Raw genomic sequence first — 54492 nt, forward strand, 5'->3', positions numbered from 1 at the left:
GATGGGTGGGGGAAGGGGGAGGCAAAAGAGTCCGTTGACTGAAGGAAGCGGCTCGGATAGATCCGCCCACGCTTCGCCGGGCCCGAGGGCAGTTCCTGGCGCAGCACCGGATATCGGGGAGTGGCTCAGCCTGGTAGAGCACTTGGTTCGGGACCAAGGGGTCGCAGGTTCAAATCCTGTCTCCCCGACCAAACGATGAAGCGGGCTGGAGATCTTCGGATCTTCAGCCCGTTTCTCTTTTAGGACTCCAGCATCCGGATCGCCGCCGACCTGGCCGCCGGGCTCAGGTGCATGTACCGCTGGAGGGTGGAGAGGTTCTGGTGCCCGGCCAGCTCCTGGATGGCCTTCGCCGGGACTCCCGCCATCGCCAGCCGGGAGCAGAAGGTGTGGCGGAGGATGTGGATGCCCCCGTCACCGTCAGCCCGGCCAGCCGCTGGATGCGGCTCATCCACTTGTTCAGAAGCACCTGGGTCACCTTCGGGTGGCCATCGGCCCGCCAGAGGATGCGCTCGCCCCGGAGGTGACGCTGCTTGCGGAGGGCGTCCGTCAGCCGGGCGGTCATGTTCGCCTGCCGGGCCCGTCCGCCCTTGGGCAGGGTGACGTGCCCTTCCCACTCCGAGCGGCGCACGTGGATGACGCCTCGGGTGAAGTCCACGTCCGTCTGCTCCAGGGCGATGATCTCGCCGCAGCGCAGCCTCGCCTCTCCGCCGAGCAGGATGAAGACGAGGTGTTGGTGGTCCACCTTCGCCGCCGCTTCCACCAACCGCTCGAACTCGTGCGGCTCGTAGAACTCCATGGAGGAGGGCGCCACCTTCAACAGCTCGATGGTGGCCGGCATCTGCTCGATGACGTCCCACTTGGACGCGGTCTTGAAGACCGTGTTGAGCACCACCAGCACGTTGTTGACCGTCTTCGGGCTGCGGTCCACCAGCTCCGCCTTGAGCTTCGCCACCTCGGCGTTGCCGATGGCGTCCAGCCGCAGCTCGCCGAACCGGGGCAGCAGGTAGACGTCGAGGATGCGCTTCTTCTGGATGAGGGTGCTGGGCTTCTGCCGGTTGGCCCTGGCGCCCTCGTCCAAGTAGCGGGGCGCGGACGCCTTCAACGTCGGCACCGCCTTCTTCTTCACGGCCTTGCGGCCTCGTGAGAACGCATAGGGCAAATGTGAAGCGTATTGAGGGCGGCGGGCTGGTGAAGAGGGGCCAAGAAGGGCCGCTGGAGGAAGTATAGCGGTTCGTCACCCGATGGACGGAGATACATCCAGCCGGTGTGGAAGGAGGAAGTCACGGCGCTACTGGGCCGGGTGAAGTCGCAGCGCCGAGCGGCGGTGGGAGCGCCGCCCGTCTACTGAAATGGGCACGGTAAGCCGCGCAAGCTGTCCATGCAGGGCGGCACCATGGTCGCAAGGATGTGCTGGCGGTAGTCCCGGGCCACCGCGAGTCGAAGGATGCGTGGCTGGAGGGGCTTGGTGGCCGACGGGGCGTCAGCGTGGCCTACTTGCCCTTGGCGAGAATCGCACCGAGGCTGGGATCGAACCAGACGACGCGGTTGGGCCCCACGGCAAGGCTCGTGATGTTGCCGTGCATGCGGGAGAACCTTGGCCCACTCTGGGCCCCACCTGCCGGGACCCGGAGGATGTCGTATGGGCTCTGGTTCTCCGCGATGAAGAGGTCCGTTCCGTCGCTGGCGATGCCCGTGGTGGCGTTCGACGCACCCCGGAGGTATGCAGGAGGGCCGTCGGGCCTGGCTGCCTTCACGATGTCGCCGTCCGGCTGCCTCCAGTAGAGATGATGACCATCCACTGCGAGGGGGCCCCCCAGGGCCGTCGTGTAGAGGTAGAGAATGGCAGGCGTGCCGCCCTGGACCGGCATGTGGACGATGGAGCCACCCTGGGTCCAGAAGAGCTCCGCGCCATCCGTGACGAGCTGGCCAATCCCCCATAGCCCCGAGGCCACGGAGGTGATGCTCCCGCCATTGATGGGCATCTTGAAGATGGCCGAGCCGTTCTCGACCCAGTAGACAAACGTGGCATCCGTCGTCACGGCGCTCGGGTTGTCGCGGCCGGAGGCGAGCACCTGCGCTCTACCCGTGGAGAGCGACGCCTTCATCACCTGGCCGCAGGTTCGTTTCTCGACCCAGTACACGCTCGTGGTGTCCACGGCCATGCCCGCTACGTCCGTTCGCCCGTGGATGACCACGTGCTCCGCGCCAGGTGCCATCACGGTATCCGGGCCGGCCTGGTAGCTGGCGGTGAGGTCAGTCGACGACAGCGCAGCGCCGTGAACGCGGAACTCGGAGATGGAGCCCTTGAAGAATGGATCCGCGGAATAGGCGGAACGGCCCAACCACGCATTCGCGAGCGTGCCCAGGCTCGCTGGAGTGAGCGCGGTAGGGGTGGTGGTCTGAGCCACCTTCACGCCGTTGATGTACAGGCGGTTGACCCTCGCGACGCTGTCCATGGTCACCGCGACGTGCGTGAGCGCGCCCGTTGGGAACCCGGTCGCACTGGTGGCCTGCTCCTCTCCATTGATGGCCGGGCTGAGGACGCTGAAGCGTGGCGTGTCCACCGCCGGGCCCGAGTCGAAGCCGCCATTGCGCGGGGTAAGGACCAGGGACTTGTACCAGACGCCATCGTTGAAGTCGAAGATGCGCGCCCACGTCTGCCCCAAGGTGGAATCCCACTTCACCCACGCCTCGAAGGTCGCATCCTGGAGGCTGGCGAGGGTCCCGGTGATGGGCAGGCTCACATAGGCCCCCGCTCCGTTCAGGAGCACCTCGCCGTTGACGGTCGTGGCACCCCCCTCGAGCGTGGCATGCGCCGCGCTCACCGAGTCGGTCCCGCCGGCGGTGAAGCTGTAGCGGTGGAGGAGGCTCGGACCGCCCAGCGTCAGGCCCGCACGCGCGCTGCTCAACGTGTCTTGCTCGAGCGGGAGTTGCTGCTCGGGCGTGCACCCCACCAGACCGAGGACTCCCGCCAACATGGCGGAGACCTTCGTGGCCTGGCGGAGGGGGCTCCACCCTCCACGCGGCTTGGCGTTTCGTGAGCTGATTTCGGACAGGGTTCTCATGACTTTCACCTGAAGAGGGACAAGGGAGCGGCAATGCAGGGTGGAATCACCCGGCGAAAGTCTGTGTTTGCACCTCTCGTGCCCATTCGAGCTTCGCTTCCGGATTGGACTGCTCACGCCTCCCTCAAGGGGCGGGGCGCGTCGCCGCCATCGCACGCGTTGATGGGGTGAATGTGCCCCAGGGGATGGCTCGACAGTCCGGCGACATGCCGGCGACATGTCGCGCGCACGCCTTGGAGGGAAGCGGACCCCGTGTCTCTTCTGAGAAGAGACCTCGTGATGTAGGAACGACCGGGGAGAGCGGGGCCCTTCAACTGAGACGGCTGTCGACTCTTCGCGCCGCTCTCTTTGAGGTGCCCATCGATGAATCGTGACGATGAGATGGAGATCTGGCTCGCGATTGACGAGGGGCTCCTGTCCCGCGAGGGGGCGGCGGCCCTGCTTCAGGATGCGCGCCGCCTGGGACGAAGCCCGCTGAAGTTGCTTCAGGAGCGGGGCCGGGTCTCGGAAGAGACACTTGCCTCCCTGATGCGGGAGAACCTCGTCCTGGAGGAGCGCCCGTCAGGTGAGCAGCCCTCTGCCGAGCAGACCGTTACGGTCGACCCGGTCCGCGTTGAGCCGGCATTGCCCCCGGGGGGAACCGATGTCCCTGCCTTCCCCCTCCCCGGGTGGGAGCGATACCAACCCGTGCGGTTCCTGGGGCAGGGCGGAATGGGCCGTGTGTTCCTCGCGTGGGATCCACGGCTGCGCCGGCAGGTCGCCCTCAAGTTCGTCCGTGACGAGGAATCACATACCCGCCGCTTCGTTTCCGAGGCCCGTGCCCAGGCCAAGGTGAAGCACGAACGCGTATGCCAGGTGTATGAGGTGGGCCACGTCGAGGGGAAGGTCTTCATTGCCATGCAGTACATCGACGGCCAGTCGCTCAGCGCCCAGGTGCGCTCGCTCACCATCGAGCAGAAGGCACTGGTGATGCGTGAGGCCGCGCTGGGTGTTCATGCGGCCCACCGCGTCGGTCTCATCCACCGGGACATCAAGCCTTCCAACATCATGGTGGAGTCCTCCGACGACGGGACGCCCAGGCCCTATGTGATGGACTTCGGTCTCGCGCGTGAGTGGAACGAGTCCGTCACGGCCAGCGGCGCCGTCCTGGGGACGCCGCACTACATGGCTCCGGAGCAGGCTCGCGGAGAGGTGAGCGGGCTCGACCGCCGCGCGGATGTCTACAGCCTGGGGGCCACCCTCTACTTCCTCCTCACCGGCGAGGTCCCTCTCCCTGGGGCCAACGGCCTGGAAGTGGTCAACAGCATCGCCACCGAGGAGCCGCGCGCGCCGCGCCTGCTTTCTCCGGGACTCCCGGCGGACCTGGAGGCCATTGCCCTCAAGTGTCTGGAGAAGGAGCGCGACGCCCGTTACGACTCGGCGCGTGCATTGGCGGAGGACCTGGAGCGTTTCCTGGGCGGCGAGCCGGTGTTGGCACGCAGGAGCTTCGCGTACTTCCTGCGCAAGCGCCTGCGCAAACACCGGCTCCTGGCCACGGTGGGCGCCGCCGCGCTGGTCACCGCGGGAGGGGCCCTCGGTTGGGGCCTCCGGGCCCGTCAGGAGGCCGCCGAGCGTGAGCGGATCGTCCAGCGCTTCACCGAGCTGGTGGAGGACATCGAGTCCAGGGGGCGCTACTCCGCGCTCTCGCGGCTGCATGACATCCGGCAGGACCGCCGGGCGCTCCAGGCCCGGATGGCCGAACTGGAGGCGGAGATTCAGCGCTCCGGTCCGCAGGCGCTGGGCCCCGGGCACCATGCGCTGGGGCGTGGCCACCTCGCGCTCGGAGACGAGGCGAAGGCCCTGGAGTTCCTGGAGTCCTCCTGGCGCAATGGCTTTCGCTCGCCCCGGGCCGCGTATGCGCTCGCGCTGGTGAGCGGGCGGCGCTATCAGCAGCAACTCCTGGAGGCGCAGCGGATCCGTGTGCCGGCGTTGCGAGAGGCCGCGACGCGTGAGGCGGAGCGCCTCTACCGGGAGCCGGCGCTCGCGTGGTTCAAGCAGAGTGAAGGCGCTCAGGTGCCATCGCGGGAATACGTGGCGGCGCTGGTCGCCTTCTACGAGGGCCGCTTCGATGACGCCCTGCGTCTGGCGGATCGCGCCGCCAGCGAGCTGCCCTGGTTTCATGAGCTGCCCATGCTGCGCGGGGACGTCCATGCGGCACAGGCCTTCAAACGCTGGAACGGGGGGGCCCCCGAGGAAGCCCGAGCGAGCTTCGAAGCCGGTCGCGAGGCCTATGCCGTCGCCATCGCCACCGCTGAAAGCGACCCCGCCGTCTACCGGTCCCTGGCCTTGCTCGAAAACGATGCGATGGTCATGGAGCTGTATGGCCGGGGGGATGTGATGCCCGCGTACCACCGTTCCCTGGACGCGCTCTCCCGGTGCCTCACCATTGCTCCGGACGACGCTCAGTGTCTCATCCGCATGGCGCGCGCGCACCACCGCCTGGCCGAGCACCGGCTCACCCATGGGGGGGATGGGGAGGAGCCTCTCGCGAAGGCGTTGGAGGCCGCGCGGCGTGCCCTCTCGGTGGAGCCCGGACTTCCGGCGGCCACCTTCAATCTGGCTCGGAGCACCTGGCTCCAAGCGCGCTATCAAATCGAGAAGGACGAGGACCCACGCGCGCTGCTCGGCGAAGCCGCCGCGTTGTTCGCGAGCATCGGCGTGGCGCACCGGGACCGCGCCTACCACGGCGATTCAGGTCTCGTCTTCACGACGTGGGCGGACTACGAGGAACAGGTCGGGAGGGACTCCGGCGAGAACAGGGACAAGGCCATCCGCGCCTATGAGGCGGCCATCGCCTTGGACAATCGAGTCCCCGAGGACTGGATCAACCTGGGGCGTGCGCTTTTTTCACGGGCTTCCCGTCCACTCAATGCGGAGGCGGAGCAGGACCTGCGGCGGGCGGCGGCGGCACTCGAGGAGGCTCGGGCCCTCAACCCCCAGCATATGGCGCTGTACTTCTATGCGGGGCAGGTCGACGAGCAGTTGGCTCGGCGGCGGGGTCGTCGCGGTGAGGATCCGCGCCCCGTCCTGGCGCATGCATTGGAGCAGTATCAGCGCGGCATTGAAATCAACCGCCGGGTCCCCAATTTCCATAACGGAATGGGCGTGGTGCACTTGCTGCGGGCCGAGGACTCCTGGAACCGCGGTGAGGATCCCCTGCCCGCGCTGGAGCAGGCTCGGACGTGCTTCGAACAGGCCATCGCCGTCGCGCCCGGGCAGGGCTTTGCCTACGCGAACCTGGGCTCTCTCTTCGTCCGGCGCGCGCACTACCTGCTCGCGCTTGGCGAGTCGCCTCTTTCGAGCGCGCATGAGGCAAGGGAGGCACTGAGGCAAGCCTCCGAGAGGATGCCGGGGGCCGTGTGGCTGCGGGTCCTCCTCGGCACGGTGCACGTCATCCAGGCCCGCATCGAGTTGGACCAGGGGCGAGACCCCGGGGCGGCCATCGCGCGGGCCCTGGCGGAGCTCCACGCCGCGTTGGAGGTGAACTCCCTGGAGGCCGAGCCCTGGCTCCAGCTTGGCAAGGCGCAGGCCCTCCAGGCGCACTGGAAGGCACGGCGCGGGTCGCTTCAGGCCGAGGCCATGGAGGCGGCGGCGAAGTCCTTCGACAGGGCCCTCACGCTCTCTCCGGACGACCCGGAATATCGCCTGGAGGCTGGCCGCTTCTACCGACGGTGGGCGGAACACCAGAAGCGCACGGGTCGTGAATACGGCCCGCTCCTTCGACAGGGGCTCGAACACGCCGAGCAAGCGCTGAAGCTCCGGCCCGACTGGGCCGCGGCCCGCGCCCTGCGGGCCGGTTTGAAGTTGGAGCGGGTTGAAGAGCCCACCGGGGATCCGTGCACATCAAGGCGCCAGGCCCTGGAGGCGCTGACCCAGGCGCTCACGCACAATTCAAACCTCTCCAACGAGTGGGGCGGCTCGCTCGATGGCGCGCATCAGCTTGCCGCCTGCCCCTGAACCCGTGCTTGCGTCGTCCTCCGCCACGTCCGCAGCCGCTTGGCGTGAGCATGAAACGTCACGCCGCGAGCGTGAGGCGTACCTCGGGAGCGGTGGCTAGACCAGGGAGGGAGGCTCTGTGCCAGGACCGCCTGATACTTCGATTTTCCCGGAGGATGTGGGGGGTTCCCCTATTGGAGAGCGGTTCTCCACCTTGTCTCGCAGAGGGTAACCGGCGGGCACGGTTTCGACGAGCTTGACGAGGTAGGTTCTGCTGAATTTTTGAGAGGAGGGTGTCTGGGGTTTGTTTATTTTGGGGGTGAAGTCTTGATTGTATGTGTTTGTTGCTTTGGAGAAGGTAATCACGTTGTCGGGATCCTCGATTGCCACGACATCCACATCATGGTCAGTATCGAGAAATGTGATTGTTGGAGTCAGCTTCAATCCGGAAGGGACTGTGATCCTGAAGGTTATCCTGGTGCCGTCTCTGACTGAGATTCGCTCTGGTTTAGGGTCTTTTTCGTTGAAGTCGATGATGATGGTGTTGGGTTCCATGGTCGTCTCCTTGTCTTCCAGTGAGTCGTTCAGGGGGCCTTCGAGTGCAGCCCCAGTTCCTTGACGCGCCGGCTCAAGGCCCGCTTGGACACCTCCAGGCGTCGCGCCATCTCATCCAGGTTGCCCTGGCACGCATGGAAGGAGTGGGTGAGCTGCTCCACGCTCAGGTCTCCAGCCAGACGGATGCTGGGGCTGCGCTCAATGATGTCATAGATGGAGGAGCGGGCGATCCCCAGGTGGTGGGCGGCCTTCTTGACGTCCCAGTCGTGCGCACGCAAGGCCATGAGGAGTTCCTGTTCGCCCACGTCCGTGGACTTGCGACGGGCCGCAACCTCACGCTTCGGGGTGAGGGTGGCGGCGGAGGGCCGGGCCGGCGGCGCCAGGTTGAGCCTCAACTCCTGGGCGAGGCGTGCATCAAGCTCCAGGCTGGGCAGACCCCTGCTGCCGATGACGAGCTGTCGGGCTACGTTCCGGAGCTGACGGACGTTACCCGGCCAGGGATGCAGCAGGAGTTGAGCCGCCAGGTCTGATGGCATCCAAGGTAGTGCATGAGGGTCTCTCGCGGTGAGGTGGTGGGTCTCTCCGAGCGCGTCCAGCTCCTTGCGGACGAAGTGGAGGAACAGTGGAGCGATGTCCTCCCGGCGCTCGCGGAGAGGGGCAAGCCGGAGCTCATAGCCGGCCAGCCGGTGGAGGAGGGGCGACCGGAAGTGCCCCTCGGCGATCCGCGCTTCCAGGTCCGCGTCCGTGGCCGCGATGAGGCGGATGTTCGTCGCTACGGGCTTGCTGGCCCCCACCGGGTACAGCTCCCCCGTCTCCAACACTCGGAGGAGCATGACCTGGATTTCGGATGAGGCCTCGCCCACCTCGTCGAGGAAGAGCGTGCCGCCCTCCGCGGCTTGGAAGAGGCCCTCACGGTCGCGTTGGGCACCGGTGAAGGCTCCCCGGACGCTGCCGAAGAGTTCCGCCGCGGCCAGCTCCTTCGGGAGGGCGCCCAGGTTGACACTGACGAAGGGACCTCGGCGCTGGCTCCGCTCGTGGAGGGCCTGGGCGACCAGTTCCTTGCCAGTTCCGGTTTCGCCCCGGATGAGGACGGGCACATCCAGGCCGGCGACGCGCTCGATGTGTCGGCGCAGGGCATGGACGGCGGCGCTTTCGCCCACCATTCCCAGGGCGGATGGTGCGTTCGATTCGGGTGGAGGAGCCAGGTGCAGCAGCACCCCCGTCCGCCTGGAGAACTCCAGCGGGACTCCTCGTTCAAGCTCTGTGGGACCGAATTCGCGGGCCCCGTGGAGTGGCTCACCCGCTGACGTGCATCGTCCCACTTCGCCCGGGACGATGCGGAGGCCTGCTCCCGTAGGGACGAACAGGATCGGCTTGCGACTCATGAAGGGGTCGCCCAGGGGCAGGCCCAGCGGCTCGCCCGGGCGGCAGAAGTCCGGGGCATTGCGGGAGAGCGGGACCTCCCGGCCGGCGAGGAGTCCGTGCAGCAGCAGCCTTTCCCCGAGGCGGGTGACGGTGGTGTGCGAGGTGAGAGTCAACGCTGGAATCGGGCGCGCGGACGGGCGCTGTCCGCACGGAACCGACTCGGAGGCAGTGGACACGTCCGAGGTCCTCGCGGGCGCATGGGGAGGGGGAGCGCTGGGACGGGACATCCGTGCGAATTTATCTCAATGCTTGATGAACTGCACCCGCAGGGGCTCAAGTCAGGAGCCTCTCTCCGCTCCTGGGGGCCTGGCTCCCAGAGGAGGAGCGGCGCGTACGAGGCGCTCCGCCTTGTCGAACCACCTGCGGTACGGATGAGAGAAGTATCCCGTCTGCCGCTCCCATTGACTTTGGGTGTCGTCCGTCCGCGGGACGAACCCTCCGGTCACCTCTCCGTCACTGGGATTGAGTGCAATCGTCGCCAGATGGACCGGCTCCTCATCAACGGGAGCCTAAATCCAATGACAGGAGGGAACGCTTCGTTTTGAAACCAGGGGGCTAATACTACCCGGTCACTTGAATCCAGGCGCCCCGTGTGATCTACGGCCGGGATGACACCCGCGCAGCTCAAGAAGCTGGATGAGGCGCTGGGCGCCTATCTTGAAGAGATGGTCGCCGGCATGGGGCGACTGGAGAGACGGCGCGCCATGGAGGCCTACGTAACGGGCCTGCTGCTGGATGGGGAGCGCAAGAGCATCGAGCCGATGGCGGCCCGGCTGGTGGAAGACGCAGGCGAAGTCGAGGCGATGCGCCAGAGGCTGCAGCAGTGCGTTTCGCAAGGGACGTGGAGCGACGAGGCGCTGCGGGAGCGACTGGCGCGGAAGTTGGAAGAGCGGCTTCCGGAGTTGGAAGCGCTGGTGGTGGACGACACGGGCTTCCCAAAGAAAGGGAAGCACTCGGTGGGAGTCGCCCGTCAGTACTCGGGGACGCTGGGGCGCACGGACAACTGCCAGGTGGCTGTCAGCCTGCACCTGGCAGGGGCACGCGGCAGCGGATGTATTGGCATGCGGTTGTACCTGCCCGAGGAGTGGGTAACGGACAAAGCCCGGCGCAAGGCGGCCGGGGTGCCCGAGGAGGTGGGCGCGACGCGCAAATGGGAATTGGCACTTTCGCAGTTGGATGACGCGCTGACGTGGGGCGTGCGCAAGCACGTCGTCCTGGCAGATGCGGGGTATGGCAACTGCCGGGAGTTTCGCGAAGGCCTCACGGCACGCGGCCTGCCCTACCTCGTCGCTGTGCCGGGGCAGCACAAGGTGTGGCCTCCGGGTGCGACGCCGCACCTGCCGGCGAAGAAGGCGGGCGCGTACGGACGCCCCCGGACTCGCTTCGTCGACGACAGCGGCGTGCAGCCCTGGACGATTGAAGAACTGGCGCGCCAGTTACCCGAGGAGGAGTACCGCCGCATCAGCTGGCGCGAGGGTAGTCGCGGCACGCAGTCCTCCACTTTCGCCGCAGTGCGAATCCAGGTCGCTGAAGGCCATGTCGTGCGCAAGGCGCCCGGCGCTCCCGAGTGGCTCTTGTGCGAGTGGCCGCCGGGCGAGGCTGCGCCAACGAAGTACTACCTCTCGTCTCTGCCGGAAGACACGCCTCTCAAACGCCTCGTCACCCTGGCGAAGCTGCGCTGGCGCGTCGAGCGCGACTACCAGGAGATGAAGGGCGAAGTCGGCCTGGACCACTTCGAGGGCCGCACCTGGAGAGGCTTTCACCATCACGCCACGCTCTGCATGGTGGCTCATGGCTTCCTCGCGCTCCGTCGAGCGCTTTTCCCCCCGGAGGAGGATTCCCTGGACGCTGCCCCAGGTGCGTCGGCGGCTTCAGCATCTGCTACTGCGCCGCCTCGGCCATTGTCCGCTGTGCCTCCGCAGACTCGGCGCTCGCGCTCCTCCTCAAGGACCGTCACGCATCTGATCAAGTAGTACTAATAGCGGGTCGGACAAATATCGCTGCCGCCGTTGCAGCGCTGCGTTGAACGTTTCCTGGAAGTCCTCAAACCTCACGCAAGCGTCCTTTCTCTCATCTTCTGAATCCGAAAGTGGGCGGCCCCGCCTGATTACCTACGCGCCGAACCCGCCCTTCAATGGGGTGTCGAGCCGAGGAGGCCAGCGATATACTGCTGGGCAGCCGCCAGCGCCTTCTTCGCGCAAACGTGCGCTTCTAGCACGGTGGGCACAACACCCGCGTCGTGCGTCTGGTATAGGATTGGTTCGCCTTTGGGGCTCGGCACCGTCACACCAAACACCGGCGTCGTCCCTTGACGCCAGAAGCCCAGCCAGAATCGCGGCGCCTCCACGTCGGCGTCCCCGAGGTAAAAGCAGAACCCGTAGTAGGATGCAGCCCCACGGCGCACCGGTGTCCATGCGTCGCTTGCCCGGTAGTCGCCCGGCGCCTCGTCCAGCAGATACTCATGGACGGTGCTCAGGAATCGGTACATCCCCTCCCACCGGGCCGTGGAGGCTTGGCGGGAGAACGCGTCCAGCTCCCTCAGGAGCATTTCGGCGTTGAGCTCTGGCAGCAGCCAGGTGGAGCGAGTTCCCACTTGGCTCAGGAGTGTCTTCAGGGACGTGTCATTCAGCTCGAGGCCTGCAAGTTGGGCCCATGTCACATGGGGCATCGTGCGGGCCTCGGGTGGAACGCTTTGGGCCGCCGGCGTGATGAGAAGATCGACCTCCCGCTTATGCAATGCCTCTAACTGCCGAGGCGTGAAGCCCGCCAGGAGTTTCAACTCGAAGCGCTTGAGAGTGCCGTCAGCCCAACGCACGCACACATCCGCGCGCCAGCCCCCGTCTGTGGGCTCCTCCTCCGTCACCGTGGGCACCTCGGTAGCGGGGATCGAGAGCCCCATGGCACTCAGCACGAGCGCACGTGCGGCAGGCTCAGTCATCAGGGCATGCACGAGGAGGCCCTGCGCCAGCCACTCCGGGCGATTGCGAGCGAGACTGTCAAAGAGAGTCGTCATGGTGCGGCTCCATACGTGGAACAACGGCACTACGGCTTGAACACCTTGTTTCGGTGCCATTTGAGGTACTTGGGCACCAAGTCCGCTGGAGACATTACCTCGGACACGAATCCCGTGCGGAACGCCTCGGGCAACTGGCTGGAGAGGAGTACCGCGCCGCCCGAGCCAATCGTCCAGAGTCCCTCGTCCGCATGGAGGGAGGCATATGTCGCACAGGACCACTTTTCGGCGGCGAACAACTCGCTGACGGTCGGGTTCTGGTCTGACATGTCCCCCGCTGCGCTCCGCGCGGCCCCCTCCAGAATCCAGGAGCAGTCCATGGTCCACACTTCGGGTATCCCTCGTCGCATCTCCCTCTGGGCAGGCGTTGCCCTGGCGCTGGTTGGCACTCTCACGGGCTGTGCTCCGCCAGGGCCGGAGGACTTGCCCGGAGAGCCCCAGGTGACCGTGGACTCACAATCCCAGGCACTGGCCTATCCCAACGGGAGCAGCCGGACGGTGGTGTCACGGCGCGTCGTCTACAAGAACGCCTCCGGTGGCTACCAGGCGGCGCCGGGCTTCGAGCAGTTCCGCGCGGCCGGTGCCTCCGACAGCACGCTGCACGCCATCCGCATCGCCCAGGTGGACGCCCCGAGCGTGCGCGAGGCCATCGTCTTCATGACCGCCGGGCAGAAGATCTCGAGCAGCGGGCACTCCAGCGGCGTGACAGGCCAGTCCTCCAACTGGGACGCGTCCTGCGACGGCGTCTCCTGCGCCAACGTGGCCCTGGATGGCCGCTCCCTGGCCATGAAGCTCAATGCCCTGGGCTGGTTTCCGGCGGGGAGGACGCACCTGTCCGTGGTCAACGACAACAACTTCGACCACCTGTTCGACAGCGACACGAAGCAGCGCATCGTCAACGGGTTCGTCCACTGGCTCCAGGCGCAGGTCCGACCCGAGACGCGGTCCATCTACCTGGCGGGGAGCTCCCGCGGCGGGTGTCTGGTGATGCGAATTGCCCAGGCGCTCCGCGCCAACACGGCGCTGGATGGCATCACCGTCTACGTGTCGTCGCTGGATGGCGTGTGCAGGAACAGCCAGGGCGAGCTGGGCACGTTCGACACCAAGGTGAACAACCCCGTGCGCCCCTGGGGCACGTTCTACGGCGCGTGGGCCACCAACCTGTCCTCCCAGTTCCCCCGCCGCGCGCGGCTGCACCTGTATCAGGTGGTGGGGGGCCAGGAGGTCGCGCCAGCCACCGGCATCCGAGCCTTCTCCGGGTACGCGGGCGCCACGCCTCCCTCGACGGGCACCGACCTGGACTGGGGCTGGTACAAGCAGACCTGGGTGAAGTGGCAGCACAAGGAGATTGGCAATCCGTACACCGACCCGAGCACGTCGGATCAGCCGCTCGCCATTTCAGAGACGATTGACGCGCAGCTCACCTGGCTGGACGGGCTGCTGTAGCGGGCCCGCGCTCGACTACGAGTCACCCGCTGGTTACGAGAAGGAGCACCGCGCTGCCGCTTGAGGGCGAAAGCGCGGAACGCTCTGCGGAACCGGGGCAACTTCAGGTTTGGGGTACCCCGTGTCCACGGGTTCAAATCCTGTCTCCCCGACCACATAAGTCACCACGGGACGCGAAGCCGTCGTCGCTCCCGGAGGGCCATATCGCCCCTCAACGGCTCAGTACCCCACGTGCAGCCGTCCAGGAGGCAGCGCCGCCTCCAGCCGCTTCACCTCCGGCTCCGGGACGCGGTCCAGCCCCAGCTTGAACTGCTTGAGCCGGGCGAGCGGCGCGAGTCCCCCTGGCAACGCGGACAGCTCTCCCTGGAAGAAGCCGGCGTGCGTCAGCGTCGGCAGCCGCCCAATCCCGTCCACCAGGACCTGGACCCGGCCCGGGGTCATCTTGAAGAAGCGCCAGAACCAGAGCTTCTTCAGCCGAGGCAGCCGCGTCAGCACCTCGGGGAAGCCCTCCAGCGCCATCGCGTCCAGGTACAGCTCCTCCAGTGCCTCCAGCTCGCCGAACGCGTCTGGGAGCCGGGTGAGGTGGTTGCAGTAGCGGAGGCTCAACTTCTTCAGCGCGGGGAGGCGGCAGAGCTCCACCGGAAGCGTCGTCAGCGGCAGGCTCTCCAGGCTGAGGTTCTTCAGCGCCTGCAGCTCGCCAATGCGCGGAGAAATCTCCGCGATGTCGTTGGTGTCCAGGTTGAGGCTCTCCAGCCCGGTGAGGGAGAAGACCTCCTCGGGGATGGCCTTCAGCTTCTTCTGCGCGAGCCCCAGTCGCGTCGCCTTCTCGCCCCGCGCCGCCTGCTCCTTCACGGCGGCGATGGCCTTCTCCACGGGGCCAAGCCGGGTGTCCGCCAGCAGGGGACTCCCCGCTCGCAGCATCGTGAGGAGCCCCTTCTGGTCCACCGTCGAGTCGGTGACGTCGCCCTCGTCCTCGTCCTCCACGGTGAAGGCCCCCGGCAGGAGCGCCTCGTGCGGCTCCAGCTTCCTGCGGGGCTTCTCCGTCGCGGTGAGTTTGTCGCCCACGAGCACGTCCACGTCCAGCGGGCCCAACACCCAGAGGTGGTGGTGCTGCTCGACGAGGGCGCGCGCCTTCAGCCCACCGCCGACACAGAAGACGTCATCCCCATACGAGTCGCCGAAGAGCAGCCCCCGGATCCGGACGTTGCCCGCGATGAACATGGCGGAGAACGTCGCCACGTTCTCCACTTCCAAATCTCCCAGCACCACCAGGAGGGTGTGGTCCGCCGCGTGGCCGTCCTCGAGCAGACCCTTCAGCCGGACGCTGCCAGAGACAACGAGCGGCCGGGGGCCGATGACGAGCGAGTCGGCCTCCAGGTCTCCCTCGTGGAAGAGGACGCCTTTCTCGGAGACTCCCCGCCACCAGGAGGCCAGCTCGTGTCGCCATCCGGGCGTCCCCGCCGCTTCCACGTGGGTCCACACTTCTTGCGCGGAGGCATCCCTCCCCCAGTCCTGCTTCTCCACCATGTCCCGGTGCTCCCTTCCGGGAGCCATCACACCATGGAAGCGCCGCGAGGATCCCTCAGGAGCCCAGGAGGAACCGCGGCGCGACGTACAAGGGCAGGCGAAGACATCCAGCGCGAACGTCCGGTGCAGCAGTCCCGCTCAATCCAATCGCGGCGTGCGCTCCATCGTCGACTCCACCGTCATCGCCGGGGCCTCCACTGTCTTCGGACCAGGTATACGGCCTCACGCCTGCCCGGCTGCTGGAGGGGCGGCGTGTCGCGGACTACGTATGGAGCGGCCGGGGGAAGCTCGGTCCTCGTTGGGGCCACTGCCGCGCAAACCCCTTGAGCCACCTTCCCCGCGTCATGAGGGTGCCCTGGTCGCCTTCGGCCAGGAGGCCATACTGCCTGTCGAAGGTCTCGAACTCGTCACGGCTGCCGTCCTGGAACTCGAACGTCACGAAGTAGGTGGCCCGGGCGTAGTAGCCGTCGCCCGTCTGCCGTTTGGCGACGACGCGCCCCTGCCGCGCGAGGTCGGGCTCGAGACGACGGCGACCGGAGGCGTAGAACAAGAGGGCCGCAAAGAACATGCAGGCGATGAGGAAGAGGGTGATGAGCGTTTCCATGGATTCTCCTCCTCAAGGCCCGTCCCTCGGGCCCTCTACTTGGTCAGCAATTAGAAGGTGAGGCCGGTCTTCTCGTTCTTGCAGTTGAGGTCCTCGAAGATGCGGGAGAGAGGCGTGTACTGGCTTCTCTCACCGGGCTTGCGGGTGCCCGTTCCCCGCGTTCCGTCCCTCAGGATTCCGTAGGCCGTGCCGTCCACCTGGCTGAACAGGCGCACGTCGCCCTTGTTGCCGGGGACTCCGTTGTTGAAGAAGGACTGCGCGTGGTCATCGATGAAGGAGGCCGCGCTCGCCCTGGACCAGGACTGATCTGCCACCGTTCTTCCGTGTCAGTGCAACGACGCGTGCAGCCTCTTCATCCTGCTCGATGCGAGCCAGCGCGGCTTGCTCGGCGGGGGTGAGCGTGGTGCGCGGCTGGAGGCAGTGACACGCGGGCTGTGCGCCGGGCCGGAGCAGAGGCTGTGCCTCCGCTCGTGGCACATGCCGGCCCAGGAGGCCCAGCCTGGCAGCAGGCCGAAGGGGCTTGGGCTCAACACCGAGAGCAGGCGAAGAACAGCGCGAACGTCCGGCGCCGCAGTCCCGCCCAATCCAGGCGCGGCGTGTGCTCCCTCGTCGACTCCACCGTCACAGCCTGGGCCGGGCTCTCCTCCTCCAGCCCCGGCTCTGCCCCCGCTTGAGGGCGCAAGTGACGTTCGAGCGCAGGGGCCTCAGAACTCCGCGACGAACGCCAGCTCGCAGACCCGCTCGCGGCACGAGAACACGTGCAGCGCCCCATCGAGGAACTGCCCGCCCTCGTAGTCGAGCAGGTGCGGCATCTCGCCGTGCGCGCAGCTCGGCGTCGCGTCGGCCTGGTCCCAGCGCGCCACGCCGCCGAGACGAGCTCCGCCCCAGCACGCGCCACCGCGCTGCTGTGCGAGCCAATCGTCGTACTCCTCGCCGACCTCCTCGAGCTGATCCGGATCGAAGCCCTTGGGGAACGGCCCACCGAGATCGAGCGCATCGAAGCCGAAGAGCGCGCTCGACGCGGTCTCCGGCGTGATCCCCGAGCGATAGCGGTACCACATCGCCGGCGGTAGCTCGGTTGCAGGGGACGCCGGCGTCACCCGCTGGCTCTCGCGCCGCCAGCCACTCGACGCCGATTGCCACTCCTTGGGGCCGGTCACGCGGTGCCTCGGCTCCACCAGGCGCACGTACGCGACGCGCGGATCGCTGGTCTTCTCGATGCCGCAGTGAAAGCAGAAGAGCGCGGCGAGGCCGCGGCCGCCGGGGAGGAAGTCCGCGAGCACGGCCGGCGTGAGCTGGACGCACATCTCCAGCGGGCGAGCGCAGACGCCGCAGCTCGGCCAGCGCGGCTCGTCGAGCCAGGCGACGGGGCCGTGCGCGAAGCAATCGCCGGGGCCGGGCTCGAAGCTCTCGGGCTTCAGGAAATGCGGCACCTTCAGATCGACGCAGGTGGGCGCGGTCTCGCGGAGCTCGCGGCGCCAGGGCGCGAACAGCGGGTGCTCGGGAAGCTCGGGGCGAGGCGCCTTGCGCGCGCAGGGCACGCAGGTCTCGGCGGCGTCGCTCCAGCGCGGGTGCTCGCGCACGAAGGTCGGCCATGGGGTCTTCTTCTGCGCGCGGCTCGGCTCGGCCTTGGGCTCCTCGGTGGCCGCGGGCGCGACGACGAGCGGCGTCACCATCACCGCCTTGGGCACGCCCTTGTAGCCCGGCGCGGTGCCGTGCACCTCGACCCGGGTGCCGACCGAGGGGGTCACGGCGAAGCTCTTGAGCGCGGTGCCTCCGAAGCGCACCCGACCGCCTTCGTCGAGCTCGATCCACCCGAGGGCGTCGATGGGGTTGAGTTCGACAATCGTCCCTTTCTGCCCGCTCATCGCGCGGAACGCTAACACGCCCGCCTCAGCGGCTCTGCACCGTGAATCGGTAGAGCGACGACGTGCATGCCGAGCCCCGAGTCTGCTCCGGGGCCCGCCCTCCGCGCCTTCGTGCCACGCACAATGCCCTCTTCGACGAGATGACCAGGCTTCAGAACGCGCTGCGCTCGGGGCTGGGCTATTCCCGCGCCCGGCCCCAATCCGCCGACGCATGAATCAGGGGAAGGTCGGGAGTGACGAGGGAAAGGCGTGAGCACGTGGCAAGCCGTGCTCGAAGAGCTCCTGAAGGAGTCGGCAGCGCTCGGGTTCGACGGAGGCGTCGCAGGTGGAGGCTTCCCGCCGGATCTCTTCGAGCGGGACGAGCGAGGAGCTCACCGGGCGAAGCGCCTGGGAGGAGTAGGCCCACGCGTTACCCACGCGATATGCGGGCTTCTCGTCCGCGTGACAGAACGCGCAGACGGTGAGGTCGGATTGGAACATGACCTTCGTGTACGGAGCCTCGGGGGGCACCTCGGCTTCGATGGGGAAGGCCAGTTCTCCCTTGATGGAGCGGCCGGAGGCGTCGAGCTGGCTGAACTCGACGACCTCCGCTCCCGGGCCGTCAGGAACGACCGAGAGGATGAGGGGGCCCGAGAACAGGAAGATGCGAGGGCTGCGCCGGCCATGCGCGGGTTGCGCGCTGAATTCGCTCTCCGTGGCACTCAGCCGCAGGGGCCGGTCCAGACTCTCCACGAGGCAGGCCACGGAAGTGGGGCGGGGCAGGGAGTTGATGAGCGCCACCGCCTCCTCGATGGTTTCGGGGGCGCCCGTGGCACCGCCGGAGGGAACGCAGTCGCGGGGAGGCCCATCCGGGGGCTTTGAACCATTCGATGCGCCGCAACCTGCCGCCAGCACCGCCATCACCACCTGCGCGAACGCCCTTTGTCGCCACCTGTGCCTCACGTGTGACCTCCAGGGACCATCATGTCAGCGTCTGATGGGGCCGCACATCCGCGCCGCGGCCAGAGCCAGGATGATGGCGGCCGTCCCCGGAATACTCGCATCCAAGCCCAATGCACCCCCGACGACCATGGAACAGCCCTCTTCCAACTGGCTGCTGTCCCGATGGCGGAGGAAATCCGCTCACGTCTGAAAGCCAGACAAATCCAGGCCGATGAGGAAGCGTAAAGCCAGCGGATGCTTCGCGCACGCATCCGTTTCCGCGGACCCTGCTTGCTCAATCCACGTACGCCTCGTCCGCGAACCTTGGCAGCTGCGCTTCAATAGCAACGGGCTGGAGGCCTTCACGGTCTCCAGCCCGTCTCGCTTCAGGTCACGGGGTGTAGAGCTCCGTGGAGGCGAGCCCCAGGCCCGAGCTGTTGGTGCCGCCCACCGCCAGCACCTTGCCCGACGACAGGGGGCTGAGCGTGAAGTGGTTGCGCACCGCCAGCATGCTGGCCGTGGCGCTCCAGGTCCCGGTGGCCGGGTCGTACAGGCTCGCGCTGGACAGGTATTGCGTCGTGCTGCTGCCTCCAATCTTGTTCAGGCCCCCCGCCACCAGGACGGCGCCCGAAGGCAGGACGGCGGCGGCGTGGCCGTGGCGCGGGCTGCTCATCGAGCCCGCGGACGACATCGTGCCCGCGCTGAACGACTCGGCAGCGGAGACCGAGTAGTAGCTGGTGAGCCTGCCGCTGCCGGCCAGTCCACCGATGATCAGCGCATTGCCCGAGGGCAGCAGGAGCGACAGGTGCTCACTGCGGCCCGTGGCGAGGTTTCCCGTCGTGGACCAGGTGCCGGTGGCGGGGTCGTACAGCTCCGCGCTGTCGAGCCGGTACAGGGAGGTGAAGACCATATAGAGGCCGCCGCTGACGAGCACCTGCCCGTTGGCGAGCAGCACGGCGGAGTGGTCCATGCGGCCCGCGGCGAGGCTGCCCGTGGTGGACCAGGTGCCAGTGGCCGGGTCGTACAGCTCGCAGCTGGTCAGGTAGACGCCACCATTGCCACGGCCGCCCGTGACGAGGACCTGTCCCGAGGACAGCAGGGTCGCGGTGAAATTGGTGCGGAGCGTGGCGAGGCTGCCGGTGGCGGTCCACGTCCCCGTGGCCGGGTCGTACAGCTCCGCGGTGGTGGTGCTGCCGAAGGTGCCGCCGATGACGAGCACCTTGCCCGACGACAGCAGGACGGCGACGTGAGCCGAACGAGCCTGCGTCATGCTCCCCGTGGCGGCCCAGGTGTTGGTGGCCGGGTCATAGAGCGCCGCGCTGGAAAGGTAGGTGGTCGTGCCCGGGTCGCCGCCGGCCACCAGCACCTTGCCCGACGGCAGGACGGTGGCGCTGTGGTCGAAGCGGGCCGTGGACATCGGAGCGGCGGAGCTCCAGCTGGCGAGTGCCTGGCGTTCGGTGCCTACCTCGATGGCGGAGGAGGGCCCCGTCGGCGCCGCGTCGTCGGACGGGGCGGGACCGCAGGCCGCGCTGGTGAGCAGGAACACGATGGATGAGAAGGTGGATGCGAAGGAACGCGTCATGGATTGCCCCCGTTTGAAGCGAAGCCCTGCCATGGGGCAGGAAGGTCCTTGTCATGGCAGGGCGTGAATGCCAGCTCATGCGAAGGAGGAAGCCTTTCCACCTCTCGCGGCCGGCGACGCGCATCCTTGTCACTGACAATGGGAAACTTCAAGCACATGCCCACGCATGGGCGCGCACCTTGTGGAGAGCGGTTGAAGGGCGAAGCCGCCCCTTGCAACCGAGGCTGAGCTACGCTGTCAGTTCTTCTCCAGGCCAAGGCCGGAAAGAACCAGCTCGGGACGTACGCGAAATCCGCCGGATCCAGCGTCCCGTTCCGGAGCTGTTCGAGCATCGCCCTGAACCGCGCCGTCATTGCCGGCTCCCCGTCGGGAATGGGCGCCAGGGGAGGCACTGCGAGCGTGGGGTTCACGATGGACAGCTCGTCCCCGAGGAATCGTGAGTAGACGCTGACGAAGCCCTGCCAGCTACCGGTGTGCTGGTGAAGAGGCTTGCCCGCGCGCTCCTTGAGCGCCCAGCCAAAGCCATACGGATAGGAGGCCCCGCTGTTGAGCTTCACGGGCGTCAGGAGCTGCTGCCAGCTCCCCCGGCCCAGGATGCCGCGCTGGTCCACTCTTGGTGCTCCAGGTTCGCGAAGCCGTACCCTTTCGACAGCACGACCCGCCCGTGACTTACGACGCCCACCGCGAGACCGGGCACGCTCTGTCGTCTCTGCTCCGCGCGCACGAAGGCTTCAATCCGTTCGCGCAGCAAATCATGCGCGGCGGCAGGGGCCCCCACCAGCAGGCCCACGAGAAGGACAGCCACGGCTGCAATGGGTTTCAACGGGTTGCGCATGAAGACTCCCGGCGCCCGGAAGAGGGCTTCTCAAGGAGTCCCCGACCCTGCAATCGATGCATCAGGAGTGCCGCAGAGGGCGCAGGGGGTTGGCCGTGCCGCGGTAGAAGACATCCCTCCGGCCGGGACCCCAGCTCGCGACATCAGGCGCGGAGGTCATCTCGCCGCCGAGCCAGTTCCAGCCGGTCCAGCTGGAGCCCGTCCAGGCCCGGTGGTAGCTCTGATGGTCCAGGCCCTGGCCGAACACGTCCAGCTGGCTCCGCCGGACGACGCTTGGTACCGGGCCGCCGTCGAGACCAGCGACGCGGCGCTCTGGAAATCCCTGTAGAGCGCGCTGAACTTCTTCGAGATGGAAAGGCTCGAGGTCCAGCGTTTCTGCGGCCCTTCATGCATGACGCGCAGACCACGTCGGTAACCTACGTCGTCGCGCGGCGACGCATCGCGGGACGCAGGACGCGAACACGCCGTCCGACATCCTGAACTTCGCTAATCGGATGGCCGCCGCCTACGAGATGGTTGACCGCCTTGGGCATGGCGGCACTGCGGCTTGCAGTCCATAGAGCTCCTGGAGCAGGTGCTCGACGGACAGCAGGAGGGCATCCAGGTCTTCGTCCTGGACCGCCACGCTCTCATGAATGGCCTTGTTGCCGTGCTCCACCACGGCGAGCAACCACACCTGGAGCCTGCGGCCGATGAGGCCGCGGCGAAGGAAGGCCTCCAGGTAGCCTCGAAGCGAGGAGGCCTCAGGGGCCTCCGTCTTTCCTGCGGCTTCTACGAGCATCCTCAATCCCGCGACGGACAGGATGTTGAGTCGGTGCTTCACCGCCTCCTGGACCTGTTCCAGGAGGGTGCGGATGGGGGGCGGCAGGTGGTGATGCCACGTGTGCCGGGACGGGATGGGAAATGGGGGCGACGTCACGCTTGCGACTCCTGGATGGAGATGGGCGTGGAAGTACCGTGGTGCCCGGGGCTCTTCAATCCAGCCTCAATTGGATTCCAATTGGAGAAATGGGACGCTTGGGAACGTTCGGGCCAGGAGGCTCCATGGGGTGGCTGAAGGACCAGCGCTGGAAGGGACGCGAAGGCGTTTCCTTCCTGGTGATGGCTCGGTGTCTGCGCGAGGACCCGGAGTGGAGGAAGAACATCGACTTCAGCGAGGACTCGTTGGCGACCTATCTGGGGCAGATGGACCGGGGGATGCGTCCACGGGCGCTGGAGCGCCATCCCATGATGCTTCGCCTGCTGGCGAACTACCTGGAGATGCCCTTGGAGGACGTGGAGGCGGCACTCGAGTCCCCCGAAACGAAGGCTGCCGAGAGTCTCGCGACCTTCGACCTCTGGGACGCGGGGATCCGCCCGTTGGATCTCCGCAAGGACTCCCTGCCTCCGGCCGTGTTCCCACCGGAGGTGCTCGATCCTCGGCAGTGGCCCGTGCTCTGGACGGCTCCCAGGGGTTCCGCACGGACGCTGGTAGGGCGCTGGCTTGCTGTGAGGAAGTCCGTGCACTTCATCCATGCCGAGACATGGGAACAGGCCGTGCTCGAATTGCCGCCCAGAGCCACCCCATGTTTCGTCGCATTGAAGAGCGGAGAGGGGCTGCCGGCTGCAAAAGACCTTCCCTCAGGCTTCCCCATCTGCGTGGCGCTGGATGACACGCCCGTTCAAAAAAGGGAGCCGATAGATGCCTCTGAGGTGGCCTTGCTGGCATTGGGGAGCGCCTCAAGACCGAGTCACCCATGGCGCACGGTGAATTCGGCTCCAGTGGAACAGTGGATTGAACCATTGGTGCATTGGTTGGGCGAACGGCTGCGGAATGAAGCGGGTGATGAGGGACGGCAGTTCAGCCCGTTGGAGTGTATGGCGTGGTTGCGCGCCGAGATCCTGCCTCTCGGCATGATCGACAGTTTTGGAACAGCAGTGGGGTTCATCGGCCTTTATGCCGAGTACCTCTGTAGACCGACGCGACGTGGTGCGACCGGCAAGCGCGGGATTCTGGATCTCTCGCGCATGTTCCTCCGGCGCCGGCTCCAACGCTCCGACGGAACAGGCGCGGTGCCAGCGTTCTCCGACATGGAACGGTTTCTTCATCGCCTGGCTGGCGCACTGCTGACACGAAGTGACCGCTCATGGGAAGAAGGTCAGAGTCTCCAAGACTGGCAGGCACTCGTTCACGAGCCCCCAGGACGCGAGATATTGGCGTGGCTTGAGCAGCCAGCGATTCGTAAGAAGCTGAAGCTGGATGAACGGGCCATTCGTGAGGCATCCAGGGAACTCTCGCCATCTACATTCATGCTGATCCGTGCCCTGCAGCAGACCCAGTTGCTTCGAGAGCAGGCTCCAAACCACCATGTTCTTCGGCCACGATGGGTCTTCGCCGCGCTCCTCCAACAGCAGGCGGACGAACTCCTGAATCAGGCCCCAGTGGAGTGGGGCGAAGTCCTGCTGCGCGGACACGGAGCTTCCATGCTCCTCTCCAGGTTGCGAGAACGCGTTCGCCACGGGGACCTGAATCCGGTGGAGCGGATCATCGAGTCATGGGACCCTGGATCCGCGGCGTGTGTTGCCTCGTTGGAAGGTGCGTTCGTCGTTCTGGGTTGGAGCGTCCTGGCCGGGTGGACGGTCCCTCGGAAGCTGATCGAGGCCGTGTTTCATCTCCAGCGACGCGTGGTGACCGAGTACAATGCGATACCGATGCGCCGCATCGGTTATGATCGCTTTCGGGACGTTGCCCTCTTGCAGTCTGGCGCCTGGTATCTTGCCGCGCATGCGCTTTCGGAGGGGCTGAAGCTTCCTCGGGAACGGGTGCACCCGCTGCTCAATCCGTGGATGGGTGTTGACGGGGATGACAATGCCGCGCACGTGGTTTTCGGTGACGTGGCACGGCTGATTGAAGGAGCGAGCCTGGATGTTGAGATGCGGCTTGCTGCTTGCGCATTGTATGGGCGTCTCCGCGGCCGTATTGGATCCATGGAAAGCCGTGTCAGGCCTGTCAAGTCTCTGCAGTTGTTGGAAGTCATCGTGTGTGGGGTGGAAAAGGATGACTTGGATTGGCGAGAGATGGATATCCGTTGGATGGCTGATGCCTACCTTCCTCTGCTGCGTCCGTATGCCGAACGCCAGGGCTGGGCATGGCCTCGGTTCGTCCGAGGAATCTGGAAGACATGGCTCGCGGGAAAGGTGCGCGCGCATGAACTCATGAATGTGGACAGCACATGGGGAAAGGACATTCTTGAATTCATTCCCCCCGAAGCATTCCTGGAGCCGGAATTGATGATGAAGCTGACGCAATCAGGCATGCCGCATGACCGGTTCGGGCCAGCGCAATGGGATGCTTTCTTGCAATACTGGAAACGAGCACATCACGACACCTTTACCAATCCGGGGGACATGGTGCCGTGGCGCCGTATGCCCTCGGGTGTTCGGCGTCAGGCCCTCTTGGAGGATGTCCTGTCTGCTCGGGACGAACCCCTGAGAGCCGAACTCTGGAAGGTGGACTTGGAGACCTTGCGGGGCGCATTGGAGACGTTGCTCCAGGAAGGCAGGTGGGACTCCGCGTGGCCAGTGGTCGTCACCGCGCCGCCAGAGGAGACGGAGACCGTCGTGAGGCTGCTTCAGGACTCCGCTCCGCGAGCCGCGGGTTCAAGGACGCAATTGCTCCGCTGGCTGAGCATTCGTATCGCCAATCGGGTTTCTGGCTGGGAGTCGGCATGGCAGTTGCTCGTCCAGCTGACTCCAGAAGCAAGGCTCCCGGATTGATGCAGGGCTTATTGCACTTGTTTGCGAATCGCCGACGCTTCTGGCGGACGGGATATGCTCCGCCGCATGATCTCCGGTGCGCGCAGTCCTCGAGGAGTACGTGGGCGTCGACCACAGCTGTCGCGAGACACCGTGGTTCAGACCGCCGTCGCGCTCGTCCGGGAACAAGGGTTGCGACAGCTCTCCATGCGGACGCTGGCCGAACGGCTCCGGGTCACGCCCATGGCGCTCTACAAGCACGTCGCGAACCGGGATGCGCTCGTGCTCCTGTGCGCCGAGGCCATCCTCCAGACCCTGGTGGTGCCCGCGGAGCAACAGGATCCGGTGGCGTGGCTCCGGCTGCTCGCGAGCCGTCTGCGCGCCGTGGGGCTGGCGCACCCGGGGCTGATGGAGTTCCTGCTGGAGCAAGGCCCTGTCGTCCACACGGCGCTCGTCATCCTCGACCGGACCGTGAGCGGACTTCACGCCGCCGGCATCTCATGGAAGGAGGCGGGGGCGCTGCACAACACGTTCTTCTCCTGGCTGGCCGGAGCCATCCGCCGGCAGGAGCCATGGGACGTGGGTCCACCAGGGACGCCGCCGCCGTTCGAGCGGTTCTTCGAGGCAGCCCAGGCGCTTCCCGCCAGGGACTACCCGGGGCTTGCCCACAGCGTGCCGCACATGCGGGCCACCGACGTGGAGCGGGAGTTCGAGCAGAGCCTCGGCTTCATGCTGGAGGGCATCCAGCGGCGCATCGACGCACGGCAGGCCCCCTCGCGGAAGCGCCCCCGCCGTCGCCAGCGCTGAGTGGGCGCCGCGTCACGCGTCCTTCGTGCCGCCAGCGCCTCCCATGTCCCAGTGCGCGGAGAGGTCCGCCCGTTCGCCCAGGAGTGCGTCCGGTCCTCCCACCCGGGCGAGCACCGCGTCGCGGGCCTCAATGACCCGGCGCCGGACCGTGGCCAGGTCCACGTCCACCAGGGCGCCCTGGAACTTCGCCCACCGTCCGCGCACCATCACCGATTCGACGTTGCCCGCATGCGCCTGGAGCACCACCGCGTCGCGGGGACGGTTGAGCGGCGTCAGGTTCAGCGCATCGGCGGTGAGGACGATGAGGTCCGCGTCCTTGCCCGGCCGCAGCGAGCCCGTCACGCGTCCCAGCCCCAGCGCCTCCGCGGCTTCGAGCGTCACCATCGGCAGCATGCGAGCGGCCTTGAGCGCGAGCACCCGGGACAGCCCGTCCTTCTCATGGGCCCGGGCCCGCTCCACCTGGAGGGCCAGCCGCATCGCGGTGAACAGGTCCCCGCCGTTGCTGGAGACGACGTCGCAGCCGAGCGTCGTCCGGACCCCCGCGCGCAGCGCGCGTCCGGTGATGGGGAAGCCCATGCCCATCTGAAGCTCCGTCTCCGGCGTCACCGCGACGGCACCGCCGCTGTCGGCGATGCGCCGCAGGTCCTCGTCGGAGCTCCACGTGCAGTGGACGAAGAGCACGTCCGGACCGAGCAGGCCTTCGTCCGCCATCCGCAGCACTTCGCTCGGGCCTGACACGGGCCACGCGGAGCAGTGGGCGGTGATGGGGACGCCCAGCTCGCGCGCGGAGAGGATTTCCGCCCGGCTCTGCTCCCACGGCACCTGCATCTCGGTCAGCGCGACGCCCATGCGGACCCGCCCGCTGTCGGAGGCCAGCCGGGTGGAGCGCAGGCGTCGGGCGTCCTGCCTCCGGCTCGCGGGGGTCGGCAGCGCGGTGCTCTCCTGGGGACCCGCCGCGTACCCGTAGGCGAAGAGGGCCCGGATGCCAGAGTCCTCCAGCGCCGTGAGCGCGGCGTCCGCGTGCGCGGGGGACTCCACGCAATGCGAATAGTCCACGAGCGTGGTGATGCCCGCGTCCAGGGCCTCCAGCGCCCCGGCCAGGTTGGCGGCATGCAGGTCTTCCGGCTGGAACGCGGGCGACAGCTTCACGCGCACCGCCGCCAGGTAGTCCATCACCGTCCAGTCCGCCCCCAGGGCGCGCAGCGGCGTCTGCCACGTGTGCCGGTGCGCATCGATGAGGCCGGGCAGGAGCAGCTTCCCGCGCAGGTCGATGACGCGACAGTCCCCGGCGTGCACCTGGGGACCCATCGCGACGATGCGCCCATCCTCCACCAGGACGTCACCTCGCGGCAGGTCCGCCTGTTCGGGGTCGCAGGTGATGATCTCCGCCCCACGCAGCAGCCATCGGTCGCCCATGCGGTGCTCCTCCTGTCAGGCCCAGCGGGTATACAGTGTATACCCACTGGGCCCGGGAAGGCTTCAGGAGGGATGGCGGTGGCGGGTTACTGGCAGGTGATGCCGGGGAGGCCGCGGTAGGCGCCCTGCGCGGTCCACCGCGTGTAGGGCGTTCCGCAGGAGCCCGCGTAGGGGTCATCCGTGCCGTAGCCGGGGACCCAGTATTCGAAGTGCAGGTGCGGGCCGGTGGATGCGCCGGACGAGCCCACCCGGGCGATCCAGTTTCCGCAGGCGAGGGTCGTGCCCCGTGCGAACTGCTGGGTGTATGCCTTCAGGTGCCAGTACTTGGTCTGCGTGTTGTCCGGGTGCCGCATGATGATGTAGTTGGCCGTGTAGAGGCCGCAGGCGGCGTAGGGGTTGGCCTGGTCCCAGTAGTTGCACCGGTCGAAATAGCCATCCACGGACGCTTCGACGTAGCCCCGGGCCGCGTTCATGGCCCAGACGCCGTAGTCCATCTTGCTGAACCCGCCGACCAGCGCGTAGTCGATGCCCGTGTGGCCGCTGTAGCGCACGCCGCCGCAGGCGTAGTCCCGGCCGCCGTAGTCCTTGTACGCGCTCACCACGCAACCGCCGTTGCCGCACTGATCCGCGAGCTGTGAGGCGGGAAAGCGGAACATCGTCTGGGCGGAAGACACCGCCGGGAAGGCCAGCAGCGCGAAGGCCAGCGCAAGGGTCAGGGACTTCACGGCGCACCTCCCACATCCGGAGCCGCGTGGCCGGTGCGCACATTGAGCTTCCAGAACGCACCGCCGCCGGCGTTGTAGCGAAGCACGTCCTCGTTCAGCCACTCCATGTGGTGGGTGGAGACGGGCGGGGGCACGAACTCCTTGGGTGGGCCTCCGAACAGCATCCAGTTCTCCAGGCCGACGTTGGTGAGCTGCCGGGCTGGCGCGCCCTCCACGTTCGTCACGTAGAACGACGCCACGCTGGTCCGGCCGGACACGAACACCACGGTCCTGCCATCAGGGGAGATGCTGGGCGTCGCGTCCACGCCGGGGCCGTCCGCCAGGACCTTCACGCGGCCCTGGAGGTCGATGATGCCCACGGCGGTTTCATGCGGGCCTTCGCTGTTCATCAGCAGCGTGGCCACCAGCGCGTCTCCCTTCGCCGTGGGGAACAGGTCCCCGCCCACGCCCCGCGCGAGCAGCCGGTCCTGGCCATGGGCGTCGCGCACGCGCAGGGTGCCGTCACCTTCCAGCAGCGCCACGTCCGTCCCCACCGAGCGGGCTTCGCGGTACTTGAACTCGCGGGCCACCACGCGCACCGCGCCAGTGGATTCGTCGTACCGGACGATGGCCAGCAGGGGCAGCTCGTCCGTGCCCAGCGGCTCCGCGGGAATCTCCGCGACGACGCCCGCCAGCATTCCCTGGCCCTGGCCGAAGAGGTGGATGAACCGGGCCTTGGGGCCGAACTCCTTCGCGACGGCGGGGACCAGGGACTCACGCGCCTTGGTGACACGGCGCAGATCCGCCGAATTCAGGCGGTCCGCCGCCAGGGCACTGGTGGTCGCAAGCGTCATCACTGTGAGTGTCAGGAATTGTTTTCGCATCTCGCTCCAGGGGAGAGGGAAACAGCGGGGGAGGATGTGTCGCCAAGGTTTTCTCGCGCCCCGTGAATGAGTTGCTTTGAAAGTGGTTATTCAGGTAATTCTTGAAAATTACATGCTTGTCGTCTGTTCGCCCCACGCGGGTGGGGCTTGCTGCTTCGTCTCCTCCGGCATGTAGATGGCTACCGGCCTGGCCGTCGGGCTCAGGTACATGGCCATGTGCCAGTCGGTCACGAACCCCAGGAAAGGTGCGCCCGTGAAGCAGCCTTCAGCCCCTCGATTCGAACTCTTTCGTGAGGCCGTTCGTGACACCGGTGCGCCAGGGGCAGGCCGGCCCGTCGTCGAGCGGTGCGAGCTCGTGCCCCCAGCGGGAGTGGCTCCCCTCTCCGTGAAGCTGGCCTTTCTTCCGTACTTCCATGAAGAGAAGCCCACGACGACGCTGGGCGCGTACTTCGAGGCGCAGTCCAAGGGATTCGACTTCCTGCGGAGGGCGTTCTTCCCGCTGAGCCTCGACGGCTACAACCGTCATGACGAGGCCGAGCGGCGCTCGTTCACCACGCTTCTCGAAGCCGCGTCTCCGCGCTCGCACGTCGTCGTCGCCTGGAAGGATGCGCGGCAATGGTTCGTTGATGAGATCTTCTACCGTCTGGAAGGCGTGGATGGCTGGTCGCGTGGCGAATGGACCGAAGTGGTTGAGGGGTCGCTCGCGGACTTCATCCGCTTCTCTCCATTGATCCAGTCAGAGCTGGCGGTGGGACGGTCATTGTCCGCGGACGCCTATCCGGCGGACGACGTTGTGCTTGAGCTGTCAAAGTCCCCGGGGATGCCCAACACGAGGCACTTCAATCTAAAGGTCTTCGCGGATGGCCGCTTCGAGGTGAGTCGTCCCCGAGAACACGACTCGCGAGGCTTTGACGTCCATCGGCTCACGACGCTGCTCATCGCGGCCAGCCGGCTCCCGGCGGAGCGCGGTCCGTCGATTCCGCGGCCCTTCATGCATGACGCGCAGACCCGGTCGCTCACGTGGGGCGTCGCGGGGCGACGCATCCGAGTGACGCTGGACGCGGACACGTCGCCCGACATCCTGAACTTCGCCAACCGGATGGCCGCCGCCTACGACGTGGAGCTCTGAGCGAGCGGCTCCTCTCTGGCGAGACCGCCTCGGTGCTCCCGCGGATTTGAGCGACAATGGCGGACATGGCGGCCCGCCTTGCGTCCTTGGTTTGTCTCCTCGCTGCATTGCCCGCCGCCGCCAACGTGGCCGCCTCCACGCGGACGCCGGCGACCCTCACCCTGTCGTCGGGGACCGCGCGCACGCGCTCGGAGGTGCTCAGCGAGAAGCTGGACTTCGATTGCGTGGAGGCGGAGCAGGAGGCGGTCTGCCGCTTCGAGGCGCGCTACCGGCTGCGCAACGGGACCTCCGAGGCGGAGGTCATCGATGCTGCCTTCCTGGGGCTCCGTACACGCGAGGTCCGCGTGGGATTCGACGAAGAGCCTCTCCCGGTGACAGAGGGGCAGGCGGACTCGATGGGCCCCTCACCGGTGGAGCGCTTCGGCTTCACCCTCACGCTTCCGCCCGGGCGGGAAGGGGAGCTGTGGGTGCGCGGCGTGATGCAGCTCGAGCAGCGCTTCCTGCCCTCGGGGTACGTGTGGCCCGCGGTCCAGTCGCGCCACGCACTGCTGTCCCCTGGACCGGCGCGGGCCACGCACTGGGACATCGACTATCTGCTGGGGCCCATCCGGACCTGGGCGGGCAACCCCACGCTCCACGTCACGGTGCGTGTCCCTTCCGCGTGGGAGGTGGGCAGCAGCCCGGACGCATCCGCGCGCACGTTGCCAGTGGCCACGGGCTGGCGGCTGCGGCACGAGGGCGAGCATGGGGTGGCGGAGCGGAGCCTCACGGCGGAGAGCGCGCCCGAGTGGCTCAACATCACGCTGACGAAGCCCCAGCCGTGGTGGATTCCGGGCGGTGTGCAGCTGGGCCTGGGCGCGCGGCTCGGGGACGGTTCCCGCTTCATGGCGCGGCTCGGCTACCAGCTCGCCGCGCCCGAGTCCTTCCTGCATTCGTTCTCGGTGGAGACGGACTTTCGGGAGCAGCTCGTCCTCACGCCGCTCACGCAGTATGCGACGCCCCAGGTCGTCATCATCCCGAGCTTCGGGCTCGGCCTGGGTGTGCCGGTGCAGGTGCTCCCTGAAGCCAGGCCAGGCCTGCGGCTCCTCGCGGACCTGCACTTCGGTCCGCTGGGGGCCGTGCTCAGCTGGGACCACTATCCGGCGCTGTGGGAGGGCACGGACTCCTTCTCGCGGCTCATCCTCCTGTTCCAGGTAGGGCTGTAGCGCCGCGCCGCCGCTCAGGAGCCCGCGAGCCGCTCCGCGCAGGCGTTCCTCTGGTACGGCAGCCCGGCCTTCCGGAACCACTGCCCGGGATTGCCGAACGTCGGATCCCAGAGGTCCGCGTTCGCGACCAGCTCTGAGAGGAAGCGCCGCTGCGCGTCCGTCCGCACCTGTCCATCTCCCGCCGGGAAGGCCGCGGCCAGCAGCGGGCCCCACTCCATGTCAACGCAGTGCTTCGCCGTGATGCGCGCCAGGGTGACGGCCACGGGGAGGAGCCGGTCGAAGTCCTTCACGCGCTCGAGCAGGCGCTCCAGCACGTAGAAGCGGGGGCGCAGCTCGAATGGGGGCGGGCGCTCCTGGAACCAGTCGTCCATCTGGGCGGCGTGGTGCGCCAGTGCTTGGAGCAGCTCCCGGGTCGCGGCCTCGTTCGTCGCCAGACCCTTCGCCATCGCGGCGCAGACGCGCACCGCCGGAGAGGCGTCCTCCAGGAACGCCGAGGGCGCTGCTCCCAGCTCGCCCAGCATGAGCACCAGCGTGGAGCGCTCGTCGGTGTTCGTGGTGGCCCGGGCCATGGTGGTCAGGCGCAGCGCGAGCGCCTGCCGCTGTGCGTCTCCGAACGCCTCCGGCGCCCGGGCGAGCTGGGCCGCGGTCGTCGCGGCCTGGGCGCGGACGCCGGAGTCCGGGTGGTCGAGGCTGGCGAGCACCGGCTCGACGAGGAGCGGCACGGCCCCGGCACACCCGAGGAAGGCCGTGGCGTAGAAGGCGTTGACGGCCTCCTCGTCCTCGTAGAGGGCTTCGTCGTCGCCAGCGGCGAGGAGCGGCGCCAGGTCGTAGCGGGCCATGTGTTCCAGTTCCTGCCTGGACGCCCACAGGTTTCCGACGGCCTCGACGACGCCCGCGAGGAACTCGAGTACGCGCATCCGGAGCCGGGGGCCCCCGGAGTCGAGCCGGGGCTCCGCGAGCCACCCCGCGAGGACACACGCCACCGGGCCCGTCGCGGTACAGAGCGTGCCCTGGTGGAGGATGGCGGAGTCCAGGTAGGACAGCGCCGCGCTCCGGGACGCTTCATCGCCTTCGACCAGCGCGCGCAGGTGGCCGGGAGCGTCCGTGGCGCGGCCATAGGCGTGAAGCAGGCGGGACCAGTCAGTCGCTTCGAGGGCGGAGAGACCCGTGAGCATGCGCGGGACTGTAGCGCCTTCAGGCGAAGCGCACGGCGCTGGCCCCGCGCTCACTTCCCGGTGGGCACGCCCAGCTTCCCGAGCACCTTCACCGCATTGGCATTCCCCGCGTCCAGCGCGAGGGACTTCTTGTAGCTCGCGATGGCCTCTTCCTTCTGTCCCAGTTGGAGCTGTGCCTCGCCCAGGCTGTCGTAGGCATTCGCATCCGTCGGGAAGAGCTTCACGTTCGCTTCGAACACCCGCACCGCCTCCGCGCCCTTGCCGTCTCCCAGCAACCGGTAGCCGAGCTGGGTCAGGTCTCCCGATTCCAGGCCCTTCATGCCCTCGCGATGTTTCGCGGTGTACCAGGCGAGCGCGGTGTCGACGCCCTTGAGCCGCATGAGCACGTCCACCTGGGCGGACGGCGACACGGGCTCGGGCTTGAACGCGGTCCAGGCATACTCAGCCTCCACGCTGGCGATGATGCGGTCGAAGAGGAGGAAGCCGTTATCGGAGTTGGCCATGACGACCACTCCGCTGCCCGTGTCACCCAAGGCCATGAACGCGGCCTGGAAACCTTCGTCCGCGCCTCCGTGCCAGAAGCGGCTGGTGCCGGGCTTCACCTGGAAGCCCAGCCCGAACCGCTCCGATTGCAGCGTCAGCATCTGCTTCGTCATCGCTTGCGACAGCACGCGCTTGGACTTCCCCGTACTCGCGCTGGACACCTCGAGGGCGACCCGCGCGAGGTCGGACGGCGTGGTCCACAGTCCGGCCGCGGCCATCTCCGGGTACACGTGCCAGCGGCCCGCGACGCTCTTCCCGCTGGCGTACGTCCCGGTCGCCGTCCTGGCGGCGAGGGCCGGAGGCAGGGGCTGTTCGTAGGAGCTGCTGCTCATCCCGAGCGGCTTCAGCACCGTTTCCCGCATGACCTGGGGGAACGGCTTCTGGAGCTGATCCACCATCATCAGCTGGACGATGGACGTGCCACCGCCGCTGTAGCGCGTCTTCGTACCGGGGACGAGGTCGACGCGCACCGGAGAGGTGTTCGCGGGCGCCGCGCCCTCCAGCACCTGCACCAGTGTGGGCACGGGCGCGTCGACGGCGTACCCGGGGAAGCCATGCACGGTCGTCCCCGCGCTGTGGCTGAGCAGCCGGCGCAGGGTGACCTTCTGCTCCTTCGTGAAGTCGTTCTCGGGGACCTTCCACGAGCGCAGCCTGTCGTTGATGTTCTCGTCGAGCGACCATTTGCCGGCCTCGACGAAGTGCAGCGCGGCCAGGGCCGTCACCGGCTTGCTGATGGAGCCCGCCTGGAACAGCGTCTCCAGGGTGACGGGGTCGGAGCCCCCCGCCTCCCTCACGCCATAGGTCCTGGCCCAGACGATGGAGTGCTTATCGAAGACGGCGATGCTCAGCCCGGGGATCCGGTACAGCTCCATCCACTGAGGGAGCGTCAGGCTCTGGGGTTTCTCGCCTTCGATGACGACCGGGGCCAGGCCCGCCTCCACACGCGCCGCGCGGGCCGCCTGCGCAGGGCTGGCCAACCACTGCGTGGCGGGCTTCTTCGTCCCCTCCGCCGCGAGGGCCGCACCTCCAGGGCTGAACAGGATGGCCGCGAGCACGAGGCGGGACAGGGAGCGGCGCATGGGTTCACCAAAGGATGGGGGTGGTGGGACGCGAAGTGTACGCCAGCCCCTCCGTTCGATTGCCGGCCCGGGACGTCCCGGGTGACGAAGGCGGCCGGAAAAAGCGAAGGGCCCGGAACCTTTCGATTCCGGGCCCTTCTCAGTGGCGAGGAGTACGGGACTTGAACCCGTGGCCTCCGGCGTGACAGGCCGGCGTTCTAACCAACTGAACTAACTCCCCACAAAACGCTCATGGGCGGAACAGGCACTGAACCTGCGCCCATGTGCGGACGTCGCTCTACCGCTGATCAAAGGAGGAGTACAAGCGAAATGAGAGCCCTCGGTCTTCTACTCCCTCGTCGAGACGGCAGGTGGAAAGCGCGTCGATGGATTCGACGCGCGATTCCAGCCGGTCAGGGTGCCGGCGGCGCGGGAGCCCTGAAGTCCACAACGGTGCCACCGGCTCCCGCGGCCACGATGCGAGTGGGTGATGGGCCATCCAGGGAGAACAGCGGGGTTGTCCCCGAGTATGCAGTGGTCCACGTGGAGCCATTGTAGAAGAGGATGTTCCCTTCACTGGTGGCGACGTAGATGCCCTTCTCACTGAAGGCAAGGACGTCCCGGATGGCGGCCTTCGTTGCTCCGTTGGATTCGAAGGCGGTAGGCAGGGAGGTCCAGACGCCTCCACTCCTCTTGAGGACCAGTCCATTCTCGCCTGCCGCGTAGGCGAAGCGGCCATCCGTGACATGGATGCCCTTGAGGAATCCGTCGAAGGCTCCGCCCTGGAGGTCCGGCAGCCACGAGGAACTTGCCGTGTCATAGCGGTAGGCAACTGCCCTGTTGCTTTCATCGCCGCCCACGGCCAGCAATGAGCCCTCGGCCCCGGCGCTCGCGATCGCACGAAGGTTGACGGGAACATTGCCGAACTCAGTAAGGTTCACGATGGTCGGGTTGTAGGGCTCTCTCCATTTGAAGATCTTGCCATTGCTCGCGACCGCATAGACCGTGGCGCCGACACCGAACTGCTCGATACCCGTGATGCCATACAACGTCGTCACAGGCGCTGATCCGGGCACGGTGGACGTGAAACAATCCGGATCGGAGTTGGGGAGCCGGGTCGTTATCTTTCCTGAATCCCCGACGGCGAAGACGCGCCCGTCCGCGGCCGCCCATACGGCCTTCCAGTCCGCCTGGCAGGAAGCATTGGTATACGGCGTCGCCGTGCCGCTCGTGCCGGTCGTGCTGTCGAAATGGACGAGCTTGTCCTTGCCGACCAGCCACGCCTTCCGCCCTTCGTCATAAAGGGCAATGGCCGTCAGGCTCCCGGTTCCTCCAACTCCCGTGTTAGTCGTCCAGGTGAGGGGGGCGCACCCCTCGTCCACGGTACCGGAGCAGTTGTTGTCCAGCCGGTCGCAGGCCTCCGCCAACCCATTCCGGACGTAGGTTGAGCTCTCATCGCAGTCCTCGGATTGGGTCACAGCGCCAACCACGGGTGCCTCACAGCTCACCCCCGCGTCCTGCCCCTTGGAACCGTCACCGTCGCCATCCACGTACCAGGCCACCGGATTCTCACTCGGGAGTCGCACACAGGTCGTCTGGCTCGGGGTAGAGGAGCACGCGATCTTGCCCGCGCACATGAGCTCATCCTTGCAATCGCTGTCGACGCCGAAGTCCTCGTCGCTCATGCCATTGCAGTTGTCATCCTTGCCATCGCAGCGGAACTCCGCCCGATCCGGCCGGACCTGCGCGTCGCTGTCGTTGCAGTCGCCGCTAACAGTCACGGTCATAGCAGGCTGGGTGCAGGACTCCACCTGGGTGCTTCCGAAGCCGTCCCCATCCGCATCCACGAACCAGACCTTCTTGTCGTTCGCGTCCGACTCCCCGAGGGTGCAGTTGTCATCTATTCCGTTGCACACCTCCGTGGCGCTGGGGTTCACGGTGAAGTCCGTGTCATTGCAGTCCGTGCCGCTGACGACACCTTCCGCGTCGGTGCTGCTGAAGTAGCCGTCCCCATCCGCGTCGATGGCCCTCACGGTGAAGTCCACGTCCCGCGTGCCTTCCTCGGGAACCTGCGCCTTCATCTCCTGCGGGCTGCCCACCGCGGGCCCCGAACAGTCGAACTCACGCAACTGCGTCGTCACGCTCAGCGCGCGGCCCCAGGTCTTCTTCCCGAACACCGCCACCGACACGGTGCCAGGCGTCTTGCCGGGGATCGCCACGGAGAGGCTGCTCGTGTTCCTCACGTTGTCCGAGTCCGTGGCGGTCACCGTGACGCATCCGCGCGTGAAGCCGCTGTAGCCGATGGTGACGTTCAGCGCTCCGCCCGTCCAATCGCCCATGCTCCCATCGGCGTCGCCGCACCGTTCAGGGAACTGGTTACACAGCTTCGCCTTTTCCTGGTCGAAGTCGGCACAGGCCATGCTCGCGAGCACGAACATGACCAGCGCAGCCCGCAGTGAAAGCACGTTCACGGCCACCTCCCATACACAAGCGCCGACCGTCCATCCGTCCCCATCTGCATGGCGAGGCTCTTCTCCGGAGCACCGACCAGATACATGCCCGTCGCCAATCCCAGCCCCAAGACACCTGCTCCCAGCAGGCCCACGCCCACGGTTTGCAGTGTTCGCCCCCGCGACGCGGCCCGGTCAATGTCCTCGAAGTTCGCGAGGGACGGGTTCGCGTTGCGAAGCTTTGACAGCTCCCCACGCGACAGGGCCCAGGAAATCCCGCCCGCGACGGTGAGCGCGCCGCCGGCGATCGCGGGGATATAGGCCTTGGAGCGCAAGGAACTCGTCCGCGTCTCCTGCGTCACCTGGAGCGGGGGCGCGATGGGCGCCGACGCCGTCCCGACGCTGGACGGGGACGCGATTCGCGGCGGTGGGGACGGCGGAGGCCCTTCACGCGGTGCATCCGTCGCCTGGCGCGGCGCGGGCGAGGGCTTGGGGCCGCCACGACGCGTCTGTTGTGTGCTTTTCACGGCCTTCCGCAGCGACTCGAACTGGCCCGACACCTTGGGAGACACCTTTACGGGGAGCTGTGCGTCTGGCCGCACGAACAGGGCGGCCATGAAGGCAGCGGAGGCCTCCTCCGTCCGGCTCAACTCCGCCATGAGCAGGCCTTCCCAGATTGAAAGCTCGACTTCGTCGTCCGGTCCGCTCGCCTGCCGCCGCGCCGTGGCGAGCTGGCCGAGGGCACTTTCAAACTCGAGCTCCTCGTAGAGGCTGGCGATGGCCTCCAGATGGCGCTTCACCTCGCTGCTTGGAGCCGCCAGCCCGACGGACGGCAGGATGACGAGAAAGACCCAGCACAGGGGCAGCCCCAATGCCTGAGATGAACGCATGAATTCCTCCCGGAATTGGGAGGCTCCTAACATGGGGAGCATGGGAGGGGAAATGAGAGCCGTCCACTCGCCCTCCCAGCCCTTTTTCGCTGACTAAGGAGCGGGCAACGGCTGCCAGTACGGATCCGGCCAGACGAAGGGGTTTCCACCCTGGCTCGCGGTCGCGTTGCCGAAGAATCGCTGGCAGCCCTCGATGTTCTCGGGGCGCCCCAGCATCGTCCAGAAGCTAGGGCAGACGTCCCTGGGGACTCGCGTGCGGCAGTCCTCCATCGTCCGCTCCCCCGCGCCAGGCTGCGCGTAATAGGCGCTCACGAAGTCCCACGCGATGCGCTGGAGGGCCTGCACCGTCGCCGCGTTCTGGCCAGAGGGCACCTGGGCGCCTTCGGGCGACTGCCGGAACACGGCCGCATGGTGGACCGAGGCCATGTAATACGACCCCAGGGACGTCAGGTGGACGTTGTCGCTGAAGAGCACGTTGAGCTTCTGCGAGGTCGAACCGCTGATGCCGGGCACCTCGTTCGCGATGACCCGCTCCACCAGATGGACCAGCGCCGCGCTCCCTGGGAGCGACACCACGCGGGCCGGCCGGCCTTCGGCCTGCAACGTGAGGTTCACCTTGGATGAAACACATTCCCAGGCAACCCGGGCGTTCGTCTCGTACTCAATCCACTGGGACGGGTCGGACTTATTGATGTCCAGCCATGTATGGTAGAAGTATGTGACGGATTGGGGATTCCCGGCGACCATCCGGTCATGGAAGTGTCGCAGCTGACCGATGGTGTCCTCCCATTGGACGGGGCCCAGGATGTCATGCCGCTCGGTGACAAGGAGGGTGTCGTACTTCTCCCCCGGGCCCAGCGTCTGGGGGGACAGCAGCTCCTGGATGACGTTCATGCTGTCGCCCACGCGGTTCTTGCCCGAGCGGTAGCCCTGCCAATTGCCACTGCCCCAGGTCCGTGCGCGGAGGGGTGAACCAATCACGATCTGCTGGTTCCAGTTGAAGTCCTTGCCTCGACTCCTGGCGATGTCGTCGAAGTGATCGGGCATCGGGTTGTCGAGCAGGCTGTGGCCGGAGAAGAAGACCCGGGCGCTCGTGATGGGAGACGTCCCCGCATCGGGACTGCCGGCATCCGGGACACCCGCGTCACCAGTCCCGGCGTCCGGCAGCGTCCCGGCGTCGTCCAGGGGACGTACACCCGAGTCCGGAGGGCCTTCCGCGGGAACGTCCTGGCCGAGCTGGCCCGTACATGCCAGCCAGAGGGAGACCGCCAGGAACGCGCACGGCTTCAGTCTTGATGTGGTCACGGTTCAGAGCATAGGCGGAATGGAAGCCCCTGCACGGAGCTCAATCCGCCGCCCGCTTGCGGCGCCGGGACATGATGCGGCTCAGTCCCACCTCGGTGATGCCGAGGTAGGCCGCCACGTCGCGCTGGGGAATCCGTCCCTTCAGGTGGGGATGCTCCTCCCAGAAGGTCACGAGCCGCTCCTCCGCGGACAGCTCCAGGAACTCCTGCTCACGACGCTCCTTGAGAAGGAAGTGCTGCTCCGCCACCCGGCGCGCCAGCCGCTCCCAGCAAACATGGCCCTGCTCCAGCGCCTGGAAGTCCCGCGTCTGGAACACCAGCACGCGGCTCGGCTCCAGCGCCTCAATCGCGGTCATTGAAGGCCGGCGCTGCAACATCTCCGCGTAGGCGCCAATCAGCTCTCCCTCGGCGCGGAAGGCCTTGATGGACTCGCCGCCGCGTGGCGACACGCGCACGCCCCGGAAGACACCCTGAAGCACCACGGCGAACCGGTCCGCCGCATCCCCCGGACGCATGAAGAGCTCCCGCTTCGCGAGCGATTGCTCCTTCGCCAGGGTCTCGGCCTTCGCCCACTCCTCGGGAGGAAGCGGGGCCAGCGTGGCGAGGCGCTCGAAGAGCTTGGGGAATCTCACGTCTCTTAAGGACCCTGGCTTGACCTGGGTTAAGGCGCAGGCCGCTCTGGGAACCATATACCGGCGGCATGTCCATCAACGTCTATGCCGTGGCGACGCCCTTCGTCATCGTCCTGGCCCTGACCGAGTTCGCCTGGTGCGTGGCGCGGCGCAACGGCTACTACAGCTTCCAGGACTCCATCGCGAGCATGGGCACGGCGGTGATGAACCAGTGCGTCAACGTCGCGGTGGCCCTGCTGGTGCTGCCCCTCTTCACGCAGCTGGGCCAGTTCGCGCCGTGGCGGCTGGACGCATCCTCGCCGCTGTCGCTGGTGGCGCTCTTCCTGGGAGTCGACTTCCTCTTCTACTGGTTCCACCGCTTCGGGCACCGCACCAACATCGGCTGGGCGGCCCACTCGCCGCACCATTCCACCGAGGAGCTCAACTACGCGGTGGCCTTGCGCGCGAGCGTGACGCAGCGGCTCTTCTCGTTCCTCTTCTACTGGCCGCTGGTGCTGGTGGGCTTTCCGCCGGAGGCGGTGCTGGCGATGGTGGCCTTCCACCTGGTTCTCCAGTTCATCCCCCATACGCGGGTCATCCCCAAGCTCCCGCGGTGGGTGGAGTCGTGGCTGAACACGCCGTCGCACCACCGCGTGCACCACGCGCGCAATGACGCGTACATCGACAAGAACTACGCGGGCTTCCTCATCATCTGGGACCGGATGTTCGGCACCTACGAGGAGGAGACGGAGCCGTGCTCCTATGGCCTGACGACCCCGGCGAACACCTGGGACCCGACGGCCATCAACTTCCAGCAATGGGCCCGGCTCTTCGCGGACGCCGTCGCCACGAAGAGTCACTGGGACCGGCTGCGCCTCTGGGTGATGCCCACGGGCTGGCGGCCCGCGGACCTTCCTCCTCGCGCGTTGGGCTACTGGAAGCAGGAGGGCGCGGAGGTGAAGTACCACTCGCGGGAGCTGCCGGGCGTGCGGGGGTACCTCGTCTTCCAGTTGTTCGCGTCGATGCCGTTCATGCTCCTCGTGAGCCACCATGCCTCGCCGCTGTCGGGCTGGCAGAAGGTCGTGTTGAGCCTGCTGCTCTGGGCGATGGCGACCGCCTGGAGCGGGATGCTGGAGTCGAAGGCGTGGAGTGAGCCCTTGGAGCTCGCCCGGGTGCTCGCGATGGGCGTGGCGGTGACGCTGTGGCTGGTCTGGGCGAGCGCGCCCCTGGCCTGGAGCGCGCTCGCGGCGGCGTGGCTGATGGTCTCGCTGGTGTGGCTGCGCGTGGCGCGGGGGACCGCCAGCCGGAGGCCCCAGTCGACTCCCCATCCAGGCTGAGTCGGCTGGGGACCGGGTCCCTCGCTCAGAGCAACTGCACGTTGCCGCCGAGCGAGGCGATGTACTTCGTCCCGCCCGAGTGCACGACCGTCGCTCCGAAGAAGGAGCGGATCGCGCTGCCGGTGGGCACGACGAGCGAGTAGGGCTTCGCGCCAGACACGTTCGCCATCGTCCCGTAGGGGCCGTAGGTCTTGCCCCGCGCGGTCTTGAAGGTGACCTGCGCGATCTGCGTCATGCCGAAGTACGTGCCCGTGTAGCCCGTCATCGACACGATTCCGTCGTCCGTGAGGTCAATCGTGGATGCGTTCCCGCCAGGGCCTCCCTGGTAGGGCGCGGCATTGGTGCCATAGCTCGGCTGGATGGCGTCGATGATGTCTCCCGAGCGCACCAGGAGGCTCGTCATGGGGCCCCAGCCGCTGACCGTCGGCAGGTTGTCCCAGGCGGTTCCCGGCCCGCCCTCGGGCCCGATGGGGCCGTAGGGCATGCCCGTGTTGAACCAGTTCAGGATGAGCTGGAGCTTGATGGCGGACAGGTCGCGGCTCACCGGCATGTGCAGCGGCTGGCCGATGTCCAGGCCGAGCACCCGCGCGATCTTCTCCCGGTTGCTGATGACACCGTCATAGGTCCACAGCTGGAAGCGGCCCATGATGGGATAGAGCATGCCGTACTGCCGCAGGATCTCTCCAATGCCATTGCTCCACGTCGGCGTGCCGGTGATGGGCGTCTGCTGGTAGATCTGCACGCTGACCAGGTCGTTGGGATCCTGCTTGTAGTCCGCGACCGTGGGGCTGAAGGTGTACTGGGTGAAGTAGACCTGCCCGTCCACGTAGTCCCGGGGATTGCCGGGATCCGTGCCGGTGAGGGTGACGGTGGCCTTGCCTCCCGTGACGCTCGCGACGTCCGGGGAGAGCTTCAGCTTGCCCTCGGGCGTCGAGATGTTCGACGCGCTGATGCCGTTGGTGCCCCCCGTGCCCAGGGTGCTCAGGGTGTATTTGGCCGCGTCGCTCGGGCTCATGGTGCTCAGGCCCACCTTCAAGCCCTCCGTCCCCTCGATGCGGCCGAACTTGCGCACGTAGAGGTTGAGGGTGTTGGTCTCACCGAGCCGGAAGGTGGGCGTGGTCTGCATGCCCGGGTTCATGCGGTAGATGAACTGGTCCGCGCGAAGGCTCAAGCCCTGGGAGTTCTCCTCCAGCAGGGTCAGCGTCCCGGTGCTGGTCGTGCTCCGGATCGCGAGCGGAAGGTTCGCGAGGCTGTTGGGGTCGACACCGCCAAAGTCGGTGACGACCAGCATCCCGGACTGCTTGTCGATGAAGTCGGGGTTGCTGTAGTCAATCGACGGGACAATGGGGACGTACGTCTTCGAGTCGCCAGAGCCCGTGTAGTAGGCGAGCGACAGCGTCCCCAATGCGTCCGACCAGATTGGACGCCCCGGCAGCGGGACCGGCAGCGAATTGGCCAGGTCGAGCGTCAGCGAAGGCGTGGAACCCGAGAGGTTCAACTGCGCCGGAGCCCACCAGCCGCTCGCCTTCGCGTCCTTGTTCGAAACCTTGGCCAGGGTCCGTGCCGGCACGGCGAAGGTGGGCTCGTCATCCAGGCACGGTCCGACGGAGCCAACGAGCTTGCCGTAGTTGAAGTCATAGTACGGCTGCTCGTTGGTTCCGTACTTGAGCCACGGCTGGTAGGGCTGTTGGGTCGCCGCCAGGATGGTGGGACCGTACTGTTGCGCCGCACTCTGGCCCAGCAACTGTTCGAGCAGGGAGCTGAGATACATCTGCGTGGGGATGTAGCCCCGCCCCGGAGCCACCGGGTTGCCGTCTCCGTCCACGTTCATCACGTAGGTCTGGAGGATCGTGAGCTTGTCCAGGATGGCTGGGGGGACCCCCTGGGCCTGCATTGCCTGGACGGTGGCGGGGGTGAAGGCGAAGAGCTGCGGGGCGTTGTTGTGGGCGCTGACCACCAGGCGGATGGACAGCCGGTTCGGTGACGCCTTCTGCAGCGCCTGGAGGACCGCCGAATCGCCGGTGTTCCACTTCAGGTTCGTGAGCGTCGTCTGGTAGACGGCGGAGCCGCTCGCGGAGCTCAGGGGCGTATTGGGGCCCTGCGAGTTCATCCAGATGCCGTTGAAGGCGACCGGCGTGAAGACGCCCTGGACATAGGCGCCGCCGAGGTCACCAATCAGGACGGTGAAGCCCCAGATCTCACTGCCGTTCTGCTGCATGGGATCCAGGTCCACCATCTTGGGCGGAGACCCCGTGTACAGGGCGCTCACCCCGGTGCCCACCAGGGAGTCGCTTCCGCCGCCGGGCAGCTCGACGGTGGTCACCTTGCAGTTGAGCAGGTCGAAGATGCTGTCGCCCTTGGGCTCCCAGTAGAGCTCGATGTTCTGGGGATTGAGCGAGTCCGCGTCGTAGTTCGCCGGGTTGTAGTTGTTGGGCGTGTTGTTGATGGTGGACGGCGATGCCTGGAACGAACCGGAGAAGTTGATGCGAGGCGTATCAAGGTAGCTCATGGAGGTCTCCTCGGGGTTCTAGTTGCCGCTGCCGATGTAGGGGGCGCACGCGGCGGGGAGCGAGCCGTTCGTGCACCCGCCGGGCATCTGGACTTCGTCGAACAGGTGGCTCAAGCCCGCGGGCGGCAGGTTCTGGCCTTCGGTGGGACCCGCCATGTTGTGGCAGCTCAAGCAGTTGTAGGGATTGCTCACCGCCGCGACGCCGTTCTGGACGAAGGTCTCCATGGAGGTGTTCGCGGCGGACAGCGAACCCTGCTGCGCCTGGAGATAGGGAGGGACCACGCCCCCGGTGGTCCACACGTTGCCGACGAGCTCGTAGTTGGCCCAGACCTTGTTGATGCGGCCGGGGTTGGCCTGGATCAGCGCCTGGACGCTGCTGTTGATGGCGTTGATCGCCTGGGTGCTCTCGGCGAGCATCGTGCGCGTCTTGTCCTGGCAGGCGAACTGGTTGGGATTGACGCTACAGTCGACGCCGCCCGGGAAGGTGCCGATGGCCGAGTCCCCCTGCGGGTGCATGCGGCAGACCTGGGCGGGCTTGCCCGGCTGATAGGTGTTGGTCACGCAGTCGGTGCAGCCCGGGTTGTAGAAGTTCCACGCGCCTCCGAGCGGGGGCGCCGCCGAGAGGTTGCTACAGTCGGGCGCGTTGTTGCGGTGCTCGAACGTGGCCCAGATCATCGCCGGGAAGCTGGGCGTCTTGGACACGATGTGCATGCCGGTCAGCCCCAGGTTCACCTGCCGGCAGGGGCTGTCCTTGTATTGGATGAGTCCGGGAACCACGTAGTAGAGGCCGGAGCTGGCCGCCTCGTCGTCGAGCACCATCCAGCTCGTCTTCAGCTCCACGGCCGTGTCCGGGTACGCGAGGTTCGGATACTTCTGGATGATGTCGATGCCCTTGTTCCCGGGCTTGAGCTGGCCCGCGCAGTTCGCCTGGTAGAGCTGACAGGCCGTCAGCATGTTGTAGGTGCTCTGGTTGACGGACATGCCGTAGTAGACGAACTCGCCTTTCAAATCGATCAGCGGCTGATCCGCGCCGGCCTGCTTGATGATGTCGGTGTAGAGGCGGGGCGTCTTGCCGTCCACCGGCTTCACGGCGTTGGTGCAGGAGGTCGGCGGCTCCTGGCCCCAGGCCGTCGGGGCGCCGTCCTTGATGAAGATGCCGTAGGACGGCATCCACGTCTCGAACTGCACCATGTCTGGCTTGCCGCTGGCCGGTTGGACGAGCGCGAGCATGCTCTGCCACATGAACTGCTCGAAGTTGCAGATCGTCTTGTTCCCCGGCACTTCGGTGGGGAGGGTGGAGCTGTTGAGCCAGGCCACGTCCGCCGGGCAGTCATTGGCTCCGAGCGCCGTCGCCTTGGCGCCGGTGCCGGGAGGGCCTGAATCCATGAGCGACGTCGCTGGGCAGGCCAGGAGGCCCGTGGCACCAAGTGCCACGGCGAGCAGGATGCGCGGTTTGTCGGACAAAGGCAGACTCCCCCATGCGGTTGAGCCCGACGAGGCGCCGGGCGTGGGCGCAAGAGTTTAATCGCTGCGGGGGAGAAGCCGTCGAGGGCCAAACAGACTTAAAGCCGCTTTTCATGAAATTCATGCCGGAGCGGCAAAGTCCGCTGTCAGTTCATCAGGCGCCGCACCAGCCAGAGCGCGAGTCCCGGCAGTACAACCATGCCCGCGAACAATGTCAGGAATGACCCGAGTCGCGCCGAGGAGGCACCCACCGCGGCATAGGTGGCGCAGACGCCCAGGTTGGAGAGCGCGCAGGCCCCGAGGAAGCTCCCCAAAGGCATGCGGCTGGCGCCTGCGAAGAGGACGGAGGACTCCGCCAGCATTGGCACGCCGCGCAATGCAATCAGCAACCACGGGCCCCGGCGTTCAGCCAGACGGGACAGGCGCTGAAGTTCCACCGGACCCAGGGTGCGCCGCAACGCCGCCTCGCCGCCCCTGGCGCCCAGCAGGTAGCCCCAACCACAGCCCACCATCATCCCCACCCAGCAGGCCGTCAGGCCGCCCCAGAAGCCCAGCAGCGCCCCGGACGCCGTGCCGACGAGGCTGGAGGGCACTGGCAGGACGATGTCCCCCGCCAGCAGTCCTCCCAGCACGAGCGCCACCTGCCAGTCGGGTGGACGCGCATCCAGGAAGGATTGGGTGGCGGACTCCAGGCGCTCTCCGAAGAGGAGGAAGGGAACGAGGATGGCCGCCAGCACCAAGCAGACGCAGATGCTCCAGTTCACCGCCGCGCGCTTCGTTCCAGGGCTCGCCAGGGTCATGGTTTGGGGCTCAGAAGCCAACGCCGAGCGTGAACGAGGCACTCGGCTGGAAGCGGGCCTGCGGTCTGATCAGCTGCGGCGCGGCGTTGAAGTACGCCGCGCTGAACCCCAGCTCTCCCACGAACTCAAAGCCGGAGGAGATGGGCAGCAGGGCCCGGAGGGACGCGCCCACCTCGGGGCCGGCGGTCTCCACGCCGGTGGGGCCGGAGCCCCCGAAGTCGAAGCCCGAGCTGTCCTCGCCAATCTGCAGCTCGGCGAAGCCGGCGCTCAACCGGGGCTGGAGCCAGCCAATGCGCGTCTTGAAGGAGGTGAGCGTCAGGTTGGCGCGGAAGTGGGCGATCTCCGGCTCCGGGTCGCGGTGGAGGAACCCCGAACCCGTGCCGCAGGCCTCCACGCCAAGCCGCGCCAGCGGAGACAACTCCAGACAGATGCTGGGACGCCGGCCGGAGGTGGACGCCCCGGCGCGCAGGTTGCCGTAGTTGCGCGGAGGCTCGTCCCGCCGCTCCACCGCGACGCCCACCGGGGCCTCCTCCGCGACCGACAAGCCGCCACTCATCAAGGTCGCGAACACCAGGAGGCGCTGCGGAAGGCCAAGGCGTGTCATTGGGCACCAGAGATGCGACCGCGGGGGACGGCTGGCCATGTTGCCCGAACAGCGCAGGCGCCTCCAGGGATGTCCTGAATTTGTACCAGACATCCCTCGCGGCGGTCATCATCGACCCTTGTGTGCCAGTCTTGTCATTTTGGGGCTTCTTGTCAGGGAGGAGGAGGAAGCCCTGGCGGAAGCAGATGCTCCTTTGACTGCACCGGTCCCAGGTGCTGCTGGAACCACGGGAGCAGCGAGGGGCCCTCCGCCAGATGCAGCTCAATGCCTCGCGTCTCCTCGCCGCACCACCGCTCCTCGCGCAAGCGGAGGACGTCCTCGCGCACCAGCTGCCCGAACACCGCCCGTCCGTCCCGGAACTTCAGCTCCAGGAGGACGGACTCCCAGGGCGGCGTCGTCAGGGCCGGGTCTCGCGAAACCGCGGCCTGGTGCAACGCGGTTCGAAGCTGGGCCAACAGCGGCTCGGGCATCGGCGCCAGCACCTTGTCTCCTTCGCAGGAGACAAGACGGGCCGATTCGACAAGCGCCGCCTCCGCCTTGAGCCGCGCCGCCGCGCTGGCGCCCGGCGAAGGCGTGGTGCCCCGGGCTGGCCCCTGACAGGCCGAGGCCAGAAGCAGCGTCGCGGCGAGCCCCGCGCGGAGCCACGCCCGGATGACGCCAGGCTGCGTGTCGGAATCAGAAGAGGAGATAGCCGGTGTCATCGGGCACCAATCCCATGGCGCTCTTGAGGAAGTCGTATTCGCGCTTGTAGAGGATGCCATCCACGTACATGTAATTGAAAGTCTTCTTGCCCAAGGGAACGGCGCGAAGATTGGCGCCCATGCCTGGAGGCGCTCCATACACCTTCGCGCTGCCGCCAATGGCAGCGGACAACTTCGCCATGTAGTTGTGCTTCAGGATGACGTCCCGAAGGTACGTCTTCGCTTTCGCGGCCGTCGTGGTGCGCCGGTCCGTCTCGGACCAGTTGTAGGAGATGGTCTCGGTGTCGCTCTTGGCGGAGGCCGTGGCGCGAATCAGGTTGCGATAGGCCGTGGTCGCCATGCAGCCCCACACCTTCACGATGGAATCAGCGGCGAAGGCGGCCTTGAAGTCATTCAGCCGGGGCATGTTGACCGGGTCGAAGTCCTTGAGCCGAGGGTCCTTGTCCCCTGGATCCCGCTGCGCTTCGGACGATCCGCCCGGCTGGTAGGCGGCGTCCTCGTTGGTGTCTGCGAGGATGGGGCCTCCTGCCCAGGCGTGGGAGAAGAGATGGAACTCCTTCAAGGTCCCTGGGGCTTGGGTGCCAAGCCTGGTGATGTAGTCGTAGACGTGCCGGATGGAGACGGAGTCATCGTCGTGTCGCCTCTTCAGGTTCGCCGGGTCTGAGTATTTCTCCAGATGGGGCTTCACCTTCCCCTGGAGGACGCGATCCAATTCAAACCATCCGGACGCGCTCTTCACGGTCCTGCTCCGCTCTCCGGACTTGAAGTCGAAGACGGTGACGACCGTGGAATCGTCGATGCGCTTGGGGATGGAGGTCTTCACCCCGGTCCTGTGCGTACTCCCCGAATAGAGGTCCTCGCGGTAGGTGTCGCAGTAGGCGGCATTGTTCGCGCCTCCGCTGTAGTCCCAGCCCGCGACGAGGAGGACTTCGGAGTGGACCGTGGCCAGCGTGAGGGGCAGGGTGAAGACGGTCTTGACCGCGCCCACGGCGGTCTCACTGGACCGCTGGATGACCGGGCAGCAGAGGGGCGCAGGCTGGGAGAAGGTGGGGACCGGCCCGTCCGCCTCCTTCACGAAGGTGAGGGGAAGCACGAAGTCCGGCCGGTCCGGGAAGGAGAGACACACTTCGCCCCTGCCTGGATTCACTCCACTCAGGGCGATGCGGGCCGCACCGGAGACAGCCACGGCCCGGTTCACGGCCAGACCCGATGTCAGGGTCACGGTGTCTACCTTGAGAGCGGCACCCTTTTCGTCGACAGCGACCACCTCGAGGTGATGGGTCGCGGGCATGTGTTCCCCCTTCTTCAAATCCTGCCAGGGATGCCATTCGAGACCCAGGGAGGCGGGCAAAACAACGACCCGTGAGGCTCTGGAATGGGACTCAACCGGCTCGGTAGCGCGGGCCTTTCCAGTCAGTCGTTCAGCATAAGCTCCCGCGCGCTGATGCCACTGTCACGGATGTATGAAAGGAACCGTCCATGTCGAGAGCTGGCTTGTGGCTGTCAATGTTTCTCATCGGGTGTGGCGAACCGGCGAGCGAGGTTCGCCCGCAGGTCGTCGCCGGTACGTCGGAGGTGGAGCTCGCGCTCGCGCCTGGGGAGTACCGCTGCGAGGTGATGTCGGAGGCCGCACGCGCCGCCGTGCCTCCGCCTCCTCCCAACATCGAGAAGGCGGCATTCGCCCCCCGTATTCGCGACATCTGTCCGCCGGGCCAGGTTCCCGTTTATCAGCAGGCGGAACTCCGGACGCACAAGGCCGGTCCGCCGTTATCTGGCTCGGCCGCCACGCGGTCGCTGGTGGGGTCGTACTGGTACGCCGGCGTGATGAAGCCCACGGACGCGTTGAGCCAGAGCGGCGTTGGTGCGTCGATCCTGTTCTCAAACCCGGCGGTGTACGACCAGAACGACATGGTGACGTCCCAGATGTCCATCGTCCGGGGCGCCAACTACCACCTGGTGGAGATGGGCCTGCGGAAGTTCTGGGATGCCTTCCCCCGACTGATGATCTCCCAGTGGAGCTACGGCCAGTTCAACGACGCCGTCGGCTTCGTCCAGGTCCACGGCGTCTACGGGCCCGGGATGCCGCTCTCCAGCTACTCCGGATACGCGGTCCAGCAGTACATTCGCCATGACAACGGCAACTGGTGGATCTGGTTCAACGATGCCTGGGTCGGCTACTTCCCCGGCTCGCTCTGGAATGGCCAGTTCACTTCTGGCGACATGGCGCACTTCTACGGCGAGGTCTACTCGGCGCAGAGCCGGGTCCCGCCGCTCACCGATATGGGCACGGGACAGTTCTCCGGGACTTCGGGCACCGCTTACATGCAGGGGATGTGCATACACACCGCGGGCCCCAGCTGCACCTACGTCACCGACGCCTGGCGTACCGAGACCAACGCCTCGTATTACTCCCTCTCGTATTCGAATGGCTCGTATCTGGAGTTTGGCGGGAACGGCGGCGGCTGACCTCCCAGCTACGCTGGCGCCGTCGTGCGTTGGCTCTCGGCGTCATCCCGGCGCATCGGCTGGGCCTTTCCATACGTCAGCGACCGCCACACCCACTCCGCGGGGCCGAAGCGGAACCTCGCCAGCCACAGGTGGCTCCACACCACCTGGACGCAGAAGATGGCCAGGCAGTACGCCACGCACGCCGAGGGGCCCAGCTTCGTGATGAAGCCCAGTCCGAACCCGTAGAAGAACAGCACGCTGATGATCGACTGTGACAGGTAGTTCGTCAGCGCCATGCGGCCCACCGGCGCGAGCAGCCCCAGCGCTCGCTGCCAGGTGGCCCGCTGGAAGAGCAGGGTGATGCCGGACACGTAGACGGCCGCGAAGCCCAGCTCGCCCAGGTTCCTCAGCGGCGCCATGGCGAAGGACACCCATGTCGGCAGCGTTTCCGGAGTGAAGACCTGCCTCAGCATGAGCTGCTGCAGCACCAGGCCGCTGCCGCTGCCAATCACCCCGGCCACGAGCCCCCACCCGAGGATCCGGCGGAACAGCCCCAGGTGCTGGGGCGCGTCGTGGAAGATGCGGCGCCTGCCCGCCAGCAGGCCCAGCAGGAACCGGCCGAACGTCGAGAGCGTGATGGTCAGCAGCAGCGGGAAGTAGTCGCGGAAGAAGAAGTGGAAGGTCGCCTGCGTCGTATCCAGCCAGCTCCCGTGGGTGTAGGCCGCCAGCGTCTGCGCCTTGATGGCCGCGGACTTCTCGTTGGCCGCCTTGACGATGGCCGCACCGGCCTCCGGCGTGTCCGCCATCAGCTGCGGCAGCTTGAGGATGGCCACGCCCACAACGGACCACCCCAGGGCGAACAGCAGGGCGCAGAGGAGCAGCGTCCGTTCCGAGCGCCCCCGGAACAGGAGCAGGCCGAAGCCCAGCACCGCGTAGGTGCTGAGGATGTCGCCGTACCAGATGAGGAACAGGTGGGAGAGCCCCATCACCAGCATCACCCCCAGCCGCCGGACATAGAGCGGCGTGATGGAGGTCCCTCGCGCCTCCGCGCGGCCCATCTGCACCGCGAAGCCGAGGCCGAAGAGGAACGAGAAGAGGGTGATGAACTTCCCCGCCACGAGGAACACGTACGCCTGCCAGGCGATGGTGTCGGCGAGTGACGCGTTGTTCAGCGCCGCGAGGGTCTGCTCTCGCGGCAGGAATGCCCTGCCGCTGAACCACACCATCACATTGGAGATGAACACGCCGCACAGGGCAAAGCCGCGCAGCGCGTCAAGGAGCGCCAGTCGCTCGCTGGCGTCCACGGGACGGGCCACGGCGCTGGGGGGCAAGACCTCGGAAGGAGCTGGGGGCATGCTCGGAGAAAGGGTGGGCAACGGGAAGCTCCCTGCCTGTATTCCACGTGAGCGATGGCTCGCGCCCATCGCAACTCTTCAACTTCGAGCGAGGCTGTTCGCCGTTCCAGAGGTGATTCCGAGATGCCAAGAATTCCGCCGCCTGGCACTGGTACCACGAGCTATTACGTCCAGCTCTCCCCCTCATTTCACGAGGCAGGAGAAGTCCTCGCGACCTTTGGGCCGGAAGGCAGTTTCGTGACGGTCGCCTTCGCGGACACGGGAATCGAGATCTCGGAGGTGCCTGATGCGCGGGGACTCTTGTTTCTCGACGCAATCGCCAAGCTCGATCCCCTGGGCATTCCGGATGCTGCGCCAGGGGGCATCGATGGCATCACGCTGGAGTGTCTCATCCAGGAGTCGCGCGGCACCCGCCGGTTCCTTGCCTGGAGCCCCAGGCCGGAGAAAGAGCCACGGCAGCATGGCTTCGTGGTCGCGCTCCTCCAGTTGGCCATGGATGTGACCCGGGAGCCCGAAACCGTCAGGCGCCTGGAGCAGGTCTTCGGCTACGTCCGTGCGGACCTGCCCGCATAGGTGTGCGGCAAGTTGAACGGGAGTGTCCGGGCTCGGGCGGGTGAGGACAGGTCAGGGGCGTGTCCTTGGGGGCGCGCGAGGACGGTCCTCGTGCGCGGGAGGGGCTGGCGCGCAGGAGCCCCTGTTTGAAGACCGCGAGCGCCTTCTGGGCCACGGAGACCGGGTCCTCCTCGCCGAGCCCCATGACGCGCATCCGCACCGCGTTCATGCGGAACGGCGCCGTGCTCACGAAGAACCCGGCGCCGCCGGACAACACCGTCCGCGTCGTCGCGGGACATCAGCTCATCGGATTCACGAACCCCCCGGCGTCCGCCCTGGAGTGAGTCCCGGGTTCAGCCCGGGGCGACCGATGCCTGGGGCCGGCACCTTCAGCGCGTGGACCAGTTCTGGGCGCTCGTGCCGTTGCATCCCCAGACCTGAATCTTGGTTCCCGGGGTCGTGCTGGCATTGAAGACATCCAGGCAGAGATTGGGGGCCAGGGCGCTCCGCACCGTGGCGCCTACCACCGTCCACCGCTGGGCGACCGTGCCATTGCACCCGTAGATCTGGACGCGCGTGCCCGGCGTCGGGTCGCCGCTGAAGACGTCCAGACAGAGATTGGGCGCCAGGCTGCTTCGCAGCTCGCCTTGAGCGGTCAGGGTCCACTGCTGCGCGGCGGTGCCGTTGCACTCCCAGAGCTGGGTGGCTGTTCCTTGCGCCGAGCTGCCACCGGTCACGTCCAGGCAGCGATTCGGGTCCAGGGCGCTGACCAGGGCGGGGGCGGAGGAGGCCGTGTACATCGCGGCCAGCGCGGTGCGGTCGCTGTCGGTGAACTCGCCCGACTCGACCGCGCGGAAACAGGAGTTCATGATCGAGGTGCCGACGGACGCCGTGGTCGGCGTGCCCGGGATGTGGATCGCGCCGACACCGGCGTCACCCTCGTTGCCGCCAGAGCCACAGCTGATGGCGCGGTTGTAGTAGTCCGAGTGCCGGAAGCCGATGGTATGGCCAATCTCATGCGTGATGACGTGCTCGATGACGTCGACGCCGTACTGGCTGAGCAGGCCGCCGATGGTGACCTGCCCGAACGGGTTGCCGTTCGCCGGGAACCCCGCCACGCCGCCATTCATGTTCGGGTCGATGACCGCGTTGATGGTGAAGCTACAGCCGGTGCTCGGCGTGCGCGCCATGGAGAACGTGAGCGGCAGCTCGTCGTAGTTTTGGATGGCGAGGTCCAGCGCCGTGCTGAACACGCCGGTGAACGCCGAGCCGTTGATGCAGATCTTCGTCAGGGAGGGGCTGACGACGTTGTTCGTACGGTACTGCTCCCCAGGGGTCGCGCTGGCCGCGAGCATCTCGCGAGAGGCGTCCAGGGACACCTCGGCGTCCCGCCCGACATAGACCTTCCCGTCGACGACCATGATGTCGTTGGACGGGAACCCGGCGCTGACCAGGTTGCCAACGATTTCCTGCGTCTCATTCGCGGGCTCGCCACACCCGAATCCCAGCGCGATGCACCCTGCCGCAAGTACGAGGCTTCTTGAAAACATGGAGGCTCCTTGGTGAGTGGGTGAATTGCAGTCCAGCGTCAGAAATAACCGCTAAAAACTGATAAAGCCCACTACCCCGCTCGTTTCGTTCACGGGCCTACTGTCAGGGGCCTGGAGTAGAACCGGCGGCGCACGCTGTCAGAGCGCGAGGGCATGCTTCCTTCGACGGACATTGCTCCAGGACGCGGGGGACCCTCGGGTGCGCCTCATCTGACCTTGGTGGGGACCCGAAGCCCGCCGGCTCACGGCGTCAAACGCTGGCTGGACCAGACCCGCGCGTTCCGGCGCTCCTCGGGATTGGCGCTCGTGCCGCCAAACACATAGATGCGGCCGTCTTCACCCTGGCTGGCGGTGAACCCACTGCCTGGGCCATACATCCGGGACGCCTGGGCCCACGGGCCCACGCGGCCCTCCGCCTGGAGCGGAGCGGTGAGGACGTGCCCCTCTTGCATGAGGAGCACCAGCCGATCCTCCATTGCCAGCAACCGCACCACGTCCGGGCGTTGAGCGTCGCCGCGAGACGGCCCCGACCACGGAGGCATGGAGGGCTCCGTCCGCCAGACATGCTCGGCGTCGAGTGCCATGGAGTACAGCTTGCCCTCGGCCCCCGTCACATACAGGCGGCCCATCGCCACCGCTGGCGTCTGGTCGAAGTGAAGTGTGGAGGGGGCCTCAATGGACTCCCACCCTTCGACGCGTGATGCGGAGCGCTTCGCGCGCCAGAGCTGGGGCGTGCCCGTCGTGAAGTAGCCCTTGTCGAGCGAGCCTCCGACCACCCACAGCTCCGCGCCGGCTGCCACCAGCGCATGCCACCCGCGAGGCTGGGGCAGGGAGGCCTCTGTTCGCCAGGGGCCCAGGGTTCCATCCTCCCGCAGAGGCGCGGAGCTCACCCTCTTGGAGAAACCGTCTCGGAGCTCGCCGCCTGCGACGAACAGCCGCTGATCCGCCACGACCATCGCGTGATGCACGAGCGGTTCGGGCAGCTGCGCGCTCTCCGTCCATGCGCCCAGTGCTCCATCCGCCTGGATGGGCGCGGAAAAAACAGTCGCCAGTTGGTCGCGCGAAGAAGTCGAACCCCGCTGGAAGCCCAGCCCTCCCGAAACGAAGACCCGGTCCCGTGAGGCCGCGGAGGCATGGTAGTAGAGGTCGACAGGCATGGACTGCTCCGCCCGCCAGAGCGCAAGGCCGCCCTCCGCGGGCCAGGGCTTCGCCTCGGGGCCCCTCGTCGGGCAGGAACTCCCGGAGCACAGACACAGGGGAACCTCTGGAACATCATAATCACTGACAAAGAGATGGCGCTTCACGCACGTCTCACCGTCCGCGCAGAGCCCATCCGCGCAGATGCGGTGGCAGCGAAGATCGCCAGTCTGCTTGGGCGGAGAACAGTCACCACTCAGACACGGTGGAAGATCGTACTTCGTGTAGTCACATGCTTCACCGTGGTCACAGTCCCCCGTCACCTTGTTCGGACAGGCCCGGAAGGACGAGGCGCGGGGGCCATCGGTCCGCGCAGCGGCCAATTCGACGCGAGCACGTCGCGTGTCATGAAGGTCGCTTGGCGAAGGCGGCTTCGACGAGGAGTCCCAGTCCGCCTCCTGCCTGCGGATGAAGGCGTGCGCCAGCAGTGCCACCGTGAGCAATCCGAGTACGGCCGCGAGACCCTTGAGGATGACACGGCGGCGCGCGGGAGCGGGGGATGGAGGTGCCAGGGACATGGCCCCAATCTAGCGCACAGGCCGTGCAGCCCACGAGCGGAGGGCATGGGCCTGGCTCACCTGCACCTGCGGCAGTGCCGGCCCCGGGGACTGCTCGACAATCGGGAACCCGATTTCTCCGATGCCCTGGATCTACGCTTCTTGCACGGCTTTACTCACGACTCGTACCGGTGGGCCGCGAGCTCTCCCGTACCAACACGCACGTATCCAGTCCACCCATGGAGAAATCAATGGCAACGCGGATCTTGACCTCTCTCGCTGTCGCGTCCGTCTTCCTCAGCGCCAGCCCGGCCAGCGCCGGCTACCGGGAGGCCGCTTACGTGACGACGCTCTACAGTGATGCCTCCCACACCACGGTGGTCGGGCACATCTATCCCGAGTGCGGTTGGAACTACGTCCAATATCATCTCGTGGGTACGTACTCCTATTACTCAACCGACGAGTTCGTCGGTTACTGCACCGAGAACGGCTGGGAGCCGCTCTAACGCCGGGGCAGTTGAGTTGAAGCAGGTCTGCCCACCACAGCTCGATGGGATTGAAGTCTGGGCTGTAGGTGGGCAGGTACAGCACGCAGGTGCCAACGGCTTCGACGACAGGCTCTCGTCTAATCCCCTTCAGGGAAGAGACCGAAGGGTGAAGGGAGTTACGCCATGAGGAGGCAGGAGGCTTCTCATGGCGTGGCAGCCGAGGAGGCTGACGACAGAGCAACTGGAGGAGCGCCGGTTGGAGG

Annotated in this window: 45 protein-coding genes, 2 tRNA genes and 2 pseudogenes; 13 read left to right on the plus strand and 36 right to left on the minus strand. The window is 67.0% G+C overall.

Annotated elements, in window-relative coordinates; genetic code table 11:
- Window positions 1-114: 114 nt before the first annotated feature.
- Window positions 115-191: transfer RNA gene (locus tag D7V80_RS12865), tRNA-Pro, on the plus strand.
- A gap of 48 nt (window positions 192-239) precedes the next feature.
- Here the strand turns inward: D7V80_RS12865 and D7V80_RS43905 are convergent.
- The 3 genes and pseudogenes from D7V80_RS43905 to D7V80_RS12880 all read right to left on the minus strand — a co-directional run bounded on the left by D7V80_RS43905 (window position 240) and on the right by D7V80_RS12880 (window position 2978).
- Window positions 240-365 (minus strand): tyrosine-type recombinase/integrase, encoded by a 126-nt coding sequence (locus tag D7V80_RS43905; RefSeq protein ID WP_120588434.1) that lies wholly within the window; start codon window positions 363-365, stop codon window positions 240-242.
- 62 nt (window positions 366-427) lie between these two features.
- Window positions 428-838, minus strand: a pseudogene (locus tag D7V80_RS44095) (tyrosine-type recombinase/integrase); the annotation flags it as partial.
- Window positions 839-1490: 652 nt separating this feature from the next.
- Window positions 1491-2978 (minus strand): LamG domain-containing protein, encoded by a 1488-nt coding sequence (locus D7V80_RS12880; RefSeq protein WP_233585293.1) that lies wholly within the window; start codon window positions 2976-2978, stop codon window positions 1491-1493.
- Window positions 2979-3428: 450 nt separating this feature from the next.
- Between D7V80_RS12880 and D7V80_RS12885 the strand changes: the two genes are divergently transcribed.
- Window positions 3429-7061, plus strand: coding sequence for a serine/threonine-protein kinase (locus D7V80_RS12885; RefSeq protein WP_120588436.1), 3633 nt, complete (start codon window positions 3429-3431; stop codon window positions 7059-7061).
- Between the two features lie 96 nt (window positions 7062-7157).
- Here D7V80_RS12885 and D7V80_RS41760 read toward each other — a convergent pair whose 3' ends face one another.
- On the minus strand, window positions 7158-7595 hold the full coding sequence (locus D7V80_RS41760) for a hypothetical protein (RefSeq protein ID WP_158616618.1): 438 nt from the start codon (window positions 7593-7595) through the stop codon (window positions 7158-7160).
- A 29-nt stretch (window positions 7596-7624) separates the two neighbouring features.
- Window positions 7625-9247 (minus strand): sigma 54-interacting transcriptional regulator, encoded by a 1623-nt coding sequence (locus tag D7V80_RS12895; protein WP_120588437.1) that lies wholly within the window; start codon window positions 9245-9247, stop codon window positions 7625-7627.
- A 381-nt stretch (window positions 9248-9628) separates the two neighbouring features.
- On the opposite strand from D7V80_RS12895, the gene D7V80_RS12900 reads away from it, so the two are divergent.
- On the plus strand, window positions 9629-10993 hold the full coding sequence (locus D7V80_RS12900) for an IS701 family transposase (protein WP_120588438.1): 1365 nt from the start codon (window positions 9629-9631) through the stop codon (window positions 10991-10993).
- A 158-nt stretch (window positions 10994-11151) separates the two neighbouring features.
- On the opposite strand, the gene D7V80_RS12905 is transcribed toward D7V80_RS12900, so the two are convergent.
- Both D7V80_RS12905 and D7V80_RS12910 read right to left on the minus strand, forming a co-directional pair.
- The gene (locus tag D7V80_RS12905) at window positions 11152-12033 is read right to left on the minus strand and encodes a hypothetical protein (protein ID WP_120588439.1); all 882 of its coding nucleotides are present in this window, start codon (window positions 12031-12033) and stop codon (window positions 11152-11154) included.
- A gap of 29 nt (window positions 12034-12062) precedes the next feature.
- Window positions 12063-12302: a hypothetical protein gene (locus tag D7V80_RS12910; protein WP_147447083.1), complete on the minus strand. Its 240-nt coding sequence runs from the start codon at window positions 12300-12302 to the stop codon at window positions 12063-12065.
- Between the two features lie 178 nt (window positions 12303-12480).
- Here D7V80_RS12910 and D7V80_RS12915 point away from each other — a divergent pair, with 178 nt between their 5' ends.
- Window positions 12481-13479 carry a hypothetical protein gene (locus tag D7V80_RS12915; protein ID WP_233585294.1) on the plus strand — a complete coding sequence of 333 codons (999 nt, stop codon included), beginning with the start codon at window positions 12481-12483 and terminating at the stop codon, window positions 13477-13479.
- Window positions 13480-13698: 219 nt separating this feature from the next.
- Here the strand turns inward: D7V80_RS12915 and D7V80_RS12920 are convergent, their stop codons facing one another.
- The 9 genes from D7V80_RS12920 to D7V80_RS12965 form a co-directional block, all read right to left on the minus strand.
- Window positions 13699-15006 carry a leucine-rich repeat domain-containing protein gene (locus D7V80_RS12920; protein WP_120588442.1) on the minus strand — a complete coding sequence of 436 codons (1308 nt, stop codon included), beginning with the start codon at window positions 15004-15006 and terminating at the stop codon, window positions 13699-13701.
- Between the two features lie 262 nt (window positions 15007-15268).
- Complete coding sequence (locus D7V80_RS12925) at window positions 15269-15610, minus strand: DUF2500 domain-containing protein (RefSeq protein ID WP_120588443.1); 342 nt, start codon at window positions 15608-15610, stop codon at window positions 15269-15271.
- Between the two features lie 50 nt (window positions 15611-15660).
- Complete coding sequence (locus D7V80_RS12930; RefSeq protein WP_120588444.1) at window positions 15661-15924, minus strand: hypothetical protein; 264 nt, start codon at window positions 15922-15924, stop codon at window positions 15661-15663.
- Between the two features lie 390 nt (window positions 15925-16314).
- Window positions 16315-17496 (minus strand): hypothetical protein, encoded by a 1182-nt coding sequence (locus D7V80_RS12945; RefSeq protein ID WP_147447084.1) that lies wholly within the window; start codon window positions 17494-17496, stop codon window positions 16315-16317.
- 198 nt (window positions 17497-17694) lie between these two features.
- A complete protein-coding gene (locus D7V80_RS12950) occupies window positions 17695-18420 on the minus strand; it encodes a hypothetical protein (RefSeq protein WP_147447085.1) in 726 nt (241 codons plus the stop codon).
- 370 nt (window positions 18421-18790) lie between these two features.
- On the minus strand, window positions 18791-19981 hold the full coding sequence (locus tag D7V80_RS12955; protein WP_158616619.1) for a kelch repeat-containing protein: 1191 nt from the start codon (window positions 19979-19981) through the stop codon (window positions 18791-18793).
- The gene (locus D7V80_RS42715) at window positions 19978-20538 is read right to left on the minus strand and encodes a hypothetical protein (protein WP_233585295.1); all 561 of its coding nucleotides are present in this window, start codon (window positions 20536-20538) and stop codon (window positions 19978-19980) included. The genes D7V80_RS12955 and D7V80_RS42715 overlap by 4 nt, the downstream gene beginning before the upstream one ends.
- Window positions 20539-20543: 5 nt before the next feature.
- Complete coding sequence (locus D7V80_RS42720; protein WP_233585296.1) at window positions 20544-20816, minus strand: serine hydrolase; 273 nt, start codon at window positions 20814-20816, stop codon at window positions 20544-20546.
- 505 nt (window positions 20817-21321) lie between these two features.
- Window positions 21322-21735: a DUF4145 domain-containing protein gene (locus D7V80_RS12965; RefSeq protein WP_120588449.1), complete on the minus strand. Its 414-nt coding sequence runs from the start codon at window positions 21733-21735 to the stop codon at window positions 21322-21324.
- Window positions 21736-21860: 125 nt separating this feature from the next.
- On the opposite strand from D7V80_RS12965, the gene D7V80_RS12970 reads away from it, so the two are divergent.
- Together D7V80_RS12970 and D7V80_RS12975 are read left to right on the plus strand one after the other, a co-directional pair.
- Window positions 21861-24572 carry a hypothetical protein gene (locus tag D7V80_RS12970; protein ID WP_120588450.1) on the plus strand — a complete coding sequence of 904 codons (2712 nt, stop codon included), beginning with the start codon at window positions 21861-21863 and terminating at the stop codon, window positions 24570-24572.
- 66 nt (window positions 24573-24638) lie between these two features.
- The gene (locus tag D7V80_RS12975; RefSeq protein WP_255417637.1) at window positions 24639-25358 is read left to right on the plus strand and encodes a TetR/AcrR family transcriptional regulator; all 720 of its coding nucleotides are present in this window, start codon (window positions 24639-24641) and stop codon (window positions 25356-25358) included.
- 12 nt (window positions 25359-25370) lie between these two features.
- On the opposite strand, the gene D7V80_RS12980 is transcribed toward D7V80_RS12975, so the two are convergent.
- From D7V80_RS12980 to D7V80_RS12990, 3 genes are all read right to left on the minus strand, one after another.
- A complete protein-coding gene (locus D7V80_RS12980; RefSeq protein ID WP_120588452.1) occupies window positions 25371-26774 on the minus strand; it encodes an amidohydrolase family protein in 1404 nt (467 codons plus the stop codon).
- A gap of 86 nt (window positions 26775-26860) precedes the next feature.
- On the minus strand, window positions 26861-27499 hold the full coding sequence (locus D7V80_RS12985; RefSeq protein WP_014399663.1) for a M23 family metallopeptidase: 639 nt from the start codon (window positions 27497-27499) through the stop codon (window positions 26861-26863).
- A complete protein-coding gene (locus tag D7V80_RS12990) occupies window positions 27496-28332 on the minus strand; it encodes a hypothetical protein (protein WP_233585297.1) in 837 nt (278 codons plus the stop codon). The genes D7V80_RS12985 and D7V80_RS12990 overlap by 4 nt, the downstream gene beginning before the upstream one ends.
- A gap of 415 nt (window positions 28333-28747) precedes the next feature.
- On the opposite strand from D7V80_RS12990, the gene D7V80_RS12995 reads away from it, so the two are divergent.
- Together D7V80_RS12995 and D7V80_RS13000 are read left to right on the plus strand one after the other, a co-directional pair.
- A complete protein-coding gene (locus tag D7V80_RS12995; protein ID WP_147447086.1) occupies window positions 28748-29491 on the plus strand; it encodes a hypothetical protein in 744 nt (247 codons plus the stop codon).
- Window positions 29492-29556: 65 nt separating this feature from the next.
- Complete coding sequence (locus D7V80_RS13000; protein WP_233585298.1) at window positions 29557-30696, plus strand: hypothetical protein; 1140 nt, start codon at window positions 29557-29559, stop codon at window positions 30694-30696.
- Window positions 30697-30710: 14 nt separating this feature from the next.
- Here the strand turns inward: D7V80_RS13000 and D7V80_RS13005 are convergent, their stop codons facing one another.
- The 7 genes from D7V80_RS13005 to D7V80_RS13035 form a co-directional block, all read right to left on the minus strand.
- The gene (locus tag D7V80_RS13005) at window positions 30711-31871 is read right to left on the minus strand and encodes a hypothetical protein (RefSeq protein WP_120588455.1); all 1161 of its coding nucleotides are present in this window, start codon (window positions 31869-31871) and stop codon (window positions 30711-30713) included.
- 50 nt (window positions 31872-31921) lie between these two features.
- On the minus strand, window positions 31922-33493 hold the full coding sequence (locus tag D7V80_RS13010; RefSeq protein WP_120588456.1) for a serine hydrolase domain-containing protein: 1572 nt from the start codon (window positions 33491-33493) through the stop codon (window positions 31922-31924).
- 143 nt (window positions 33494-33636) lie between these two features.
- A tRNA-Asp gene (locus tag D7V80_RS13015) sits at window positions 33637-33713 on the minus strand.
- A 172-nt stretch (window positions 33714-33885) separates the two neighbouring features.
- Window positions 33886-35943 (minus strand): putative metal-binding motif-containing protein, encoded by a 2058-nt coding sequence (locus D7V80_RS13020; protein WP_120588473.1) that lies wholly within the window; start codon window positions 35941-35943, stop codon window positions 33886-33888.
- Complete coding sequence (locus D7V80_RS13025; RefSeq protein ID WP_147447087.1) at window positions 35940-36812, minus strand: hypothetical protein; 873 nt, start codon at window positions 36810-36812, stop codon at window positions 35940-35942. Before D7V80_RS13025 ends, D7V80_RS13020 begins: the two co-directional genes overlap by 4 nt.
- Window positions 36813-36905: 93 nt before the next feature.
- Window positions 36906-38117 (minus strand): hypothetical protein, encoded by a 1212-nt coding sequence (locus tag D7V80_RS13030; RefSeq protein WP_233585300.1) that lies wholly within the window; start codon window positions 38115-38117, stop codon window positions 36906-36908.
- A gap of 40 nt (window positions 38118-38157) precedes the next feature.
- Window positions 38158-38748 carry a Crp/Fnr family transcriptional regulator gene (locus tag D7V80_RS13035; protein ID WP_120588458.1) on the minus strand — a complete coding sequence of 197 codons (591 nt, stop codon included), beginning with the start codon at window positions 38746-38748 and terminating at the stop codon, window positions 38158-38160.
- A 68-nt stretch (window positions 38749-38816) separates the two neighbouring features.
- Between D7V80_RS13035 and D7V80_RS13040 the strand changes: the two genes are divergently transcribed.
- Window positions 38817-40064, plus strand: a complete 1248-nt coding sequence (locus tag D7V80_RS13040; RefSeq protein WP_120588459.1) for a sterol desaturase family protein — start codon at window positions 38817-38819, stop codon at window positions 40062-40064.
- A gap of 25 nt (window positions 40065-40089) precedes the next feature.
- On the opposite strand, the gene D7V80_RS13045 is transcribed toward D7V80_RS13040, so the two are convergent.
- The 6 genes from D7V80_RS13045 to D7V80_RS13070 form a co-directional block, all read right to left on the minus strand.
- Window positions 40090-42573: a hypothetical protein gene (locus tag D7V80_RS13045; RefSeq protein WP_120588460.1), complete on the minus strand. Its 2484-nt coding sequence runs from the start codon at window positions 42571-42573 to the stop codon at window positions 40090-40092.
- Window positions 42574-42591: 18 nt separating this feature from the next.
- Window positions 42592-44037: a hypothetical protein gene (locus D7V80_RS13050; RefSeq protein WP_120588461.1), complete on the minus strand. Its 1446-nt coding sequence runs from the start codon at window positions 44035-44037 to the stop codon at window positions 42592-42594.
- Between the two features lie 146 nt (window positions 44038-44183).
- Window positions 44184-44837 carry a TVP38/TMEM64 family protein gene (locus D7V80_RS13055; protein ID WP_120588462.1) on the minus strand — a complete coding sequence of 218 codons (654 nt, stop codon included), beginning with the start codon at window positions 44835-44837 and terminating at the stop codon, window positions 44184-44186.
- A gap of 10 nt (window positions 44838-44847) precedes the next feature.
- Window positions 44848-45381 carry a hypothetical protein gene (locus tag D7V80_RS13060; protein ID WP_233585302.1) on the minus strand — a complete coding sequence of 178 codons (534 nt, stop codon included), beginning with the start codon at window positions 45379-45381 and terminating at the stop codon, window positions 44848-44850.
- A 212-nt stretch (window positions 45382-45593) separates the two neighbouring features.
- Window positions 45594-46142, minus strand: coding sequence for a hypothetical protein (locus D7V80_RS41390; protein ID WP_147447088.1), 549 nt, complete (start codon window positions 46140-46142; stop codon window positions 45594-45596).
- Window positions 46117-47364: a hypothetical protein gene (locus tag D7V80_RS13070; protein ID WP_147447089.1), complete on the minus strand. Its 1248-nt coding sequence runs from the start codon at window positions 47362-47364 to the stop codon at window positions 46117-46119. Before D7V80_RS13070 ends, D7V80_RS41390 begins: the two co-directional genes overlap by 26 nt.
- 257 nt (window positions 47365-47621) lie before the next feature.
- Here D7V80_RS13070 and D7V80_RS13075 point away from each other — a divergent pair, with 257 nt between their 5' ends.
- Window positions 47622-48608: a neprosin family prolyl endopeptidase gene (locus D7V80_RS13075; protein ID WP_120588465.1), complete on the plus strand. Its 987-nt coding sequence runs from the start codon at window positions 47622-47624 to the stop codon at window positions 48606-48608.
- An 8-nt stretch (window positions 48609-48616) separates the two neighbouring features.
- Here the strand turns inward: D7V80_RS13075 and D7V80_RS13080 are convergent, their stop codons facing one another.
- Entirely contained in the window at window positions 48617-49945 is a 1329-nt protein-coding gene (locus tag D7V80_RS13080) for a DUF418 domain-containing protein (protein ID WP_120588466.1), read from the minus strand.
- A gap of 237 nt (window positions 49946-50182) precedes the next feature.
- On the opposite strand from D7V80_RS13080, the gene D7V80_RS13085 reads away from it, so the two are divergent.
- Both D7V80_RS13085 and D7V80_RS13090 read left to right on the plus strand, forming a co-directional pair.
- Complete coding sequence (locus D7V80_RS13085) at window positions 50183-50518, plus strand: hypothetical protein (RefSeq protein ID WP_120588467.1); 336 nt, start codon at window positions 50183-50185, stop codon at window positions 50516-50518.
- Window positions 50519-50643: 125 nt separating this feature from the next.
- A complete protein-coding gene (locus D7V80_RS13090) occupies window positions 50644-50841 on the plus strand; it encodes a hypothetical protein (RefSeq protein ID WP_120588468.1) in 198 nt (65 codons plus the stop codon).
- Between the two features lie 45 nt (window positions 50842-50886).
- Here the strand turns inward: D7V80_RS13090 and D7V80_RS13095 are convergent, their stop codons facing one another.
- Complete coding sequence (locus tag D7V80_RS13095; protein WP_120588469.1) at window positions 50887-52047, minus strand: M57 family metalloprotease; 1161 nt, start codon at window positions 52045-52047, stop codon at window positions 50887-50889.
- Window positions 52048-52289: 242 nt separating this feature from the next.
- Window positions 52290-53204, minus strand: a complete 915-nt coding sequence (locus tag D7V80_RS13100; RefSeq protein WP_120588470.1) for a hypothetical protein — start codon at window positions 53202-53204, stop codon at window positions 52290-52292.
- 788 nt (window positions 53205-53992) lie between these two features.
- Here D7V80_RS13100 and D7V80_RS42725 point away from each other — a divergent pair.
- On the plus strand, window positions 53993-54247 hold the full coding sequence (locus D7V80_RS42725; RefSeq protein ID WP_206875617.1) for a hypothetical protein: 255 nt from the start codon (window positions 53993-53995) through the stop codon (window positions 54245-54247).
- 34 nt (window positions 54248-54281) lie between these two features.
- Here the strand turns inward: D7V80_RS42725 and D7V80_RS43910 are convergent.
- Window positions 54282-54470, minus strand: a pseudogene (locus D7V80_RS43910) (hypothetical protein); the annotation flags it as partial.
- Window positions 54471-54492 lie beyond the last annotated feature (22 nt).

Origin of the sequence: Corallococcus sp. CA054B (assembly GCF_003611625.1) — a bacterium.
Classification (GTDB): domain Bacteria; phylum Myxococcota; class Myxococcia; order Myxococcales; family Myxococcaceae; genus Corallococcus; species Corallococcus coralloides.

Bases quoted from the DNA above. Each gene is read 5' to 3' on its own strand.
- D7V80_RS42725 (WP_206875617.1), top strand. From the start codon at position 53,993: ATGGCAACGCGGATCTTGACCTCTCTCGCTGTCGCGTCCGTCTTCCTC.
- D7V80_RS13100 (WP_120588470.1), bottom strand. From the start codon at position 53,204: ATGCCTGTCGACCTCTACTACCATGCCTCCGCGGCCTCACGGGACCGG.
- D7V80_RS12910 (WP_147447083.1), bottom strand. From the start codon at position 12,302: ATGTCAGACCAGAACCCGACCGTCAGCGAGTTGTTCGCCGCCGAAAAG.
- D7V80_RS12980 (WP_120588452.1), bottom strand. From the start codon at position 26,774: ATGGGCGACCGATGGCTGCTGCGTGGGGCGGAGATCATCACCTGCGAC.
- D7V80_RS13005 (WP_120588455.1), bottom strand. From the start codon at position 31,871: ATGCTCACGGGTCTCTCCGCCCTCGAAGCGACTGACTGGTCCCGCCTG.
- D7V80_RS13010 (WP_120588456.1), bottom strand. From the start codon at position 33,493: ATGCGCCGCTCCCTGTCCCGCCTCGTGCTCGCGGCCATCCTGTTCAGC.
- D7V80_RS41390 (WP_147447088.1), bottom strand. From the start codon at position 46,142: ATGACACCGGCTATCTCCTCTTCTGATTCCGACACGCAGCCTGGCGTC.
- D7V80_RS13000 (WP_233585298.1), top strand. From the start codon at position 29,557: ATGGCGGCCCGCCTTGCGTCCTTGGTTTGTCTCCTCGCTGCATTGCCC.
- D7V80_RS12905 (WP_120588439.1), bottom strand. From the start codon at position 12,033: ATGACGACTCTCTTTGACAGTCTCGCTCGCAATCGCCCGGAGTGGCTG.
- D7V80_RS12885 (WP_120588436.1), top strand. From the start codon at position 3,429: ATGAATCGTGACGATGAGATGGAGATCTGGCTCGCGATTGACGAGGGG.
- D7V80_RS12975 (WP_255417637.1), top strand. From the start codon at position 24,639: ATGATCTCCGGTGCGCGCAGTCCTCGAGGAGTACGTGGGCGTCGACCA.
- D7V80_RS41760 (WP_158616618.1), bottom strand. From the start codon at position 7,595: ATGGAACCCAACACCATCATCATCGACTTCAACGAAAAAGACCCTAAA.
- D7V80_RS13080 (WP_120588466.1), bottom strand. From the start codon at position 49,945: ATGCCCCCAGCTCCTTCCGAGGTCTTGCCCCCCAGCGCCGTGGCCCGT.
- D7V80_RS42720 (WP_233585296.1), bottom strand. From the start codon at position 20,816: ATGCGCAACCCGTTGAAACCCATTGCAGCCGTGGCTGTCCTTCTCGTG.
- D7V80_RS13045 (WP_120588460.1), bottom strand. From the start codon at position 42,573: ATGAGCTACCTTGATACGCCTCGCATCAACTTCTCCGGTTCGTTCCAG.
- D7V80_RS12920 (WP_120588442.1), bottom strand. From the start codon at position 15,006: ATGGTGGAGAAGCAGGACTGGGGGAGGGATGCCTCCGCGCAAGAAGTG.
- D7V80_RS12900 (WP_120588438.1), top strand. From the start codon at position 9,629: ATGACACCCGCGCAGCTCAAGAAGCTGGATGAGGCGCTGGGCGCCTAT.
- D7V80_RS13095 (WP_120588469.1), bottom strand. From the start codon at position 52,047: ATGTTTTCAAGAAGCCTCGTACTTGCGGCAGGGTGCATCGCGCTGGGA.
- D7V80_RS13055 (WP_120588462.1), bottom strand. From the start codon at position 44,837: ATGACCCTGGCGAGCCCTGGAACGAAGCGCGCGGCGGTGAACTGGAGC.
- D7V80_RS12880 (WP_233585293.1), bottom strand. From the start codon at position 2,978: ATGTTGGCGGGAGTCCTCGGTCTGGTGGGGTGCACGCCCGAGCAGCAA.
- D7V80_RS13075 (WP_120588465.1), top strand. From the start codon at position 47,622: ATGTCGAGAGCTGGCTTGTGGCTGTCAATGTTTCTCATCGGGTGTGGC.
- D7V80_RS12955 (WP_158616619.1), bottom strand. From the start codon at position 19,981: ATGACGCGTTCCTTCGCATCCACCTTCTCATCCATCGTGTTCCTGCTC.
- D7V80_RS12895 (WP_120588437.1), bottom strand. From the start codon at position 9,247: ATGTCCCGTCCCAGCGCTCCCCCTCCCCATGCGCCCGCGAGGACCTCG.
- D7V80_RS12925 (WP_120588443.1), bottom strand. From the start codon at position 15,610: ATGGAAACGCTCATCACCCTCTTCCTCATCGCCTGCATGTTCTTTGCG.
- D7V80_RS12990 (WP_233585297.1), bottom strand. From the start codon at position 28,332: ATGACGCTTGCGACCACCAGTGCCCTGGCGGCGGACCGCCTGAATTCG.
- D7V80_RS12970 (WP_120588450.1), top strand. From the start codon at position 21,861: ATGGGGTGGCTGAAGGACCAGCGCTGGAAGGGACGCGAAGGCGTTTCC.
- D7V80_RS43905 (WP_120588434.1), bottom strand. From the start codon at position 365: ATGGCGGGAGTCCCGGCGAAGGCCATCCAGGAGCTGGCCGGGCACCAG.
- D7V80_RS13040 (WP_120588459.1), top strand. From the start codon at position 38,817: ATGTCCATCAACGTCTATGCCGTGGCGACGCCCTTCGTCATCGTCCTG.
- D7V80_RS13025 (WP_147447087.1), bottom strand. From the start codon at position 36,812: ATGCGTTCATCTCAGGCATTGGGGCTGCCCCTGTGCTGGGTCTTTCTC.